The organism is Flavobacterium sharifuzzamanii (assembly GCF_003254585.1).
In the GTDB taxonomy this organism is placed as follows: Bacteria; Bacteroidota; Bacteroidia; order Flavobacteriales; family Flavobacteriaceae; genus Flavobacterium; species Flavobacterium sharifuzzamanii.
Genome location: NZ_QJGZ01000033.1, coordinates 1 through 57,671, shown reverse-complemented (window position 1 = coordinate 57,671; position 57,671 = coordinate 1). Strand labels below are relative to the sequence as shown.

Genomic DNA, 57,671 nt, shown 5'->3' with positions numbered 1-57,671 from the left:
TAGGAATTTTAATCTGGGGATCAAGAACACTAGACGGAAACAGTCAGGATTGGAGATATATTCCCGTGAGAAGAACCATGATTTTCTTAGAGCAATCTTGTAAACTGGCAGCTCAGGCTTATGTATTTCAGCCTAATGATAAAAACACTTGGGAAGCTGTAATCTCAATGATCAGCAGTTTTCTTAGTTCAATCTGGAAACAAGGAGGTTTACAAGGAGCGAGTGCTTCTGAAGCCTTTTCTGTAGCCTGCGGATTAGGTTCTACAATGACTGCAGATGACCTATTAAATGGTTTCATGAATGTAACTGTAAAAGTTGCGGTTGTTCACCCTGCCGAATTTATCGTTCTGACATTTCAACAGCAAATGGCAACTTCTAGTTAACAGAATAAAGACTCTTATTAATCAAGCAATTTTTAATTTAAAAATAAAATATTATGCCAACAGATGACGGAAGCGTACAAGGCGCAACATGGCCCATGCCAAAGTTCAGATTCGAAGTAGATCTTGGAACAGAATTGACAAAAGTAGCTTTTCAGGAAGTTACAGGAATGGATGTCGAAAATCAAATTATAGAATATCGCAAAAGTAATAGTCCTCTTTTTTCTGTAGAAAAAATGCCTGGCATTACCAAATACGGAAACGTAACAATGAAAAGAGGAATTTTTGTAAACGATAATACTTTTTGGGATTGGCATCAGCAAGTCGTAATGAATACGATTAAAAGAAGAACAGTTCTAATAAAATTATTAGACGAAAAAGGCGGTGTAACCATGCAATGGACTTTAAACAATGCGTGGCCAACCAAAATTACCAGCACCGATTTGAAATCTGACGGTAATGAGGTTGCGGTAGACACTATAGAAATTGCACACGAACAACTGATCATTAAAAATGGCGGTAAGTAATGATTATCCTGTAAGCTTTTATTTTACACTCTCTTTTGCGGGTGTAGATGCGGCTTTCAAAGAGGTATCTGGAATTTCTAAAGAACTAAGCGTAGAAGAAATTGTTTGCGGAGGCGAAAATAGATTTAAATATCGCCTCCCAACCATTTCTAACAGTCAAAACTTAGTGCTTAAAAGAGCTATGGTACCCGCAGGATCTCAGTTGGTAAATTGGTGCGCCAACTGCATCGATCAAGGATTATCAAACCCAATACAGCCCAAAAATGTGATTTTAAAATTGCTCAATGCCTCTGGTGTAGTTTGTATGCAATGGACTTTTAACAATGCTTATCCAGTAAAATATTCCGTTTCTGACTTAAACTCTCAGGAAAGCAACATTGCGATAGAATCTATTGAACTGGCTTACACCTATTTTGACATTTCTAAGAATACCAAATTTGATAAACTTTTTACGTAAACCATTATGCCAATCGAAATAAGAGAACTCATTATCAAAACGGAAATCGTAACAACAAATGCAAAAAATTCGGCTCTGACTAAAGAAAGAGAATTATCCATTTTGAGAAAACAGCTACTGGAAGAATGTAAAAGATTAATTGCTGAGAAAAATCAGGAGAATAGCTATAAACGGTAAGCCACAGATTACAGGATTAAAAAGATTAAAAACAAGAAATCTGCTTAAATCCATTTAATCCCGATAGCTATCGGGAGCGTGAAATAATTCAGACCACAAATAAAAGTGATTAAAAAAATCTGCATGATCTGCGGAATCTGCAAGAGAAACTATTTCACAAACAAACTTAACAGGCTTAATAAAAATTAAACTTAAAATAATAAACAAATGGCAAGTTTAGAATTAATGAAAATTACAGGATATACAGATGAAGAATTTCAAAACAAATTCTCTGGAAGTCCGTATGCTTTCATGATTAATCCTGACAATATCAAAATACAGAAAAGCATCGAATACAACGAGCAGCAAGCACCGGCAACAAGTTCGGCTTCGCAAAAGTACAAAAGCACGCCAAGCGATAAGCTGAGTTTTGAAATGGTTATAGACTGTACCGGAATTGTAGATGCCAAACGTACTGATATGGCCAAAGAAATAACAGCATTAGAAACCATTATATACACCTATAACGGGAAAATACACCGTCCTAATTTTGTAAAAGTACAATGGGGACAGAACATAACATTCAACGGAGTTCTCGATTCTATTGACATCTCTTACACTCTATTTAAACCCGACGGAAGCCCGCTGAGAGCAAAGATATCATTGTCTTTCAGCCGTTACATTTCTCCAAAAACAGTAACTAGAACAGATGCTCCAGAATCTCCAGATCTTACCCACATTGTAAGCGTTTCTGAAGGAATGTCTTTACCGCAGCTATGTCAGAAAGTTTGGAACGATGATTCGTATTACATACAGGTTGCGGAGTATAATAAACTTAACAAATTCAGAAACCTAAATGGTATCGACAAATTAATTTTTCCACCTATAAACCCTTCCAATTAATGAGTGCTTCAACAGAAATAAAAAGTGGCGGAATTGCAACATTTGTTGTAAAAGTCAGCGGCTCGCCTATAGCCGACGAACTAAGCGTGCTTTCTGTTCATATAGAAAAAAAAGTAAACCGAATTGCTTCTGCAAAAATTACCATTCTAGACGGGGAACCCAATACAGGTCAATTTGATGCCAGTTCTTCTTCTACTTTTGTTCCAGGCGCAACAGTAAGCATTGAAGCAGGATATGACAGTAATAATACCGTTATTTTCTCAGGTGTAATTATGAGTCAGACCATTCGCATTGATAATCTTGTCGGATCAGCTCTAGAAGTAGAATGTCGAGACAACGCAATAAAAATGATTGTAGGCAGAAAAAGCCTTACTTACTCAAAACAAAAAGACAGTGATATTATGTCGTCCCTTATAGGAAACTATTCGGGATTAAGCGCAGATGTTACTGCTACAAGCACAATTTGGCCAGAACAAGTGCAATATTATGTTACAGATTGGGACTATCTATTGGCTCTTGCTGAAGCAAACGGACTAATAGTGACTACTTTAAATGGAAAAATTTCTGTATTTCCTCCTGATAAAACTACCACTTCTGTTCTTACAGTAACTTATGGTGATACTCTCCTTGAATTTAATGCCAAATTGAGCGCTGTTACGCAATTAGGAAACGCTGCAGCGAATAGTTGGGATTTTAAAACCCAAGCTGTAGTAACGGGCAATGCGGCACCGAATGTTTCCGGAGCTGGAAATTTAACAACAAAAAAACTTTCTGAAGTTGTTGGACTTTCTACGTATCAATTGCAGACTTCAGCTCCTCTAGAAACTGCAGACTTAACCAATTGGTCGAAAGCGCAGATTATTAAAAGTGAATATTCTAAAATAATGGGTGAAGCCTCTTTTCAAGGCACGAATTTAATCGACCCAGGAAAATATATGACCTTCGCCGGTGTTGGAGATCGCTTTAATGGCGATTACTTAATTGCAGGAGTTGTACATGATTTGTCACAAGGAAACTGGGTCTCTGAAGTTTCACTTGGACTTTCTCCACTCTGGTTTACCGAAGAACCAGATGTTATGGCTCCACCTGCTTCTGGTTTAGTTCCAGGAGCAAAAGGTCTCTTTAACGCAACTGTAAAACAGATGTACGAAGATCCCGATTCTCAATATAGAGTTTTAGTCGATGTTCCTCTATTGGATCCTAAAGGCGAAGGAATCTGGGCAAGGCTTACTAATTTTTATTCGACAAGCGGAGCGGGAGCTTTCTTTATGCCCGAAGCTGGAGACGAAGTCATTTTGGGTTTTATAAATGAAGATCCGCGTTATCCGATAATATTGGGAAGTGTTTATAGCAGTACAAACATAAAACCTTTTGCAGGTTTAGATCCAAATCAGAAAAACTCAATAAAAGCCATTGTTTCCAAATCTGGAATTTCGGTACAGTTTGATGATGAAAATAAAATCTGGACTGTTGCTACGCCCAATAAAAATACCATCATCATAAGTGATAAAGACAAGAAAATTACGATTCAGGACGAAAACAGCAACAGCATTATAATGTCTAGCAGCGGTATTGATTTATCAAGTCAGAAAGATATCAATATCTCAGCAAATCAAAACGTAACCATCAAAGGAAATCAAGGTGTTAATATACAATCAAGTGGTGGAGATGTTGCATTAAAAGGCTTAAACATCAAAGAAAATGCAGATATGCAATACACTGCTCAAGGCGGACAAATCGCACAAGTGTCTGGCGGAATGCAATTGACATTGAAAGGTGCGATGGTAATGATAAACTAATTATGAATTATGAGTTATGAATTGCGAATAGTTAATCATTTACAATTTAAACTTTGACAAAGTTAGCTACAGCATCGATTAAACAAATAAACAATTAACCGATTAAACAAAAAAAACTATGCCACCAGCAGCAAGACTTACAGATTTTCATCAGTGTCCAATGGTTACTCCGGGAGTACCGCCAGTTCCACACGTGGGTGGGCCTATTGTAGGACCTGGAACACCAACCGTTTTAATAGGAGGATTACCAGCAGCCAAAGTTGGCGATACGCTGGTTTGTGTAGGACCACCAGATTCTATTATAAAAGGATCTGCAACGGTTATGATCTGCGGTATGCCAGCCGCAAGAATGGGAGATACAACAGCTCACGGAGGCTCAATTATGCTAGGAGCGTTTAATGTAATGATCGGTGGATAATACAGCACATAATGAAACTGCCTTTTTAGGTTCAGGATGGGCATTTCCGGTGTCTTTCTCTGCAGATAATTATATGCTGAATTTGTCTGCCAACGAAACCAATATTAACGAATCTATCAATGTTATTCTGAACACTCGCAAAGGCGAACGCACTCTTGAATCTGAATTTGGTTCAGGAATACAGCAGTTTATGTTTAGAAAAATAGATAGTACACTTAAAGGCGAAATTATCGAAGCTATCAAGTTTGCCTTATTGCGTTACGAACCAAGAATATTGGTGCAGGACGTAAAAGTCGCATCAACTGATATCGCAAACGGAACAATAGAAATATTGATTAGTTACATCTATTCAAAAACCAATACAAGACACAACTATGTGTTCCCTTTTTATGTAAAAGAAGGAACAAACCTAGACAAGAAAAAATGATTTTAATTGATCAAAATAGCGCCATAAATTCTCTTAACGAAGCACTCGTTCCCAATCCGTATTTAATAGACGGAAGAACCGAACAAGACTGGCTGTGCTTTTTGGCAGAATTTAGCAAATTGATCAATTTCTATAATGACAGCAATACCATTCATGGCAATTGGAGTCCATTTTTGTTAAAAGATCCCGTTTTCCTGATGGCTTCGATTTCAAAAACAAACTATAAAAAACTACATGCTGATTATAAAAACAGCTGTACCGAAATTCAACGATTAGTTCAAAAAGAAAACGGAGGAATTCCGTATTCAAATGCTTTAAACAACCTTTTTGATCGCATTACAGCTATTTATAAAATTATAGAACGCTGGACGCATTATATGCTCAGAAATAATGAAATATACGATCTCAAAACTTACATTTTACAAGAAGTAAAAACAAAATTAAGTGTTGACTTTTGGGCAATTCAATCTTTTAGAGAATATTTATACAAATTATCTGTTGACGGTTTGTCTATCGCCTCAGCGCCTTTGCAAGATTTTAATTCTTTTGACAAAAGCATCTGGTTCATCAATAAAGACAAAACTCCCTTTTGGCAGGTTTTCGGGTTTGAAACAGAACATTCCGTTTTACGGGAAACAAGTTCAATAACGGCATTCAGTCTAGATATTCTAACAAAAATAGGCGATAAACTATTTCAGTTTTTAGAAACCATTATTCATCATGCAGGAAAAGAATTCAAAAAATTAAACCTTAAAAAAGGACATTTTCCAGACACCGTTCTTTTACGCTCTTTTGTAAATATTTTAAAAGTGCAACAAGATCGTATGAATGGTCTTTCTGAGAAACATCTTGATTTTTATTATAAAGATATTCTAAAACAGACCAGACTCCCTGCCGTTGCCGATCATACATTTTTGTGCGCCACACTCACAAAGCCAACATCTGTTTTTACTTTACCAGCTGGAACTTTGTTTAATGCGGGCGTCGATGCGCAAAAGAATCCTATTCTGTTTTCTTCACAGAAAAATGTAAACCTAAATCCTGCTACGATTGCAAGCTTACATAAACTTTCTTATCAAAATAAAAACAATGCCTCTTATAATTTGCAGACTGTTGTTAAACCAACCGAAATTCAATTAGATGCAGAAAACAAAGCAATCAGTTGGGAAACTTTTGGTTCAGATGATCTTTCTCTAAATCCTTCTCTAATCGGAATTGGATTTGCTTCGCCAATGTTATTATTACGCGAAGGTGAAAGAACTATAAACCTGACATTGGAATTTGATTCTTCCATAGATATAAAAACCCTGCAAGAAGCCAGTTATTTTTTGAGCACACAAAAAGAATGGCTAAAATTAGATTTGGCTTCCACAGATTTTACAGCAGACGCTAAAAAACAAAATACTGTTTTTACCATAAAAATAAATCTTGACCCAACTGTAGCTGCAATTGAACCTTTTTTAGTTAATCCTGACGGACTAAAAAGCGATTGGCCGATGATGAAGATTTTGTTTCAGGATGTTCCAAATCCGCAAGAGCCTCCTAAAATTACATCGATAACTATTGCGTTGAAAGTAACAGACGTTAAAACCTTTCAATTGTATAATGATTTTGGAGAAATAAATGCTAAGAGTCCCTTCACTCCTTTTGGACCAATTCCGTTAGTAAATGCCAATTTTATTATCGGAAACAATGAAATATTGAGTAAACCTCTCGACAGTTTTATAGTAGAAATAAATTGGGATAAAAGACCAGGCAATTTTGAAATGTATTACAAACAATACAATGATTATCTAAATCCACCGAATAAAGATGATAAATCAACGCTTCTAAAAAAAATTAAAATGTTACATCCAACAAAGCCATCTACTCTAATTCTACCCGAATTTAGAAATGCTAGCTTTATGGTATGCTTTGATATCATGCAAGACAAATCATGGGACGGTCTTAAAATGACAAAGATAAAAAGCAGTGACGTTGATAAGGTTTTCATTCCAATCAATGAAGTTCCACAATACGTTTATTTATTCGATTCTGAACCTGAAGATGCTAATTATAATGTTTTAAGCACATCTAGCAGCTGTTACCTATATTGCAAACCAGGTGCTAGTTTGAGTACCATCGCGACACCAACAGCTTCTAAAATCTTGAAACCCGATCCAAACATTCAAAAAGAAGCTTTAAAGTTTACTGAAGAAAGTTCATCGGGATTTATAAAAATGACTTTATCAAGTCCAGAATACGGTTTTGGTTCAGAATTGTATGCCAATGTTGTAGCTAGTATTGCTCTACAAAACGGCAATAAACTTGCAATGGCAAAAGACAAGGAAGTAAAAGATTTTATTGCTGCCGCCAATGTACCATTTGCGCCAAAAATACAAACCTTTTCAGCCATTTATAATGCTAGCGTAACCTATAAACTTGATGGCACGGCAGGAGATTATCCGTTGCAGTATTTTATTTATGCTCCTTTTTCAAACTATACTGTATTTGATAGTGAAACAGCTGACCAAACCAAAACCAACACATTTAATACCGAAATAGTTGGAAGTTCTGAAAGCAATGCCGTAAAAGGCTTTCCGCTTTATCCTTCTTTTAATTATAACGGCGCCTTATTTATCGAACTAGATAATCTGATTTGCGACAGCACTTTGAATCTCTATTTTGAATTGGCTAGAAATTCGACTGCGCTTACCAATCAGAATAGCCTTTCGTATTACTATTTAAGCGATTCTGGATGGAAAAACATTCAGCCATTATCTGATCAAACCAGCCAGTTTAGATGTTCAGGAATTATAGAAATCCCTATTCCGTCAGACTGCAATAATAACAGCACTATAATGCCAGGAAACAAAAACTGGATTTCTATTGCTGCTGTTGGCAATCTTTCTTCGTTTTCTAAAACCACTTTTATGCAAACCAACGGATTTAACGTACAAAGAACAGGAACTTCCTTTTTGACCGATACACAAAGTCCGCAAATTAATGCAAACGTGATCACTAAACCAGAAATCAAGATTCCGGAAATAGGCACAATTATTCAACCTTTTGCTTCTTTTGGAGGAAAAGCTGCCGAAGACAAAACCGATAGAAACAAAAGAGTAAGCAATAGCATTAAAACCAAAAATAGAGCCAGCACACAAACCGATTATTATACGCTGATTGCCGAAAATTTTGATACTGTATATTATTCAAAAGTAGTTACTAAAAAAAGTGACAACAGCACAAATGTATATTTAATCAAAAAAATAGCGTCAGATAACGATTCAAACGCTTTTATTCCTTTGGTAACAAATGCACTCGAAATTCAGGTAAAACAATATCTAAGCGCCAATTCGTCGCCATTTATAAACCTGAACGTTTCCAATTTTAATCTAGAATATGTCATCATTAATATTTCAATTATAGTCGATCCAAACTATCAAAAGACATTGGTTAACAAGAATGTAAATCTCGCATTAAAGAAATATTTATCGCCATGGATTTCCAATTGTCCTTCAGAAATAGAAATTGACAAACCGCTTGTTGATGCCAAAGTGAGCACATTTATTCAAAGTATTGAAGGAGTTCTTACTGTTGAGAATGTTTCCTTTTCAAGCTATTACATCAATCCCGTTACAGGAGTGCAAACAGCTTTAAAAAGCGAAAAAAAAACTTTAATGCCATACGGCCAATCAACGCTTTTAGTTTCTGCTCCCAATCATAACATTTCATATCTGACATAATGGATACTAATAATCAAATAACAAAAACACAGCTTCCGCCACATCAGGATTTTAATTTCCTGAAAGACGAAGCTATTGATTATATCCAAAATCATATTGGTCCGGAATGGACCAACTTTAATCCGAGCGATCCTGGAATGACCATTCTAGATCAGGTTTGTTATGCACTTACAGAACTAGGCTATTGCACCGATTTTTCTATCCCCGATATTTTGACCGATTCTACGGAGAAAATGGAAATGGAAAATCAGTTTTACCTTCCCTATAAAATCTTGACTACTTCGCCTTATACCATTGATGATTACAAAAAATACATTATCGACGGTATTGATGAGGTTTATAATGCCGAAATAACCACTTACAATGATAATCTTCTGCCCTTTAGCAGAGTTTATCAAGTATATCTGTATATAAACCCAGATATTACCGATAGCATTCAACGCGATACTATTTGCAAATCGGTCTTTTATTACCTTAATCAAAGCCGAAATATTGGTGAGCTTTTTAATATGCCAATTGTTCTTCAGCCACAGAATTGCTTAATTGGCGGAAAAATTGAAATTGAAAAAGATGCAGACGAACAAGCTGTTTTATTAGAACTGCAAGACAAGCTCCGCACTTATATTTTTCCGAAAATCGCTCAAGTAAATTACGATACTCTAGAAGAAGACGGATATAATGCCGCCGAAATTTATGATGGTCCTTATCTTAAAAATGGCTGGATTCTAAATGAATCTATATTGGATAAAAAAGATACCCTCAAAACTATTGATCTAATTCCAGTAATTGAGTCTGTAGCTGGCATTATTTCAGTTTCAGGGCTTCAGCTTTATCAAAATCAAAATATTGTTCAGGCACTGCAATCAACTATAAATCAAATAATATTTATAGATATTCTGGCTTCTTACGGAGAGAAAAAACTACAGCTAATCTGCAACGGAAAAGAAGTGCAAACAGATGCTTTAAGTCCATTGCAAATTAATCTTAGCAAATATCAAGAAACAGCGATAAGTTTAAATAACAAACCTGCTATAAAATTGCCTAAAAGCAGTTTCAGAGACATTAATAGCTATTATTCTATCCAAAATACATTTCCGCAGCAATATGGCATTGGCGATGATAAAATTGAAGATGATTCTGCTCCCATACAAGTGGCACAATCACGCCAATTAAAAGGCTATTTGACCTTATTTGATCAAGTTCTGGCCAATCAGTTTTCGCAATTGGCCAATGTTTCAAAACTATTTTCTTTTACCAATTCTGTATGCGGTTCGCCTTCAGACAAAGATGCTTTTTATGCTCTGAAAGATAAATATGAGAAAAAACATTTAGAATATCCTGTTCCGTACAAGATGTTTTCTCCAAGCTATTTTTATCAGTCGCTGTACAATGTTCCCCATATCAAGCCTTTATTAAAAAATAATAATGTCTTTGAATACACTTATGGCGAAGAAAATAAAAAAGAACTGAAAGAAAAAAGCTGGCTAGAATATCAGCAGGATCCTTACAATGCTTACATCTTTGGAATGATGAAAATCATGGAGGAAGAAGATGTCAATTTTGAACGCAGAAATTCAATACTGGATCATCTGCTTGCCAGACATGGCGAATCGCCTAAAGTTATCGATGCCTTAATTGATGGCACAATTTATACTGGAAATAAGAAAAAAGATCAGATCATTTTGAAGAGCTTGTATCTGCAAAACCTCGATTTATTAACATATAACAGAATAAAAGCCTACAATTTTCTAACTGCATCAAAAATAGCATCGGCTAATAATCTCAATATTAAAAATGATCATTACGATTACATAAATGAAAACACGTCTGATTTTATTTTTAAATCAGAACATCTTAATAAAAAAGAAAAATTAAGTAAAACTGATTGCAGCAATTTTTCAGGTTTTGAGTTAAAATTGAATTTACTTTTCGGATTAAAAAATATATACAACAATTTTATTACGACTCAATTTGACGCTTCGCAGAGCTCTATTGAAGACCAATTGAATGCCAATAAAACAATACAAAAAGTATATTGGCTAAAAGAAAAAAGAAAAGGCAACATCTTTATTGAAACCTCTATTCTGTTAAGTCAGTTAAAATATAATTTCGAAATTACAAAACAAAGCAACAGTTTAAGCTACAGCATTCAAAATATTGATTTTCAATCAGCAACAAACATAAATTACGCTTTAAATACTGCAAATCAAACTGTTTTGGATGCTCAGTTTCAAAATGGTTATTTGGAATTTGCTACTGAGAAATATCTTTTGGTTTCTGGCGATTCGCAAACGGTAACGACTCCAGATTATACAAAAAGTAAATTATCCGATTACGCATTTCGTATTACGGTTTCTTCTGGAAACGGAATCATTACAATTAACGACGAACTTTTTAAGAAAAATGCAATTTTAGTATTTCCTGATTTTATTCCTGAATTACAAACTCCAGAATTCAAAAAGCGCTTAAAACTGTTTCTTTCCATATGCCTTCCGACAAGCATAAAATGCGAATGTCTGTTTGTAAGTGTTCAAGAACTAGAAACTCTGATTCCTAGTTACAGTAATTGGCATGACAGCTTGCGTTTCAAAAACACTCAAGATTTATTCACTAAACAGGAAAATAATTTAGAAACGGCAAATCCTGAGATTTCTTCAGTGAATTTGATCAATAGTTTAACCTCAATTTTAGGAACGAAAAATGGAAGAAATAAATAGCCATATTGTATCGAGTCTAAAGTGGGACACAACTTTTGACCAGAAAAAAGAAAGTTACAGACTTCAAGAACGTTTGAGTGCCTGGAGCAAAATTAATCTGCCTAGAGAAGTCGCGACTATTTTTAATGAATTATGCCCACAGGAACAAAGCTGGAGAATTGAATCATTGGAACTTGATCTTGGTTCTTGCGATTATGGCGATCTCGAATTTGATCTGAGTCGAAAAATACGCAATTTATTGCGAGAAAAAATAGCTGAATTAATTCTGTATCAAAACAGTCAGAAACAAAACGGAATTGCGGTTTATAATAAAGAAAAATCGATTCTAGAAAATCTGATGGTCTTTTTGTTAGAAGGCTATCTGCCATGGAATTACCAAAACAAAGAAGGTTCTGTAAACCAAATTATGGCAGAATTGCTTCAGAATAATCTAACTGATGTTATTGCGATTATCAAGGAAACTGGAATGACGCACGAAGAAGTTAGAAAACGAATTGCTTGGCAGTTTGACGATAAGAATATAACCAAAATAATAGCAGCACTCGAACCTAATAATAGTAGCTCGATTATTGAGTTTAGCTCGATTATGGTGAATATTCAAGTCAAAGAAACCATTATCCAAACTAGCACAATAAGTTTCAAAAAGAATCTTTGGTTCTTTATTCTTAACTTTTTATTGCTGGAACGCGGTACTCTGTTTAATAAACTCGCATTCATGAAAAGCAGTATTCTGCAAATGGCAAATCATTATAATATTGCTTATGCAGAACTTATTGTCCTGATCGAAAACACGATTGTAAAACTCTCTGATAAAACTTCTCAGAACAACAATTTTATTGCTTGCCTAAAAATATTGACTCAAGAATATGAAACGCAAAAAACTGAAAATCATTTACCTGATTTTAAGATAAATTACTGGAATTTACTTGAACAATTACTTAAAGATAAAAGTAGTCGAAAATTTAAGACCGAAAAAGACAATCTGAACGAATTGATTGTGGCATTAAGCACTGAGAACAAAACAAAATTTAATGCACTTATTAAGCCAATTTTTAAAGACGAAAACTTGCTTGCTTCTCTGCTTCAGGATTTAAACGAAGCTTCTATAAAAGTGCTTTTTTCAAGATTGGACGCTACTCCATCTCTCCTTCAAATGGAATCGATAATTTATTTGAATAAGCTGAGCCAGACTTTTAAATTTAAAACAAACAGTAAGGCTTTGTGGGAAATTGGAATGCTTTTTCTAATCAAAAATAAAAATGCTGACAATCGTGCGTTTCTGCTTTTCTGTATTAAAGAATTAGGCAGGAAAAACAATCTGAGCCACGAACATTTATTGGCGATGTTTACCAATGCTAAAATTCCTGCGGCGGTTAAAAACAATAATTCGGCAACCATTTACACCAATCTTAATGCGATTTACTGCAAAGAAATAAACCGAAATAGCTCTAATTATCCAGCTGTTCATTTTAAAAATCTGGTTGCAAAACTAGAACTAGAACTGCAGAAAAATAGCGCCAAAAGTGTCTTTTTTATCGATTTGCAAAGATCGCTAACGAGAACCATTTTACTGCATCCGAAAATGGCTTTTGAGGTAATGCTTTCGTATGGAAATAAAGAAGTTTTAAAGAAAATACTTCCGCTAATTCTTAATCGAAAAATGCTGCAGTTATTGGTAAAAACTGCTAATTATAAAAAAACAAAACTGGTACAAACCATTCAGGTTGTCTATGAAATCCTAAACGAAAAGGATAAATATGATTTTCCTGAAGAATTAATGACGGATAATTTATTGTTACTCGGAATGCAAGAAATACTGTTTCATCCCGAACATAACTCTTCTTTGTTTCTGGAAACTATTATCGTGCAATTATCCAAAAAAGTAACCGATACGAGACGTAACGACTATTTTCAGTTTATAGCAAAACTGATTCAGTCTAAACGAATTAAATCTTTTGGAATTGCCATCAAAAAGACATTTTTAAACCAATTAAAGAATACAAGTTCAATTGATCCTGTTGCGCTTGCATTGCTTATTCAGAACACGTCACAGCAAGACCAGCAGGAATTGGCTCAATTGCTAACAGTCAATTTTAATGATTCGGGATTTGTGTTACTGCGAAAACAAGACAGAAAAGAAAGCGAAAATCTATTGCATTATTTCTTGACAAACGGAGTTGCTCTGAAAAAGAACTGGATTCAGAAAACAACGACTGTTATTAGCAATAGCGTAAAATCGGTTTCAAAAACTAAAATCAATTGGGAATTAAATGAGCTTTTCTGGAACGTAATTTTAAAATATTCGGCTTATAAAGGCAATGAAATCTTATTTGAAAAACTACTGCAGAAAGAGTTGAAATTGTATTTGAAAAAGACTATTTCAAAAGAAAAAATACAGCTTCAAAACGAAACAAAAACTTTTGAATCTGCAAGCTCTACAGCAGAATTAGAACATTTTTTTGAAAGCGAACTGATTTCAGATTATGTTGTTTCTAATGGAATTTCAGAATCTGTCAATTCAGACCTATTTTTTGAAATTCAAGAATTATCAGAAAAAGAAAAATACAAATGGATTTCGTCCATTATTATTGAACGTCAGATTCCTAATCTTTTTAGCATTTCTAAAACTATAGAAATTAAAGATATTCTGAATGCCATTATGGTAAAAGAGCCTCAGATTTTCTTCAGAGTTATGAAAAAAGAATTTATTCCCGAGGCACAAATGGATTGGCTTTGCCGTACTATAAGCTTTCACAATCTGTGCAATGCCGTAAGCCAATTGGATAAAAACAGAGAATCATATTTGAAAATTCTAGAAAAATTCAATCATGTACTAGGAGCTGTAACCATCAAAGGTTTGGCTTCAAAAGAAATGCAGCATCTCCTGTTTCGAAAACTTTTAAAGGCTGTTGTTAATGATAATTGGAGGCTTATTGCAATTGATAAAATATGGAATGAATTGATCTGGGAAGTAGTGACCAAAAAAGGAATTTCTAAGAAAAACTTTCTAGCAGACATGGAAAAATATATTTATCAATTTCCGCCCGCATTACAACTGGGTTTCAAAGAAATTCTTCGAACAGAAAAACAAACTGCACCAATTTTAAAACAAACCGAAATACTATCGAAAATGGAATTAATTAAAATTAAAGAAAAACCAAAAACTAGTCTCAAGCAAGGCGTTGCAGTTAGAAACGCTGGAATTGTGCTCTTAAACGATTACATCGCAATGCTGTTTGCTCGATTGAATCTGACCTCAGAAAATAAATTTATAAGCAGTGAACATCAGGTTAGAGCCGTACAGTATTTGCAGTACGTCGTTACGGGAATGCAGGAAACCGAAGAGGTTTATCTGCCATTGAACAAAGTTTTGTGCGGTCTGCCATTGACAGACACAGTACCTGATTTCATAGAAATATCTGATCAGGAAAAGCAATTAATAAACGGTTTAATACAAGCAGCAATTTCGTACTGGCCAGATATTGGAGATTGCTCCATAGATGGTTTTCGAGGAAACTGGCTTGTTCGTGACGGAATTCTGGTAGAACTAGAAGACAAATGGGAACTTACAGTAGATAAAAGGGCTTATGATATTTTGATTAATAGATCTCCTTTTGCCTTTTCGATTATAAAATACCATTGGATGGATAAGCCTTTGCATGTCATTTGGCCTTATTAAACAATATCTCATCCCGAGTGAAGTTGAAGGATATTCTATAAAATAAAAAACCATTGAATACGATCTTGAAATATAAATTAATCAACTAAAAAAACTATTATGAACAGTTACAATGAAAATCTGCATTCTAGTGTATTGTCATCATTAGAAAGTCAGGAGATGACCAAAAAACAATTGAGTTCACAATTGAGCAATTCAATGTTTACTCTTTATTATGCCGAAGGAGCTGAAATTGTTGCACAGGAAAAACTAGACGCAACAACCAAGATGTACAAAGAACAGCAACATATAAACAATGTAGTTGTGAAGAATAAGAACATGGCAGACAACTTGCTATTATCTGCAAATCAGCAGAAAACGTATGTAACACAAGCCGTTACCAATATGGCGGTTTGTGCATCTAACATTCAGATTGCTTCAAATTCTATTGTGCGTTTGGCAAGTGATATCGGAAGTATTTATAGCATTATCAATGCTGCAGATTATGGAACTCAAATATACCAACAGGCTCTTGAGGCTTATAATCTGATTAACAAAACAGCTTATATTGCCGAACAGAATTCGCAATATGCCATGGAAGCTACTGCTTCTATTTCTGAAGTTTCGACTTCTGTAGTGGCCGACGGCGCGAAATTAACCAATACTTCTGTCAACAATTTACTGCAAGTAACAACTTCAGATTTAACAGCTACTACTGCGGTATTAACGATAGATAACGATACGAAAGCTAAAGCAAGTATCGCTACAAGAGCTGCAGAAGGTGCTATAAAATGTAGCGAAGTAGAATATGATGCTTCTAAAAAAGCATATAACTACAACAATGCATTATTCAACCAAAGTTTGGCAGTAGAAGTGCCAAAACAGTTTGATCCTACAGCAGGTACTTTTAGCGTTTCATTTGATGTTTACAAAAGTCCTTTTTTGCCAGAAGACAGAGATTCTGGAACACCAAATAAAGGATTAGCCAATCCTGTCTTGAGCTATAATATCATTATGGTTAAAGACAGCAGGAAATCTTTTTTTAGCGCTTCTACAGCAGAACTATTAGTGGGCAGTTCATCTCAATGCAAAAGCATTCCTGCTTCTCAGAATCCAGATGCTAAAAGAAAGTATAAAACGACTATCGCTTATAAAGAACTTAGAGATTCTGATAATGATCCGCTAGTGCTTGGCGAAAATTATGTTGCTTTTCTTTTAATCATCTTTACAGAAAACTACAAAAAAGAAATCAATACGTTTGATGAATATCTGTCTGCACCTTCTGAGACGTTTGCGTTAACTTATACTTTAAAAAACGCTAAGAATATTACTAGTTCTGGAAATACTTCTGAAGATTTGTCTGGAATCATTTTTAGTGTTGACAAAGAAGAAGTCTTAAAATCAAATGAAATTGATTATAGATGTTTCTTTTTGCCTTATCCTGATGATATCGCTACAAATGAAGATCTGAAAAACCTTGAATATTACATTGATACACAGGAGTTAGAAGAAGAAATTAAAGTTGTAGATGCAGAAATTAAATTTCTTGAAGAAGAGATCATTACACTAAACAATTCTGCTAGTCAAACAGAAGGAGCTAAAAAAGACAAAGAAACAGATCAAGACAAACAAAAAAACCTTAGTCTAAAAAGTGCTTTGGCTGACACTAAAGAGAAACTACGCATTGCAAAAAGTCAATTAACTGATTTGAATGCTAAACTGAAAAACGTTAAAGACAATTCTCCTAAACCGGTTAAAAACAGCAAAGCTTTCTTCTTTAATTTAAATTTAGCAGAAAACATTCCAGCTGGCAACTTTACGAGTGCTAGTCACCACAAAGCAGCTTCTGGTCAAGAATTTAGCGTACATATTGGCAGTACAACTACTGATAATTTTGGAAACCCGCTGGTTGAAGAAAAAAGTTATATTCCTGTTGTCTTGTCATTTTACAATGGCAGTGAAAATTCTAAAGCGAAATACACCAACAGTCTTTCAGATTGGCAAAACACAACGCCAATATCTTACTCTACAAAAAAGAATTCGAAATCATCAACTCTTTAACACCTCAACTATATGGAAACTATATTATCAACACGTCCTAATTTGCAGAGATACGGAATTACAGAAAAGAAAAAAGCCGAACTAGATTTTATTAAAAATCAAGTGGTTGATGCAACTGCAATTGTTCAGCAGCAGCAAACTATTGTAAACTCGCTGAACGAGAAAGCAACCAAATATCAAGGCTATTTATTGGTTTCAGAAAGTAATCGTTCTCATGCTTTAAGCAATAAAAACTTATTAGATCAGGTTGTTCAAAATGCTCAAGGTTTAGCCCTTAATTCAGAAGATGCCTTTTCAAAAACCTCAACTGCAACTCAAGATTCAAAAAGAGTGAGCGTTTGGATAAGCGATTTGATTAGTAAATTGATTTATTCGGTTGAAATAATTAATAAACTGTCTAATCTTGTTATTCGTAAAAAAGCCCTTAATCCGCTAATTTCTGATGATTTAATTACCAGAATCAACACTGCTGGTACAGACGCCAACAATGCGGTTGCTCTGACACTAGTAGCTTTAAAATCTACATTGGCTGCAGAAGCTTCTGTTCTTGAATCTGAAGAAGCAATCACTCTAGAATCGAGACAAGCAAGCAAATTGTATTTTACCTTAACTGGTCAGAAATCTTTACATAAGCCATTACCAGTACCGAATGATTCCGATTTTTCGATTAGAGGATTAATATACCATGCTTATAAAAATGCTCAGGTTGCTTACGAAAAGGCCAATACGGCAAATGACGAAACAGGAAGACAATTAAGCATTGCAACTGCCAATTTAAGCAAAGCGCAAATCAAGCTTCAGTCTCTTCAATCTAGTTTAGCCGCAGCCACAGCAGCTGCTTATGCTTCTTAAGACAAATTAAAATGTCCACTGTCTCAATATATATTCAGTGGACTTTAATCCTAATTTTCTAAGGTTATGGATCATACTAACAAGAATTTCTACAGACAGTTTTATCTAAAAACGGGAGGATTTCTGCCAACAAAACCGTTGAATAAAAGTCTTTTCCCTGGTGATTATTTCCAAATTAAAAATGGCGAAATCATTCTTCTGGGAAACATTTATCGCAATGGCATTATATCACATCATGATGCAGATATTAGCAGCGTAATTGCCTTAAATGATGCCAATTGGAATTTTAGCGATGGCATTTCAAAACCTTATTCTGGAAGATCGCTTGCAAATGGTTCTATTGAAGGTGATTTTGAATTCAGCAAGCAGATACTGGCGTTTGCACATAAAGGAAGTTTTATTTTTAAGGCCGAAGAACCAGAATCTGTAAAGATTAATAATTGGAACGAAATCCAGCAGCAGTTAATTATAAAACTAACGCAAACCTTATATTCTTTCAGAGAATTGTATTTAGTGACAGAAAGTGCTACAGCCAAAAACACTACTCTGGCTACAGCTGGCGAAGCAAATGCAGAACTGGAATTGGCTTGTGAAGCAGAAAATTTTGGTCTGACAGATATTTTTGGGCATGCTAAAACCAAAACAATCCAGTCAAAAGATATTGAATATTACCATAGAGAAACTAAAAGAAAGCCCGCTTATTTTAAAGCTAAAAAATTAGTCGTTCAAGACGAAAAACTATCCTATTTCATCAGTGATTTCATTGCCAGAGAAAACAATGTGAGCGCATGGACAGATTCTTTTTTTGATTCGAATTTTCATAATGATATCGATTATAACACTCAGATGCTTATGCAAAATGCACAAGGTTTTTATCTGGATATGTTGCAATCCAATGAGTTAAATCCTAATACAGCTTTATTATACTTTAAATGGGCTGATGCTAATTTGGACGATGTAGAAAAACTATTTGGAGCTTATGGAAACTAATTCCAATATTATCGTTTTATATAATGAAATGGATTGGCTGCAGAAGGTAATCGATCAGGTTATTTGCAGTTATCTGCTTCATGAAGGCCATGAAAATCGATGGCAGGATATTCCGTTACCTGAAGCTGATGCCGATACCGAAGACAGTGTCTACTATAAAAAAATAACCGAATGGAACTTGAATCTTTACGAACGGATTTGTCTAGCTTTAATTCTAGCGCCTCAGATTAAACCTGAAGTTCTTGATATTTTCTTTAGCAAAAATGCTATGTACGATCGCGGTTTTACTGAATTTGGTGGTGTTGTCAATAAAAATCACAGTGGTTTTTTACCGACAGGTCAAACGCTCTCTTTTTTGATTACGGCTGTCAATCCTGAATTAAGAATTGAATTACTCCATATTCTAAATACATCTAATATTCTTGCCAAAGAACAGATTATGGTTCTAGAAAGCACCGAATCTAATGTTCCTATTCTGAATCAGATTCTTTCGATTAATGAACGCTGGCTAAACTTTTTTATAACAGGCACTCTGCCTAAACTTGAACATACTGTTTCGTTTCCAGCTCAGCAAATTTCTACCAATTTAAACTGGGACGATTTGGTTCTCGAAGAGCATGTTATGGATCAGGTCATGGAGATTAATGCTTGGCTTAATCATGGTGAAACACTTATGAAAGAATGGGGTCTTGAAAATAAAATAAAACCTGGATATCGAACACTTTTCTACGGACCTCCAGGCACTGGTAAAACGCTTACGGCGACATTACTGGGAAAAAGTACAAATAGAGAAGTATATAGAGTAGATCTCTCTATGATTGTCTCAAAATATATTGGTGAAACCGAAAAAAATCTATCTAAAATATTTGATGTAGCACAACACAAAGATTGGATTTTATTTTTTGATGAAGCCGATGCGCTTTTTGGAAAAAGAACCAATGCTTCTTCTTCAAACGATCGGCACGCCAATCAGCAAACGGGATATTTATTGCAAAGAATTGAAGATTTCCCTGGGGTCGTTATTCTGGCATCCAATTTAAAAGAAAATATGGATGAAGCTTTCTCAAGAAGGTTTCAATCGATGATTCATTTTACAATGCCAACCGCCGAAGAAAGAATGCTATTGTGGGAAAAAGCTTTTTCAGGAAAATGCCAACTTGACCCTAATATTAATATCGAAAGTATTGCCGAAAACTATGAATTGGCTGGCGGTGCCATTATCAACATTTTGAGATTTTGCGCTTTGGCTGCCATTCAAAAAAATGAAACTATAGTAAGTCAGCAAGATTTATTGGAAGGCATTAGACGTGAATTCAAAAAGGAGAATAAAACACTCATGGTTACTCAAATGAATTGATGCATTATGAAAAAGAACGAAAACATAAAAAAAGTTGCCGTTGCTGCACCTCAATTACATCGCCTTAAAGTGACTCTTAAAATTGGAAACTGGAAAAAATATTTCGATTCTAATTATGTCAACACTATAATCGCAATGGCTTTGAATGATTTCGATGACAAGATTTTCTTTTATATAAACGGATATCTTATTACAAGTCAAAATCTCTATTTGATTGTACAGACTACCGAAAAAAGTGTAGACGAAATGGTTAGTAAAATTGAGGCTCAGATTATTCATTTATTAAAAAACAATCCTCAAAAACTAAAAGAGAACCGCGGTGAAATTTCCCTTATTGCTGACGATGAAAGTCTTTTTTACGCCGCAAGAAAACCTTTATTTAAAATATATCCTTTAGAAAATGATCATTTAATAAAACTCATTACAGGAAAAAAAGTAAAACTCCCCTATTTCGATCAAAACCTTGAAAATTTAAAAACTATGATTCATAATCATCCTTTTTGTTCGGCAATAAATTATCTAGGAGGAATTGGTCCTGTAAAAATCACTCCTTTTAAAGATCAAAAAGACGAGGAAGAATAAGCAGTTATATAATTCAAAAAAGAAGAAAATGACGCAACAACACAAAAAAATATCCGAAAATACAACTTCTATTGCCGCAGCTAATGCTAGTCACAGTAGTAACACAGCTCAATTAAGAGATAATCGGGAATATTCTATCGTACAGAAAAAACTTCAGGAGAACACATTATCAGATAACAAGGTTACGCAGTTAAATGGAAAAAAGAATCAAAAGAAAAGAAAAAGACAAGACTCAGAAAGTGACGACGATGGCAGCGGTGATTATGTACCACCGCAAGCTAAAAAACAAAAAAGATTTCATATACCAAATGATACAAGAGACCATGTTATAGAAAATACTGCCCATCAACGTGCTAATGTAAATAGCAATTTTGATGCAATTTATACTTGTCCTGGCTGCAGACGACCACTCGCTTTTACAAGAAAGGGAAGCCATAAGTTGGAGTTAACCAAATTTGCTTATACAAGTAAAGGTGGAAATAAACACGAGCAACGTGCATTAACATTAGATCACTATCCTACTTGGGCACAACGAGAACGTGACTTGAAATCTAAAGGTGCGTCTGATGCAGAAATAAAAGAAGACCATAATGATCCAGATCGTTTAAGGGCTTTTTGCAAAGTATGCAATGAAAGCCACAAATATGAGAAAAAGAAAAAAGTCGATTATGAAAGTGAAGATGACGAATCTGGATACCACACACCAGATGACGAACCTGAAAACAAAGGTTTTTATAAAAATTTTCGTTACGATCCTGATCCAGGCACTGGTGGCGCAGGTATAACAACTTAGAAAATGATACAGCAATACAAAAAAATATTAGACGTTAAAACGCTTGAAACTGCTTCAAACACAAGCAGCAGTACCAATGCTATACAGTTAAAAAATAATCGGGAATATTCTGTTGTACAGCAAAAAATTGCTAAAAATTCAACAGCAATTACCTCTTCATTTTCTCCTATTCAAAGAAAAACAAACAACACTGGTCTGCCCGATAATCTAAAATTAGGAATCGAAAATCTTTCCGGTCATTCTATGGATGATGTAAAAGTTCATTACAACTCAAACAAGCCTGCACAACTTAATGCTCATGCCTACGCTCAAGGATCAAATATTCATTTAGCCTCTGGACAAGAAAAACATTTGCCTCACGAAGCATGGCATGTAGTACAACAAAAACAAGGACGAGTAAAACCTACTTTACAGATGAAAGGCAAAGTGAACATAAATGATGATATTGGTTTGGAGAAGGAAGCTGATGTTATGGGGGCTAAAGCTTTGCAAACTAAAACAAAGGAGAATAGCTTAAAGTATCAAAATAAAAACTATTCTGTAGATCAAAAGTCTCTCCGTAACAATTCCAACAAACCCAATCAATTAAAATCTCTTATCATACAAAAAGCTAAAAAGCAAAACAAAAAGGCTAAGTTAAATGCTAAGAAAGCTTCCCCTCCTAAGGTTGCTTTAAAAAAACAAACAATGACTGTAAGAAATAAAATAGATGATTATACCTCTGGATGGATAAATCATATATATCTGCCGACTGGTGTTGAAAAAGGACCAAGAGCGGAAGCACAAAAGGTAAAGAAATTTCTTGGAGGGAGCTGGGTTGGAGGGCACATGGTTAATGATCAATTGGGGGGCACTGGAAATTTCAAAAATATTGTCCCCATTACTTCTTCAATGAATGGGCGACATAAAACCATTGAGAATAGAGCAAACAATCTACTAAGTGCGAATAATGGCACTCAAATTAAATACAAAATGAAAATTCTTAAAAGAAAAACAGTAACAAAAGGATCAAAAACAGTTAAAAACCTTCCAACAGAATTTAAACAAACCCTTCATGTTCAACCTGTAGGTTCTCCTCGGTATACAATAGAAGGAGCTAAACTGAAAGAAACTAATCTATGAAATTATAATACAACCTTTAAACTCCAAAACTAAACCTAGCAACGTACAATTAATTAACCAAATTTAAAGAAAACATGAATACTTACACTAACAAAACAACTAATAATAAAAGCCAATCTGTAGCAAGTTCTGTAGCACAGAAAAAAAATAATGGCAAGAATTCAGCAATTGTAGATAACCGTCCAAAATCTGTTTTGCAAAGAAAAATAGAAGATGGAATATCTAATAATAATGTGATACAACTAGCAGATCATCCTAAAAAAGCTTCAGGCACAGGGATGGATAGAAAAGACCCAGGTCATGGACAGGTAAAAAGTAAACAGCATGCAGCCGCTCGAGCAAAACTAGACGGAAAAAGAGAAGCGAAAAGGGCTGAACTAAGAAAGCATTTACAACAAAAAAGAGCGGCGGCAGCCGCAGCCGCAGCCGCAAAAACTGGCAGATAAGGAATTTTATATTTTTTTAAATATTAGCACTAGTTTTTTTAGACTCCTAAGTAGTAATTGACTTCATTTTCAAAAAAAAACTAGAATAAACCTAAAAATAATGAAAACTTATCCAAACAAAACGCAATAAGAAAAAAAGCCAAGTCACAGATTTAATAACGGGTTCCCAATATTCTAATAAAATATAATATGGAAAATAGTTATGAAAAAGCTACAACACAATCTGTTGCGAATAGCCTGAATGAAAAACCCATTCAGAACAAAGCAATTGCCTTACAAGACAATCGCCCTGCTTCTATTTTGCAAAGAAAAGCAAACAACACTGGCCTGCCCGACAATTTAAAATCTGGAATAGAAAGCCTTTCTGGTCATTCCATGGATGATGTCAAAGTTCATTATAATTCTGATAAACCAGCTCAACTCAATGCGCATGCTTATGCACAAGGAACTAATATTCATATTGCATCAGGACAGGAAAAACATTTGCCTCACGAAGCATGGCACGTTGTACAGCAAAAACAAGGCAGAGTAAAACCTACTTTGCAAATGAAGGGCAAAGTGAATGTGAATGATGATAAAGGTTTAGAAAAAGAAGCTGATGTTATGGGAGCGAAAGCTTTGCAAATGAAATCGGAAACTGAAAGCGTAAATTCAGAAAATAAAATAACTGCTACAACATCTATAGCAGTACAAAGAAAGGTTCTTATAGAAGGTGTTCCAAAAGCGCCTCCCGTAGAAGGAGCTGAAGGCACTCCTGCTTATCAGCCTAAAAATGCCACTTGGTTATCTGATGATTATATTCGAAACTATATTTCTAACGCAGAATATGAAGCACACGATAGTGGCAGACCTGTAAAATGCGGATTATTAGAAGATGTAGCCTTGTGGTATAGATTACCTTTTCCATCTGCAATACCAGGAGCTCCAGAGTCTACCTTTTTTCTAATTGGTGAAAATCATGGATATACTCCAATTAAATCACTATTAAAAGCTTCAAATCAACAAGGCGCAAAAACATTAGTAGAGAGTAGTGCCGTTTTTAGAAAAACTAAAATGGGAGATGGTGAAGGAGTAAATAAAAATCTAAGCATTTTAGCTAATCCCGATTATTCTGCTCTGCATCAAATAGAATTAGGACTCGCCAAAGCTTTGCATGCTTTTGCTTATATGCGTGCACCAACTGAAGAACAACGAACCACAGCTCAGCCCGCAACTAACACGCCTTATCCGATAGGAGATGCTCCCAAAGTAGAAGTTGAAAAAATTATTAGTGTCAAAGATCAGACAATTGAAACTTGGAGAACCAATGCTGGCAGTAAACCTAGATATAGAGATGCATATGGAACATTGTATTACATAGAAGGTGAAGGTGATAAAGCAAAAGGCATTAGACGACCTAAATCACCTGCTGGAAATAGCTATAAACAAGATGAGTCAATGGAAACTTTTCTAAAAAAACCAGAAATACTAGAGGCTTTGCCAGCAATTGTAAGGGCCGCTTATACCGCTGTTGTTGAATCCAAAAAAGAAGATAGAAAAGGAGAAACATATACAGACAACTATACAAAAGCCTTTGCTGCACTTAGAATAGCATCAAGAAAAAATATCACTACCGTCTATCCAGATTTAAAAGATAAAGATATGGTTGAGCGCGCAGGCGCTGCAGAAATGGCCCCAGAAGCTCTAAAAGGAGATTCAGAAATGGGCATGAAGCATAGAAATGTGGTGATGCTTGCGGGCTTGAAAAGAGCCATTACTGAAGGCGGCTATGCAGTTGCATCACTAGGTGCATTACATGTACAGGATATAGCCGCTTGGCAAAATAAAAATGAAGGCTTACCAATTCTTATTATAACGTATGATGATTTTATAAAAAAATACAGCAAAGAAGCTGAATGATAGTAAATAAAAAACTATACAAATGATGAAACTATCTAAAAGACTTCATTTCTTAAATAATCATGTTTTTACAAATTTTATTAAAACTAGTTAATTAATGCAGACTTATCATAATCCAATAGAAAATAAACAGCAGCCAATTTCTGTTGGGTTGTCGTCTGTGCAAACAGCACATTCGGGGAAATCTGGACATTATTTACAAGATAAAAGAACCGCTTCTGTAACGCAAAAAAAAGATAAATATCTAGTCGATAACAGACCAAATGCTGTAATTCAAAAGAAAGAAATACAAGAAAATAATGTTCAGATTGTAACAAAAAATTCTACAAACGAACAAAAACCCATATCGGCTAGTACAGATCCGATACAAAAGCAGACCATTTCAATAAAAGTAGAATCAAATGTAATAACAAACGTCAAAATTTCTAAAAGTCGTCCAGGAACAAATTTACCTGGAGGGCATCAAGGAGAACATACAACCGCTTTTACAACTTTTAATCATATGGCAATTAATAATGTAAAAGGTAAAACACTGGAACAAGCTAGAGATAATTTAGTTCTAACATTAGAATCAATGAAAGATTTTCCTGGTTATGAATATGCTCCAAAATATTTGACAACTGCTATGAAAAACACTCTCGATGCCGCAGAAAACATGGATCCTCCGACACGAAGTGATATTGAAAATCTTATGACTTGGACAATTCAAATTAGAAACTCTATTCCGTTAACTGCAAACTCGAAAAAAACTACAGGCGGCCATGGCGAAAGTATGCACGGTGGAGGAATGCAAACAATAGAACAAGCTGTAAGAACTAAAAAAATCACAAAAAAATCTGACGTTAAAGGAGATCTGATGGTTAACGTATGGGGGCTTTATGATTTTAACGCTTTAATCCCTGATTCAGCTGAAAAATGGGCAAAATTATTAGTACAGCACATGCTTTCTATGGTTGCAAGCTATCCGCATATTTTTGAAATCGAAAATATTTATTCCATAGACGACATGAAAAAATACCTATTTGCCCATAATATCCCTAAAGGAAAATTTGGAGATGAAATAAAGGATGAGATAAATAAATTGATCTAATAACCAGTTTTGCAATATTTTAATAGAAAAACAATATGAAAAATAGTTATGTAAAGACCAAAACGCAATCCAATGATATTAATTTAAGTCAGAAAACTGTTCAAAATAAAGCAAGAGCACTTCAGGACAATCGCCCTGCCTCTATTTTACAAAGAAAAGCAAGCAACACTGGCCTACCCGACAATTTAAAATCAGGAATAGAAAATCTTTCTGGCCATTCTATGGATGATGTCAAAGTTCATTATAATTCTGACAAACCAGCTCAACTTAATGCTCATGCCTATGCGCAAGGCTCAGATATTCATATTGCATCAGGACAAGAAAAACATTTGCCTCACGAAGCTTGGCATGTAGTACAGCAAAAACAAGGCAGGGTAAAACCTACTTTGCAAATGAAGGGAAAGGTGAATGTGAATGATGATAATGATTTGGAAAAAGAAGCTGATGTTATGGGACAAAAAGCATTGCAAATGAAAGCAAAACCGCAGTCTGGCAATACAAAAATATCTCAAAGCAACAGTTTGCAAAGAAAAGCAAATGTTGCACAATTAGCTATTATTCATGCTGCTGGCGCTGATTACACCGGAACACTTTCTCTAGAAGAATCAAATAAGCTAACAATCGTAATGAGATACGTTCAAGAAGCTTTAAAAGCTACAAAAACGGGCACTCTACGAGCAATTTTTGTGAATGTTGTAAAAATGAACGGGACTAATCCTGCTGACACACGGAAAAGCGGCACAGCTATTCTGATTAATATGGCTGATTGGTTTTTGAGGATATCATCTGTTGGTGATATTGCTGGTATGATTGCTCACGAAATAGGCGTGCATACATTAGCCTCTGAACTCATGACTGACAAAGAAAAAAGTGAAGAAGATGATTATACAGATCGTCCTTATTCCCAAATAGTTGGTTTGCATAGGCATACCATTGCTCCAATGAAAAATGCGAGGACAGATCACAGACAAAAAGACCATATCAATATTGCAAAAGATCTGGGAGGGCCCGCCCCTTTAAGAAACAGAAAGATATATGGGAAAAACTATAAAAAATCGCTTAAAACTAAAAGGCAGAAAAAATTAAATCGGGATTCTGTAAATACAAGGGCAATGCATTATGTAAATGTAGTCTTAAAACTTGGCGATGCAATTGATGCTGATAATTCAATTACTCCAACAGAGAAAGACAGAAGGATACATGATTTGCTCAATTCCTATTTATTTGATATCGCAAGGATATTAGTTACCGACGATACTGGACCACGTGTTCTAGATAAAAGTTTTATGGTTGCTCAGGTTTATAATAGCTACAAAACTCTTCTTTTACAGCGACATCAAAATAATCATTTATGGTTACAAAGAAAAACTGTTCAGCCAACGGCAACTGGTTCAGGTTTAATTCCTTATCTAGGTCTAAAAGCGGCCAGAGCCCTTCAGGATCAAAATAGTTATATAGGAAGAGGCACGATACCGGGAAAAGTCATTGATACCGTAGCAAGCTTTGCAAGCCCATTGGCAGACAAATTATCAGATACTACTGCAAAATATACTCCGGAAATTGTTAAATCTGTTGCAAGAACAACAGACAGAGTATTGGGTGAAGTTCCAAGTTTTATTCTTCCAAAAGTTGTTGACACCTTCTCTTGGGGTGTAAAAAAAATAAAAAATGGTATCGAATGGTTTAGATGAAATTAAACACAAAAACTCTAATTATTACTAGAATTAGAAAACAAATCTTAATTGCAAATTTTCTAAATATTAATCTTTAAAAACTACAAAAATGAGCGACATTTCTAGAATTCCAAATGCTTCGGCATTATTTCCTATGCGAGGAAGTGCTTATGTTCCAGCACCATCAGATGATGCGTTAAATCCTCCGCAAAAGTATTTTGACACCGATTTTACCAATTCTACCTTTCCCCTTATATGGGGAAAAGAAAATGGCGGTCGTGGTGATCTTTCTAATTTTGCCAATGATCTTAGAGTAAATTTTTTACATCTATACGATTGGAATATACCTCCTTTTCCTGGTCAGGAACCGGGGCCGTATAAGAGATCGCATATGTCCTTTTTAAATGAATGTGCGGCTAATAACATTATGGTTTTTGTTCCTATTTCTAATTATTTTTTGAAAAAATTAAACAAGGGAGAAACAGATGTGACTCCTGATATTAAAGCAATGGTAACCGAAATTTACAATGCTGGAACTACTCCTCATAAAGCTGCGGGAATATGGGGAATTGGAAATGAATTTGATCTTGCAGGAGATTTTACTGTTACTGATGTTGCAAAGATGATTCAGATTCTTGTCAATATTGAAAACAGTATGGGAATTCCTGCATCAAATTTACTGCCAATTACTTCTCCAGTTTCATTTGCAGACCCGACAAATAAAGACATTCCTGGAATTATTGCTATTCAAAATCTTCGTGCTGCATTGCAAGCTATAGGTTTAGAGAATGTTTGGAACACCCGATTTATTGCCTCAACAAATCCGCAGAATATTGGTGCATATATTAAGAACTATATAGATAATACATTTCCATCTTATTTTCCTAATACTCCTTTTTTCTTCGCAGAAATGGGTACTCCGATCAAACAGGATCCAGGTTGGCCTGTAAAAACAGAACAAAATCAGGCAGAATGGGTTCTTTCTCAAATACAAAATTCACATCCGAGAGGCAACTTTTTAGGCGCTTGTGTATTTCAATTTCTAAATCAAACGACCCTTAAAAAAGGTTCTGAATCTACTTTTGGAATGACAAAACCTTCGGGATCTTTTACAACTGGCACTATTCCAAATAACTATACTCCTGGAGCTGGAGAATCTTATAGAATAGATAATTTAACACACAAGCCAATGTATCAAAGTGTAAAAACAGGGTTTTCGGCGTTTTAAAATATTATCTAAATGTTTCAATTTAAAATAAATCAATGAGCAGTTTTCAACTTAATAAGACAAAACTGCTCAACGATTTAAAACTTCAATACAATGGTTCACGCATGCTTAATTAATTTCAGCAACAATTTTTTTTTGCCTGACCAAAAAAATTGATTTATCTGCATACAGTTTGTACTTTTGCCCCATGAGCAATAATTTTACAAATGAATACTTTGGTATAGGAATACAAAATGGAAAAACACCGGAAAACTTAGGTGTTTTGTGGCGATCGGCTCAAAACTTAGGCGCTACTTTTATATTTACCATCGGAAATCGATATGCCAAACAAGCCTGCGATACGCACGATGCGGTAAAAGCAATTCCTTATTTTCATTACGATACTTTTGAAGCCTTTTTTGAAAATTTACCTAAAGGCGCAAGATTAGTTGGCGTTGAATTATCTGAAAAAGCGACTGATCTCGAAACCTTTGAACATCCTAGACGCTGTGTTTATATATTGGGCGCAGAAGATCATGGCTTATCTAAAAAAGTAATGGAAAAATGCCATCATTTAGTAAAGTTTAAATCAGAAAAAAGTTTGAATGTAGCCGTAGCGGGAACTATTGTTATGTATGATAGAAATCTAGCTAAACCGCGTTCTTAATACCAATTTAGATAAGTTTCTTAATTCACTTTCTTAAGCGGATATTCATCATTCCCAGGATTAATGTTCGAGATTGGCTCTCCTGAAATTATATATTTATCATCATTCTTTTGAATGTATATAATTCCTAATTCGTCATATTTCTTGTTGAATACTATTTTAATTTTATCCTCTACTATGTTCTCTGCTTTAAGATTTTTATACGATTCTGCCTTTTCTCCATCACCAATGTAAACAATAGCAATGTCGTCTAGATTTTTTATGTCTATCAAAAAACTGGTTACAAGCTCATCTTTGTTCGTTCTTTTAAAAGTGTATTTTCCTGACCAAGAATTAGCTTCTGCCCTATTTTCAGATTTGCTTTTAGAACTTATTATTTTTCCGTCAGATGTAATTTTATATCCTTCGTTCAGCTTTTTATAAATCTTTGAAAATCGCATTTCAAAAATACTGATTGTTAAATCTTTATTTACCACAAATGATTTAGCAGTATAATTGACATTTTCTGGGATTTCTTCATCTGCTTCAATCGCAATAAGCTGCTTCGAAATTAGTTCTTGATCTTTGACATTTATAATTAAATGATCTAAAAAATATTCCTCTTTTTCATCACGAATGTTTAAAATATAGGTTTCGAATGGCAAATCCTCCATTATCTATGCGATATATAGCATTTGGAGTATTTTTATTTATTTTTTTATAAATCAGATTTGATATAGATTTTAATTCCTTTCCTTCAACCCGCGGGTATTTTTCAAAACACTTCTTGCTTTCTTCCAGATAGCATTCTTCCATATATTTATAATAATCAAAAGGCAATGCTAACGCAGATTTAAGTTTAACTGGAGATTTTGAAAAAGTCTTACTTCCAACAAGTTCACATACAACAGATCCGTTTTTACTCGTAATGGTTACGGTTTCATTTTCATATCTAGCCCTAATTACAGATTCCTCATTATTCTCCTTTTTACTGTATTCGGTTCGCTTTGTAATCTTAATTACCCTATTTTGATTATCATATTCATTAACAATACTTTCAGTTCGATTGTAATTTTTCCCGACAAAATATTTCTTCTCATAGAGTAGTACAAAACTTTTGGGATTGTAAACTGTTTTTATTTCTTTTCGAACATTGTAACTGCCAAATTCTAAATAAGTTTCAATCATCGAATTAGCGTTATACGCATATTTTGCGTTTTCTCTTTTTGCAAAAGATGTAGTGTCTTCTTTCTGAATTTTTTCCCAATCTTTTTTATGCTGAAAAAATGTATTCAAATTGGTTCTCTTATTAACAAAACCATCAATGTTTTCAATCAAACTGTCTTTATCTTTAAAATCTAAAAACTTATTGGTTCTGAAAACTTCGTACGCTTCTGTTGAAAGCTTATCTTTCTTTGAAGGAGAATAAACCTGCAAATCCTGTGAAATACATCTTACGGTAGATGATAAAAACATAAAAATAATGAGTATAACGCGCATAATATTTTTTTAGCTATTTCTGTAAATAAAACGTACTGTTTAAATTTTGATTTGAGTATTTAAAAAACTTTAGTTAACAGCTTCTTTCCAAATCCCAATAATCTTTTCTGAATAGTAATAATTACCTGTTATTATAAGAGCATTTAACGTCGCAGCATTAATCTCAATATTCGGAAATTGAGATTTTGCAACCTTAATAAACAGATCCTTCTTTTTGGAATCGCCAAGCAGATACACTGCAAGTATTCTTCCGATATGTGTATCGATACTGGCATCATCAATTTTAAAAGAAGCTTCAAATTTTGCCTGCGCTTCCTTATAACGTTTTTCATCCAATAACAAATAGCCATAATTGCTTATTTGCACAGCATCGTCTGGATTTTTACCTAAATATTTGTTATAAGCTGCTTCAGCCTTTTTATAATCATGAAGTTCTTGATAGATTGTGGCGAGATTAGTCAATAAAATATTCTCGTTTTCATCCAATTTTAATGCTATTTCAAAATCTCTGATTGCTGCAGGGAATTCACCTTTTTCCTGATAAAGCCTTCCTCTCTGTGCTCTGTATCCGTAAACATCTGGATTTACGACAATAAGCCGGTCATAAATTTCAGCAGCAGTCCCCCAATCTGCTATCTGTTGATATGCCTGACCGGCATAAAATTCTAAATCATCAGAAAAATTGCCAGAATCTTCCCCGTAGTTATTTGGACTGTCTAAACGATATTTATACAATTTGTAAACTTCTATCGCGCGCTGTGAACTTGGAATATCAATTAGACATTTGATGTAATTATGATAAATCCTAACTATAATATTTATATCATATTGAATAGCCTTGTCAAAATTTTTAATTGCATTTTCATTATCTCTTAAAAAGTAATAATTATTGGCAATCAATTCATACAATTCAGGATTTGCCATATCCATTTCGAGTGCATACTCCGCTTCATCAGTCGAATCTTTATATAGCTGCAAATGAGCTAAACAAAGCGCTTTTAGCTGATGATATTCTGGATCTTGAGTATTTATCTCTATTGACTTGGTTACAATTTCCATCGCTTCTTGATATTGCTCTTTGTTGTACAATTCAAGTGCTTCATCATAATATTTTTCAGGCAATTGACTTGCCGAAACTGCCGCAACAGCTGCGGGAAAATACGGCTTTATAGATTGGTATTCTGCCGTCTCATTTTTGCTCAAAATTCTGAGTGATTTTATATTGCCTGTTGCCTCTTCAATTCCGATCTCATATAAATTTTCTTTCTTTTGATAAGGTTGTACTAATGCCGTAAACTTGACATAATTTGAATTATTTTTTGTTGGTATAAAACATAGCCTCGGCTTGACACCTAGTTCTACAATAATTCTATCTGCTTCTTTACGAAAACTGCGGATATAATTGATTTCTTTTTGGATTTTTTCCTGCGCTACAACTGTTAATGAAGTAAAAGCAAGAAATATAAAAATAATAAGTCTCATATATTTTGTCTGCTAGTAATTGGTTTGCTAAAAAATTTGATTAGAAAAAAGAAATTAATTCTCATACGAATACTCATATACTTCACTCAATTTATTATCAGAGTTATAATTGTATACTGTTTTGATACAACCATTGGGATTATTTAATGATATTGTTTTTGATAAAATCTTATTCCCTTCTTTTGATATAAAAGTGTCTTTCTTTCCTTCTGAATATCTTATGTTCTCAGAAAGCAATACGTTATCTTTTATACTGTAAATTTTCATTTTAGAATAAAAAACTTCTTGGTCGTTTTTATATTCATAAACCAGTTTCTGTGTTGCACTAACCTCTTTTACAATTCTTCCAAATTCATCATATTCAAAAAAAGTGATACCAACCACATCTCCGCTACCATTTACTGTTTCACTCTTTGCACACTGAAATTTGTCGTTAAGATGAAACACTTTAGCAATCATTACATTTTTCTGATCGACCGAAATGATGCTGAATTGTTTTTTGCCATATTTAAAAACATCTTTAGACTTTTCTCCCTTTTCATTTCTTCGAACTATACTGTCAATCAAATGATATGAATTTCTATAATACAAATCTTCAGAATACAACACGCCATTGATTATAGTTGAGTATTGTTTGGTCAATCCGTTTTTGTCGTAGAGCGTTTCTATCTGCATAAAACTCTTTGCAGTTTTCGTACTGTCTTTATAAGCTTTCGTCGTTACCTTTCCTGTAGAACAGCTCAAAAAAGCATTCGTCTTTGGATAATAAGAAACATTTGAATTCTTTGTCAGATTATCAGCATAGTTTTGATCGACTTTAAATTTTGATTTTAATTCTTTTTCCGATTCCTTTTGCCTTTCTGCAATTTCTGCTTTTCGTAATTTGCCATAATAGACTTTATCATTAAAGGGAACTTTAAAATACGATTCGTAGGTTTCAATATACTTATCGGCATTGGTTACAAGAATCGGTTTATCGACACCATTAGACAATATCATTCCTGATTTGAGCTTGTAATCATTGTTATTAAAATAGTAGTAGCCATAATTCCTAAACTCGATTACGCAATCCTCACCAATATGATATACATGTACATCTTGAATTGTATCAAAAGCTTCAGCAAATCGCTGGTAGATATTTAAATGCTTTTCTAAACCATCTTCCTGATTATGATCGAAGAAAACCAAACTAACATCTTCTTTATGGTTAATTTCATAAAGCGTTGCCTCAGGTTCGGGGTTATCCGTTAGTATTTTTTTAGAACATGCCGTCAAGAAAATTAAACATAGAACGACACAGATTAGATTGTTTTTAGCTTTCAAATTATTACTCTTTTATTTCCATTTCAAGACAAATTTGAAAAATATAAGCATACAGATTTGAACCGATATAAATCCGTATGCTACAATTGAATATTCGTAAAGATTTTTTATAAATCCGTACTGAGGTTTTTAGTTTTTAAGAGGAAGTGTCAGTAAAACTGTAGTTCCTTGCTCGTTTGAAGAAATTTCTATATTGGTTTTAATCTTATTTTCTTTCGCCAAAATCTCCAAACGTTCTCGGGCTATAGTACCCGATAATGACTGATGATTAGGATCTATATTAGCTTTATCTTGATAGCCTTTTCCATTATCTGTAATTTTCGCTACTATTTGATTTTCTTGCGCATCGATTTCAAGAGTTATCAATCCTTTATCAGAAAGATTTCCAATACCATGAATAATGGCATTTTCTACAAATGGCTGAATCAGCATTGGAGGAATCAATAAAGCTGAGGTATCCATATCAGGCACTATTATTTTGTAGGCGAACGCATATTCAAAACGCATCTGCTGCAAACTCAGATAATTTTCTATCGCTTCGATTTCCTGATCCAGAGGCACATAATTTTTACGGCTCAATTCTAAACTGCTTCTCAACAATCGGCTAAACTGGCTTAAATACTTAATTGATTTTTCTTTTTCATCAAATCTGATAAAACTTTGTAATGCAGACAATGTATTGAAAATAAAATGAGGTTCCATTTGCGTTCTCAGCAATTGCTGCTGCAGCAAAATTTTCTCTTTCTCCTGCTTTTGTCTTTTCTGCCTTTGGAAAAAATAAAGCAAGAATATCCATGAGATTGCTAACAGCGACAATAACCCAACAACGAGCAGTAATAATTGATTTCGTTCTAGACGATTCTCAGTATTATCAATAGTTTTATTTAATCCATGAATAGATCGATCTTTGGCTTGGAGCTCATAAATCGTAGCCATTTCTTCTGTAGCCTGAATACCCGAATTTCTAAGGATATTATCTTTAAGCGCCAATATCTCATCTGCTTCTTCCAGAGCTTTCTCTTTATTTCCTTTCGCAAAATGATAATGCATTTTGGCTTTCTTATTCAGACACTTTTCATAATAAGACAACAGCTGCAAATGCTGGTTTTCAATCTTGTCAGCTTGTTTAATTAAGTCTTCCGCTTCAGTAAAATGTTTAGTCTGAACATACAAATCAATCAAATTGGCAATAGTCGTATACAGATTTTTAATCATGACAGGGCTCTCAGGATCTGCTGAAAGACCTTCTTCATCATATTCTTTTACCAAATTATAATGATGTATCGCTTTATCGTACTGATTGTTTAGCAAATAATAATGCGCCATATGCTCATTGGTAAATCTAACCTGCATCGGTTCATTGGTTTTTGCCGAAATCTGTTTGAGTTTTTTGATGTAAAAAAGAAGCGAATCTGGCTTATAAATATTGCTTTCTTCACAAGCCGTAAACAGTTGCGAATAAGCTCTGAAATTATACTTATAATTATCCTCAGGCAATCCTTTTAAAATTTTTAAAGCGAGCTGATTCTGTTCAATAGATTTTTGATATTGGCTGATTTTATTATTGTCCTGAGCCGCATTTAGCAAACAGATGACCTTTGCCATTGGTTTGCACTTTAGCGAATCATCATTCATAATGATTGCCGCAGATTTATTGAAATAATAAACCGACTGATAAAATTTTCCTTCAAGTTCTGAAATTAAACCTGCTCCATTATAAATGGTAAATTTCAATGCATTGAATTCTTTTTCTTTTTCTACAATGCCTAAAGCAAAATTGATATGCTGTTTGGCACTGTCAATGTCTTTTTTTACTAGATTCTTAGCCAGATTGTAATGTATAAATGCTAAAGCAGAACCTGTTTTAGAGAAATCTTTTTCTTTGAGTTTGTTTGACCAAAAAGCCAATTTATCTGCTTCCGGATTTTGATCTAAACTATCGCTGATTACCTGCAATGATTCCAGCATTTTTTCTGGATGACTCGAAACTTTTTCAGATTTATGCTGGCATGAAATGACAGTCAGCAGCAAAAAAAGTAATGTTTTCTTCATTATCTCAAAGGATTTAAATGATTTATAACAAACTCTTTTCTACGAGTTGCTACAGGAATTTCGGAGTTGTTCTTCATAACTATAATCCCTGTTTTCATGTATTTATCAATAAAATCTTTGTTGACAATATAAGACTGATGGGTTTTTATGAAAAAGTCTTCAGGCAGAATATCTTCATAATATTTTAAAGGTTTAGAAGCCGTTACTACTTTCTTGTTTTCCAAATGAATTTGCGTATAAGATCCTTCGCCAGACAGATATACAATGTCGTTGAGACGAACAATCTGCATACAGTCCAGAGACGTAATGCAGATTCTAGAACTCATATCGATCGTTCTTGAACTATATTCTTTCAAAAGATTAATTTGGTTCAGATAATCACTCTGTTTTACTTTTTTAATTTTTTGTATCGCAGCTACAAATTCATCATTGTCAATTGGCTTTAAAAGATAATCCAACGCACCATATTTAATGGCTTTTATTGCAAAATGATTGTAAGCGGTAATAAAAATGATTTGAAAAGAAGTCTTTTCTATTTGATTCAATATATCGAAAGCAGTACCATCTGTAAGCTGAATATCCATCAATATCAAATCAATTTCTGTAGTTTTCAAAATTTCCAATGATTCCTTTACTGAGCCTGCCATTGCTTCAAGTTTTAAGGAATCTTCTTGTGAGACTAACCATTGCAATTCTTTTCTAATCGCTGGTTCGTCTTCTATTATTAATGTCCGTATTTTGTTCATATAGGAAATAACAGTTTTACAAATTAAATTTTAAATCCGAATAAAAGCAGTTCGAAATTGGTTCTTTACTAAGATCAAAATTTGTAGTACGAATATATAATTTTTTATTTCAATGTCTTGAATGCTATACTCTCGATATATTTTTTTTCATATTTAAAAAAGAGTATTGCAAATCTCCTAAGTTTTTTAGCGAATTTATATTGGCTAAAATCTATATATCTTTTATTTTCAAATTTGTAGTATCAGTTTACTATTTTATCTAATAATCATGATTTACAAAAACTTTATCCTTTGTACGCTTTCGAGCTTTTTTCTTTTTATCAATGCTTTACAAAAACAGGAAGCTTCAGTTCTATATTTTAATAATGATCAAGAAATTACTGGAGTTTATGTTTTAACATCTTGCGAAAATTCGAGGTTTAAAATTAAAATCGAAAAGAAAATCGACGGATATTTTTTCCTAATTTTCGATAAGAATAAAATTATCTCAAAAGGTAAACTTGGAAAAAAGAATGAAGATGACACTGTTTATCTGGCTTTTGGAAAAATCGGAGGAATATATGAGACCAATAAAATACAAATTCAGAATTACGGAAATTCAATGAACGAATATGTGCATTTTACGCAATGCGACGAAAAGTATCTCACATTTATAAAATCAGAATAATAGACTCAAATGATAAAGTTATTTATATACGCTTTCTTAATAATCTTCTGTTTCTCTGGCAGTTCAATCATTGAAAAGAATGAAAATTTAGAAATTAAAATTAATTGGCAGAAAAATGTATCTGGCGATTTTTCATTCGCAAAAGACTGGGATTATCCTGAAGGAGTTTATCGAAATGATTTTGGACAATTAAGCTGCGATGGATTTTGCCCGCAAGAGACAGACAGAATGAAAGATGAAAATGGCAAAATCTTTAAAGATTCTTTAGCAAGGTTTTATCAGCTGGTAGATACCACTCACCTATTTCATTCGATTAAATCTAAAACCAACAGTTATGAATGGTCGGGAACAAATTTTATTACCGTTAAAAAAATCAGCAGTGATACTATTTATTGTTCTACAAATAAAAATGCAGCAACTCATAGCAGTTTAATACTGAAAATTATAAAAAATAAATGTGTACCTGAAATCGAGTTAAACAGCATTTCGGGTTCTGCAAAAAAACAGATTTATGTTTGTAAAAAAGGTTACATTAAAATTGACAAGATTTTATGGAACAATGGAATTCTAAAAGCAAAATTCGACTTTGTTTTTGAACATCCTGAAAACCCAAATAAACCACTGTTTTGGAAAGGCAAAATCTATTCGGAAATTAATCAGAATGAAAAGTAACATTTATTATATTTAAAAATCCAAATATCATTTATACATGAGAAACAATCCTTTTATTACCATTATCTTATTGTTTTGTATAGAAATAGCTCTGTATAATTATATGGATTACATAAATTTGATCTCAGCTTCTTCTGCCTATAGAGGTTCACTTATGCCATTATTCTGCTTTACAGTTCCAGTAATTTCAGTTTTGATTTTGATATTTTTCAATGATATTCCGTATAAAAAAGAATTCAAATACTTTTCTATATTTCTGGTAATTGCTTCAATTATGGCATTTGCAGTATTCTCTTATTTTGGTGCTTTAGCAAAAGCATATCAACATTAATTGAGCGACCATGAAAAACACAAAACTCGATTATATCAACATCTTCTTAGCTATAGTTCTGGTTGCTTTAATTATCCTTTATTTTGCAACAAGATTTAAAAACAAAGAGCAAGACAAAATGTTTTGGAATGCTGAAATTCAAAGTGTTTCAGAAAATCCAACAGTAAAAAATTCAAATACCATTCAAATCATAGATGCCACTTTTTATAATAATTTCAACCATTCTAAAAGTGATATCGATTCTGAATCAAAACGCGTAACCAGTGCGAGAAGTGACAATTCTGTTTTCTTCAAAATCTGGCAGGAAGAACTTTTGCCCGATTCTCTCAACCTAAAGTATTTCTCTATAGACGAACGCAAATTTTATCAGCTTAAAACTCCACTTTCTTATGAGAAAATGAAAGGTTTGGTTAAAGAAAAAGATGTCGTTCCTATTTTAATTTTAGAAGTACATTCTCAAGGCAAAATTCTTTTAAAGATAATCCCAAATGAAAAAGCAAATACAGAGTCTCTGCTTGTAGAAACATTTATTGCTAAAGAAACCGAAGGAAATTTGGATATGCTGGTTTATGAAGAATCTTTAGGTCAAAAATACAATCGTTACAAAAGTATTGAAAACATCACTGATTATTCTGATTTGCTTCAAAACCAATACAAATGGTCTGCAAAAGTAGAATTAGAAGAACAAGATGTATTGAAAAGTGTTTATGCATATTCATTTAAAGAGGATAGAATAGAAATCTCAGAAGATGCCAATACCGTTGCGATTCGAAGTATTCCTAAAATCTTTTATATCTATTGGAAAAATAAAAAAGAATATAACATTCAATATGAGTTGTCTCCAATTGAAGTTTTAAATGCTTTCAGAAAATTAAATGAAACGAATTCGTCTGGCGATATTCACTTTACATTTAAAGTATATAAAAATGATTACGCAAAATGTGAAATATCTAAAAACGGCATTGTCATTCCTCTTAAAGATTTATATCCTTCAAAGCCTTAATACTATTTTTAAAATTTTGGTTAATTAATTGAATAGCTTTTTCAAGACCTATTTTAAAAATCAAATTCCAAGCGCACTTCTCAAACTTCGTTTTGAAAAGCAAAACATCTTATTCTCATTTTTTTAATATTTTTTTTACAGAAAATATTTTTTATTGCTAAAAAAACCATGAAAATATATTTTCAGGACTTTATTGCACCCAAAAATGTATTTTATTTCTCCTTCTAAAAGTCATTATTAATCAATTTTGCACACGAAATTACTGATTACCTCCAATTGATTGGTGTTATAAGCAATTTCCAAAACTAACTATTCAATTAACCAAATTACCAACCAAAATGACAAATTTTATCAGGATTAAAATGGGTCCTAATGGTGTATCTGGATTTAGTTTGAAAACAAAATTGATGCTATTCTGCGTTTTGTTTTCTTTATCTCAAGTCCACGGATACGCCATTAGTTCTAAAGGTGCGGCAAAATCGCAAAATGTACAACAGCAAAAAACCATCACTGGACAGATTAGTGATGAAACTGGTATGCCGCTCCCAGGTGTGACCGTTTTAGAAAAAGGAAGTAAAAATGCTGCCTTAACAGATTTTGATGGGAAATTTTCTTTAAAAGTAGAAAATGAAAATGCCGTATTAGTATTCTCTTTTATGGGGTATACCAATACTGAGGTTTCTGTAAAAGGAAAAACTACTGTAAACGTAAAAATGCAAAGAGCAACAGCTTCGTTGGAAGAAGTTGTAGTTGTAGGATACGGTAAAATGAAGAAAAAGGATTTAACAGGGGCAATTGCTCAGGTTTCTCCTGATAGATTAGTAAACCAAAATCCGCAGACCGTTCAGGATATCTTAAGAGGAACACCTGGAGTCCGAGTTGGTTATGATCCTTCTGCAAAAGGAGGCGGAAAAATACAAATTCGTGGGCAGACTTCTGTCTATACTGCCAGTACTAATAAGGATGAAAAAAGTGGTCCTCACAATGCACCGCTTATTATTCTAGATGGAATGCAATTTTATGGTGAGCTTTCAGAAATTAACCCTGACGATATTGCTCAGCTTGATATCTTAAAAGATGCTTCGGCCTCATCTGTTTACGGTTCGAGAGCGGCTGCGGGAGTTATTCTTATCTCAACTAAAAAAGGTAAAACAGGTAAACCTATGGTCAGTTTTACGACAAACACAACCATTAGCAACAAGAGTGCTTATCGTAGCGTATATTCTCCAGAAGGCTACTTAAAATACCGCGAAGATTGGGAAACTGCTCAAACCTATGGCGTTAATCCAGCTACCGGACAATACGAAGCTTTTATAGCTGGAACAGTAGCAAATGGCAGACCTGGGTATTTTTCGAATCCAAATGATTTAGCCAAATGGGGCATTACAGAAGCACAATGGCTAGCGTATCAGCCTGCTTCTCAAACAAATGGAAAAAGCAGCAAAGAAGTATGGGGAAATCGTTTAGGATTAAATTTTGATCCTTCATTGATGGCAAATTTCTTAGCCAATAAAACACATGACTGGAGTGACAGCTCTTTTAGAACAGGAATTAATCATGATAATAATTTGAGTATTTCTGGTGCAAGCGATAGAGTAAATTATTATATGTCTTTTGGCTATTTAACTTCAGAAGGAGCGATTGTTGGAAATGACTATAAATCTGCTCGTTCTAACATGAAAGTCGATGCTAAAGTTACAGATTGGCTTGACCTTGGATTAAACGTCAATTTCCAAGATCGATCTGATGGAGATGTTACCCCTTCTCTAGATACACGTTCTGGGTTTAATAATATGATGAGAACCAGTCCGTTTGGAACTTTTATAGATGCAAATGGAAACTATGAAAGACAGCCGATGGGGAAAAATGTTTCTGGACAGAATTATAACTATTATTACGAGCGTCAATTTATTGATAAAGAGACAGGATATGTAACATTGAATACTATTTTTAATGCTAAAGTAAGTTTGCCAGCAGGTATTACTTATACATTTAATATTGCTCCTCGTTACCAATTTTTTCACGACCGTTATTTCAGATCTACGCAGAATCCAAACTGGCCTGCAGCTACTACAGGGGTAAACAGAAACAATTCTACAAGATTTGATTATAATCTGAATAACACCATAACTTGGGATTATACAATTGCTCAAAAACACCACATTATTGCCACTTTCGTTCAGGAAGCTGAAGAACGTCGTTATTGGTCAGATGAGACAGATGCTTATAATATTCAGCCTTCAGATGCTTTAGGATTTCACTACGTGAATACGGCAACAATGGCAAATAGTGCTATTAGATCAAACGACACACATGAAACAGCAGATGCATTGATGGCTAGACTTTTCTATTCGTTTGATAACCGTTATATGCTTACAGCTACTATACGTCGTGACGGATATTCGGCATTTGGAGCTTCAAATCCTTATGCGGTTTTCCCTTCTTTTGGAGTTGCATGGAACTTCAAAAATGAAAAATGGTTTAACTGGGATGCGATGAGTACAGGTAAATTGCGTTTGTCTTGGGGGCAAAATGGAAACAGAACGCTTGTTGATCCGTATGTTTCTTTAGCAAACTTGGTAAATACAGGAACAATGGGGTATCTAGATGCTTCAGGAAAAGCACTTGAAATAAAGTATTTATCTCTCGACCGTATGGCGAATCCAAATTTGGAATGGGAAAAAACAACTTCAACAAACATCGGTCTTGATTTAGGTTTCTTACATGATCGTATTACTGCTACTATAGACGCCTACAGATCATCTACTCATGACATGATTATGAGCCAATCTTTGCCTGGTTTTACGGGGTTTTCAACAATTGCTACTAACCTTGGAGAAGTACAAAATCAAGGTATTGAATTGAGTCTTAATACGCTAAACATGAGAAAACCAAACTTTGAATGGCGTACTTCATTCGGAATCTCTTATAACGAGAATAAAATTGTGTCACTGTATGGCAATATGGTAGACATTAAGGATGCAAGCGGTAATGTTGTTGGAAAAAAAGAAGGAGATGACTCAGCTAATGGATGGTTTATAGGAAGACCAATCACTCAAATCTGGGATTATAAAGTAACTGGAATTTGGCAAAAAGATGAATGGAAAGAGGCTCAAAAATACGGACAGCGTCCTGGAGATCCAAAAGTAGCAAACAGCTATACAGCAGATGATGTAGATGCGGTAGATGCAGATGGAAATCCTTATAAAAAAGCCGTTTATAATGAAAAAGACAAACAGTTTTTAGGAAATTCAAATCCTCCAGTACAATGGATGTTGCGTAATGATTTCAAAATTTATAAAAATTGGGATTTGGGTATCAGCATGTATTCTAATATGGGAGGCAAATCTCTTGATTCCAATTATATGAATACTTTCAATGATTCTAGTTTGTATAAATTCAATTTCAACCCTTATTTAAATCCGTATTGGACACTTGACAACCCAACAAATGAATGGGCACGTCTTGATGCTAAAGGACCTGCTGGAACTCCAGTTGCGCCAGGAAGATTATATGACCGCAGTTTTATTCGTCTTGACAATATTTCACTAGCCTATACACTCCCAAAAGATCTTATGGATAAAGTGCATATTAAAAGTATAAAAATCTATGCTTCTGTTCAAAACGTGGCAACATGGGCTGCTTCTAAAGAATGGAAATATTATGGAGATCCAGAAACAGGAGGATTGGCTACGAGACAGTTTAATTTAGGTTTTAATTTCCAACTTTAAAATTATTCAACAATGAAAAAATATATAAAAAATAGCATTTCAAGACTAGTGCCTTTTGTACTATTGGCAGCGCTTTCTAGTTCTTGTTCAAAAGATTTTCTGGAAGCAGATCCGCTTTCGTTCTACGAACCAGAGACCACATTTTCTACAGAAGCTGGGTTGCAGGCAACTTTAGCATTGTGCGATAAACAATTGCGCAATAACTATATTCACTTTGGTTATTCTGGTGTTAGTGTGCCAATTGGAACGGAGTATCTTTTCTCTGATATGGCACAATATGGAAAAACAGATACAGGAAGTAATATCGCTGATTATGCCAACACTATTGTCCCTACTGGGGATTACAGAAGAGATGCGGGTGGAGAACATATTTATCTTGGGTTTCTTTGGACTGAAGCTTATACAGGTATTAAGAATGCAAATACTGTGTTGACTTACATTGACAAAGTAACAACCTTATCAGAAGATATTAAACGCAAATATATCGGACAGGCTTATTTTCATAGAGCATACCGTTATTTAAACTTAGTGTATGAATTTGGGGACATACCCTTGATTACTAAAATTTTGGAAGTTCCAAAGCAAAGCTATTATTCTACTAAAAAAGAAGCTATTATTGAAATGATTACAGCAGATATGGAAAAAGCTGTAGAATGGGTGCCAGAACAAGCAAAAATTGGATATGTTGGAATGATTAGCAAAGGTGCTTGCCGTCAGTTGCTAATTAAATGTTATTTGGCATCAGGCAAATTTGCTGAAGCTGAAGCACAAGCCAATATTTTGATCAATCAATCAGGCTATTCTTTAGTACAAGGGAATTTAGGAATTTTTGATCCGGGAGGAAATCCTACTGCATGGCCTATTACAAGAAATGTAATTTGGGATTTGCACAGGCCAGAAAATAAAGTAATTGGTTCTAATACAGAGGCTATCTTAGTAGCACCAAATGGAGGAGCACAATCGTTTTTAGCATTTTCTTCTATGAGAATTTTTGGTCCAAACTGGAATGATGCCAACTTAATTACTCCTGATGGTAAAACAGCAGCGCCTCGTTTTCCATCGAATGATAAAAACAATTATAATGCAAAGTATGATTACCAAAGAGCAATCGGTCGTGGTATTGGTACAATTAGTGGCTCTTACTATTCACAGCATCCTATGTGGGTTGTTAATGGTGTTGAAGACAAGGTCGATCTTAGACATAACAGCACTGTTGGTAACTGGGTAAATATGGAAGATCTTAAATATGCTCCTGGAGCTGGAGGAAGTGCAACATGGGCTGGACAAAATTTTAGAATGAAAGATGCGTCTGGGAAATTGTTGGCACAAGATTCTATTCGTGACTGGTTTGATTTTCCTCATTACAAAATCTTTTATCATGATGTTGTGGCCGAAGCAAATCCAGCAGCAAATGACTTTCAAGGTGCTACTGCAGGAGCAAGTGCACATATGTATATCTATCGTTTAGCAGAAACTTATTTATTACGTGCTGAAGCTCGTTTTTATCAAGGCAATGTTTCTGGAGCAGCTCAAGATGTGAATGTAGTAAGAGCTCGAGCAAAAGCTTCAAGAATGTATACCACAGTAACAATTGGTGATATTTGTGCAGAAAGAGGAAGAGAGCTTTATATGGAAGAATGGAGAAATGTAGAGTTAAAACGTATCTCACACTGTTTGGCTCTAAGCGGAAAAGCAGATGAATGGGGAAATACCTATAACAAAGACACTTGGGATAAGCAATCAGGAAAAGATGCAACTGGCGGAAGTTACTGGTGGCAGCGTATTGTTCATTACACGCTTTACAATAAATATCCAGCTGGAATTTCTCTTAAACCAGGTGTAAAGTTTTATTCGATGGACAAACGCAACAATTACTGGCCAATTCCGTATAGACTTGCTATTGAACCTAATATCAAAGGTCAGCTAAGCCAGAATTTTGGTTATGATGGATATGATGCAGGTGTTAAAGTATGGGATAAATGGCAGGATGCCGTTGAAGATGAAAGTAAAATTTAATCTTCTTTGATCCATTTAGAAGCGAAAGAATATTGATAATGACTTCATTGAGCCTTCAAATTAATCTTTCGAAATTTTATAATAAAAAGAAGCTGTCTCAAAAGGACAGCTTTTTTTGTTAAACAGAATATTTATAAACTTCATTTTATCAATAAAAACACTTTTGTGACTAAAGTAACTGTGCAAGAAAAATAAACTGCTGAAATTTGTAGTATCAGAATATTGATATAATTAGAAACTTTAGAATACCACAATTTAAACATCATAAACAATTCAAGTTAAAAACACATCATGGCAGATACTAATAAAAATAAAGAACATTGGGAAACTGTTTACGAAACCAAAACCCCTAGCGAGGTAAGCTGGACACAAGAAATACCTGAAACTTCACTCAATTTTATTGCTTCTCTTGAGTTAACCAAAGAAGCTCACATTATTGATGTGGGTGGTGGTGACAGTAAACTTGTAGATCATTTACTGAAACTAGGCTACAAGAATATTACTGTTTTGGACATTTCAGCAAAAGCGATTGAAAGAGCACAAAAACGTTTAGGAGAACAAGCGCAAAAAGTAACTTGGATAATAAGTGATATTACTAATTTCCAACCAGAAAGAGCCTATGATGTTTGGCACGATAGAGCAACTTTTCATTTTTTGACAACACAAGAAGAAACTTCAAAATATCTGGATATTGTACAGCAGACAGTAAATGGTTTCCTGATAATTGGAACGTTTTCAGAAAACGGCCCCACTAAATGTAGCGGACTTGAAATTAAGCAATACTCTGAGCAGACATTGACTGAAAAGTTTGAAAATAAATTTGAGAAAATCTCTTGTATTACCGTAAATCATACAACTCCTAATGATAAAATACAGAATTTTACATTTTGCAGTTTCAAAAACAAGAATACAACTCTTTTATCATCTATTTAAAATAATATGGAGAAATCTTTGGTGTATTTTATCAATAAACTTCGAAATAGTATATAAAAATACTGCTCAAAGTTTGCACAGCAGAATCACAATTTCATAAAAAAAGAAGACAGATATCAAAGATATCTGTCTTTATCCATACACAATCAATAACTTCTGGTATTTTTTATACTAAGAATCTTGAGAAACTTCTAAGTCTCTTTTAAGAGTCTAATACCTAAGTTATTATTATTTGCTGAAATCGTAGCTCAACGAAGCGCCTAGCCCAAACTGAAATGTTGATGCATAATCAGTTACTGCCACTGGTCCCCAATAGTAATCCCAGTAATAGTCATATCCAACAGCTGCCGACATAGATTGCAAGTAAGCATGAAGATTAATTGACAATGGCGAATTTGTTTTTACTTTCACACCACCTTTTATCTCCCAAGCGAAATACGTTCCGCTACCGCTTTTAGGTGTTTCAAGAATTGCTACTCCTAAACCTGCACCAAGAAAAGGAAGCGCCTTTTGTGAACTTGAACCAAAATAATAAGTATAGTCTGCTAGTATATAGTTGATAGCACCTTTATCATCTCCAACATTAACCTGAGATCCAGCGGGAATATTACCATTGTTTAAAGGTATTTTTGTATACAGAGGCATGTGTGTATCAAGTCTGTTATATTTTAATTCTATAGATGCATTATCCATTATAAAATATTCTAAACCTAAGCCATACTCAAAACCATCTTCCACCTTTCCATAAGAGGAATCGAAATCTACTCTGTCGGAAAAAGTATACCCTCCGTACAGATTAAGCAAAAATGACTGGCTGCTTTGTGCTGACATTGCCAGTGAAAAGAAAAAAAAGACAACTAATAAATGATACTTTTTCATAGTTTTTAATTTTAGTTTGTAATAAAGGGATTTATTATTCTCAAGCCCGTCAGCTTAATCAAAAATAATTAGAGTTTGCATTAGTGGCTTATTTCTCACCAAAGTTATCTTACAAAATTGATTTTCAGCTATATTGCCAAGCCAATTATGTTTCAAATTATAAAATGAAACCACATTTATACGGTATTTCTAAAAAAACATACGCATTATCTAAAAATAAAAATGCTATCAAACATAAATTTACTAGGCTTAGGTAAAGTTCCTAAGTATTTCTTTTTTCCTAAGTAATGAATTGATAAGGAAAAGATTTCTCAAATAATCTTCATTAATAAGAATAATATTTCTTCGTAGCGAAAACTGAATTCGTACTATCTAAAGAAGGAAAAATAATTAAGGGCGCAAATGCACCCTTAAATTTTCTATTTGATAACAAACGAGTTTTCTAATTTATCCTGATATAATAATAAAGTGATATATTTTTTGGTCTGGTTTCATTGCTAATTCTTGGAGCGCCATAACCAGCGTTTACAGTCCCTGCAGTATTGTTTGCTGGAGTACCAGTAACATTATGCCTTTGATGAGGATCATTTGGGGATTCTTTGCCATAATAGATGGCTATTTTATCTTGGTCAATATGTTTATGCCCCTGAAATGAATCTGACTGGTAGCTTCCAACAATACGACTATCCCAATCCCCTCTTTCTCCTGTCATAGGCGTAACAGGCTGATTAGGATCAAATATATTCAATCCTCTTACAAACACCCCTCTAAGATCTGGTATCAAAGATTGAGAGGTCAATGCTTGAAATTTCGAATTAGGAACTGGTCTGCCATCACAAGGTGACCATTTACTTTTGTTTGAAGTCCAAATTCCACCAGGGCTTTTTTCATTGTTTTTTGTAACAGTATTAAACTGCTCAAAATTTAAATAAGATGAAATAACAGTGCCAATCGGGATTTCTTTGCCAGATGAAATACTTTCTTGTGCGTATGCCTTACTGGTAATTCCTCCCCTGTCTGTCTGAAGAGTCAAAACCAGATCTTTATCAATTGGACGTTTACACGTAATTAATGTTGTGAAACCTGCCAATTTCTGATTGACACTGAGACCTCCGCTGACAAGATTACCTTCAGGCAAAATATTAAAATTGGTAACAACCGGCATCGGATCTGTTGGAGATGATGGCTTGTAGTATATTGTAAAGACAACAGCATCTTCTGTCTCTAGATTCTTTCCCTGAATAAATCCGGAGCCGTTTTGATAACATATTTTGTTACACTCAACAAAAGCATCATAAAGACTTGTATTAGGAACGGATCCAAACGATGCTTGCACACTTCCCTCATCAATATTTAATTCACTAATTTCCAAAAGACTAGTTCTTAACTCAGAAAATTTCTGATCGCTGTCATTCATTCCTATTGAAAACGGAATTCCTTTAATGGGAATGGTAAGTGAGCTTCCCCATTTTCCGCTTTTCATATCTGTCTTAAAAGTATCAGACAAATAGTAAGTTCTTAAATCCCTACTGAAAGACTCGGTCTTTGTCATTTTAGTAAATGAATAAAGTCCATCTTGCAAAAGTTGATCACACTTACAATCTTGTGCAAACAAGTTACAGCTGATTATAATTAGCAAACCTAAAAATTGTTTTTTGGTTTTCATATAGTTATGGTTTGTAGTTTATGGTTAAAATTTTGAAAAACTTATATTTTACATTAACCTAATTTTTACGTTTTGATTAGCTTAAAGGGCATAGTTCTGCATATCCTAGATTCAGAATATATCTAATGAGTTTTTTCGCCAAATAGCTAATAAAAATTCCGCCCGGAATAAAAGAGGAAAGAAATTCAACTATTTTATCAATAATTTCAGAAGCGGTTGAATCAGGTGTTAGAAATCCACAAAGATATTTTCTCAATTTTTGCCATAAGTTGGAGCCAGCCAATGAAGCAGAAAAGTTTACAGTTCTAGCTTGTGTTAAACTCTCTAGATTCGAATAATATAGCTGCGATGTAGCCACACTAGCCTGTTGATACATTTCTGCTAAACTTTCTTTAACTTCATCTAATGTAGGGATCGGTTCATTATCAATATCATTCAGCAATTCGCTTTTAATAATATTGTAATTAAGGGGTTCAAGTTGTAAATTTTGTAAGTACATAATATTTAATTTTATAGTAATGCCTACTCTATAAATTCCCTTTTCGGCTGCCTGGTTGTGTTATGAAATATGTATTCCAAAACTACTCCAGACACTAATTTTAGTATTAGGGGAAATACCTAAAAGAGTATAGTTTTTCACCTAATCTTTTGAATATTACCAATATGTATTGTTCTTGAAAGAAAATCGCTATTTTAGCGCATAAATTGATTAGTAGAGATAAAACCTTATTAAAATAGGGTTTTACCCTAGTGGAGAAGAGAGGATTATTATAAAATTTGATGACATAAATTATTAACCCTTAAATAACTTTAATCATGAAAAAAATTACCCTGATCTTAATGATTGTTTTAGCCATTTCAGCTTGTCAAAAGAAAGGAAATGTAGACAAACCAGTAACAAATGATAATCCAGACCAAAAAATTCTAGATACTGCGTGTATAACTTTAAAGGAATACGATACTATAACGAATATAGACCGAAAAATAAAATGGTTGAAAGAAAAAGGAGATCGTGTTTGCAAAAAGACATTGGAACAAGCGGTCTTAGATGTTCATCAAGTAAAAGGCGGAATCCTTGACAAAAAAGGAACTTATGATATTAGTTGGGCAAAACTTAAAGGTATCATTAAAGATCATGGATATGACTCCTATCTCAGGGTAGCAACTAATATGGAAAAGGAAAAAATTGATTCACTGCATATGGTTCCAGAATACAAAGAAAAATCTTATTGCTTTTCAACAGCTTTAATAAGAAGTCTGGCAAAAAAACATGCAAAAGGAAATAATAATGCCAAATTTCAGTTCAGTTTGGCCAAGTTAAATGACAAATCGAAAAGATCGATGGAAACTGTTGTTGTCATTCAAGTAAATGGCGCACCATATTACTACGATTATTCTACAGAACCTCCATTTATTTCTATTGATAATAAGCCTTTGTAAATAAATACAATTGAATATTCTAGATATCATAAATCCCATAAAAGCATGCGTTTTAATAACGCTGCTTTTTGCTTTATGCAATCTTTGCTGGAAAATTAAGATGCACCGTTATCTTCTGTATATTCTTTTTGTAGTTTTTATTACAGAACTTGTAAACTCTATTTTAGTGTATAATAATCGGTCAATTCGAATACCATTCAATATCAGTATTGTTTTTCATGATGTTCTTTGGATATTGGCATTTAGAGAAAACATAAACAGTAAAAAAATGGCCAATATCGTACTATGCCTTTTTGCACTATTTTCTACTATTAATTTTATAATTGTAGAAATAACAAATGCCAATAATTATTACACTTTCATTTTTGGTGCCTTGCTTTATGTTATACTATTCATTTACGAAAGTTATAGACAGTTACAAGAAGAGAATTTAATGTATTTCTTATCCAATAATTATTTACTGCTGTTTGCTCCAGTATATTTCTTTTTTGGTATGGGGTTAATATTAGGATTTAAACCACTACAGGTAACGGGAATAGTTTTATTTGGCCAAGTTACACTGTATGTTTTTGTTGTGAATATAGTTTGTATCGCCTACTATTCTTTAATTAATATCTACATCTACAGAGAAAAATACAACTGCAAATGAATCAAATCGTACTAGGAATAATAATCGCGTTTATTTTTATTGGGTTAATACTTTTTTTCTGTGTTATTCTTATTCGTCTTTATTTTAATAAGATAAGAAAATATACCGAACTCCTACATGAGAAGGATCTCGATTTCCAAAAAGCCATTACACAAACTGTAATTGAAACCCAAGAACAGGTCTTGAATAATATTTCTGAGGATCTGCATGATGATGCTGGCCAACAGCTGACATATATCAATTTTCAAATAGAAAATATGAAATTGGATTCTCCCGAATTAGAAAAAATATTAGAACCTGTATCGCAATCATTAGGCAATTTATCAAAATCTATACGAAGCATCAGTCATGCCTTGAATAGCCAAATGTTATTACAACAGGATGTAATAAAAGCCATAATCATAGAAATAGAGAGGTTACAAAAAAATAACAAAATTGAAATTATTTACTCATTTGAAGAAATAGTAGTAAAGAAATTTAGCGATAATGAGAAGATAATTATTTACCGCATATTTCAAGAATGCATTAGTAATATTCTTAAACACGCCAAAGCTTCTAAAATGAATGTTTTTATAACAACCAAACCTCATTTTAAAATGATAATTACAGATAATGGAAAAGGATTTAATTCTACCGATAAAAAAGATCAATTATCTTTAGGATTAACAAACATGGCAAACAGAGCTAACAGTATAGCCTATCATCTAGCTATAGAAAGCGAGGTTGGATCTGGTACTACAATTACCCTTTCTGAAAATAAAAGAATATAAAATATGGAACAGATTAATATTTGCATAATTGATGATCATTCTATTGTAAGACAAGGCCTAAAAGAATTGCTGCATAAAATAGGAGACTATAGAGTAATTAATGAATTTGATAATGGTGAAGATTTCCTGAAGGCAATTCCCATAAATCCAACTCCAGACATTTACATTCTAGATTATTCTATGCCATATATGAATGGTATTGAAGTGTTAAAAATACTGGAAGAAAAGGAAGAAGAGTTTAAAATATTGCTTTTAACACAGCATCTTGACGAACAAATAATCGATTCAGCTTATCATCATGGAGCAAGAGGATTTTTACATAAGAATTGTACAGCCCACGATTTGAAATTTGCTATTGATAACATTATTAAAATAGGATATAACAACGTTTCTGAAATTCTTAAACGTGTTCGAAATTATGATAACAGCGGCGAGAAAAAAAGCAATATTACTTTAACTCAAAGAGAATTGGATTTTCTTAAATTGGTTTGCGACGAGAGAGAATTAACATATGACCAGATGGCAGAAATTATGAATTTATCCATAAAATCAATTGAAGCGTACAGAGCAGCTTTATTTGAAAAATATAACATCAAATCAAAAGTAGGCCTTGTGCTATTTTCTTTTAAACACAGACTGACAGAACCATTTTTGTAATAGGTCACCAGAGCTAACTTTTAAACATTCCCCTATTTCTCAACCCATTCCCGAAATGCAGCTGTTTGGCTTTGACTGGTTTTGAGGTGAGTTTTGTAATCTTTTAACTTGATGGCTAATGTATTTTTATTATAACGCTCAATTTTTTCGATATAAGATTTATGGATAAGTTCTCCTCGGTTGATGCGATAAAAATCCAAAGGGTCAAGCTGTTCCTCTATTTCCTTTAAAGTTGGTTCGGACAGCAAATGTTTTTTTCCTTGACAATCATAAGCAAACACCACGCCTTCATTGGCTTCAAAAAACAAAATGGCTTCCGTGTCCAAAAAGTACGTTCCCTGATGTGTGCTAATGGCAAAACGCTTCTTATAAGACTTCTTTAAAATATTCTGCTGGATAAGCTGCGTCAAATTAGCAATAGCATTTTGTTCTTCTGCAGCTGGATGTTTAAGCAAGCGGAATTTATCCCAAGCTTTTTGAAAACGTTCTTTAGAAAAAGGTTTCAGTAAATAAGCGATGCCATTACTGTCAAAAGCATCCATCCAAAATTGGTCATAAGCAGTAGTGAAAATTATAGGGCATGTTACAGAAACCTGTTCGTAAATTTCAAAAGCATTGCCATCCAAAAGTTCAATGTCCGAAAAAATAATATCAGATTGAGTCTGATTCAAAAATTCAATAGCAGATTGCACCGTGTCTAATTCCGCTAAGATTTCAGTTGGCAAACCCAATTCTTCTATAAAGCGTTTGAGTTTTTTCCTTGCCGGAATTTCGTCTTCTATGATTACTATTTTTATCATGCGTTTTGCTTGTAAATTATGGGAATACTGACCGAAAAAATATTATCTCTTTGCTGAATTTCTATTCTCTTTCCGGAAAGCAAACCATATTGTTCTTCTATGTTCTTCAATGCCCGTCCCGATGAAGGCTTAATATTTCGCTTAAGATTGATATTGTTGGAAACAGAAATATTTGCGTCAGTTTTTATTTGGATGCAAATCGGATTTTCTTTCGTTCCTAGATTGTGTTGCACCGCATTCTCGACGAGTAATTGTAAAGTCATGGGAACAATAAAACCAATTGTAATTTTCTTTTCAATTTGCAGTTGATAGATATTTCCATATTTGTGATGGACAAGTTTGAAATATTGTTGCGCAAAATCAATTTCTTCCTCAATGCTGACCAATTCTTTATCTGTCGACTGTAAGACATAGCGGTAAATTTCTGCAAATTCATTTAGGAAATCTGAGGCTCTGTGTTTGTCCTCTTCTATCAGTTGATCCAATATATTCAAGTTATTAAACAGAAAATGTGGATTTAGCTGAGTTTTTAGCTGATTGATTTTACTTTCCGCCAATGCTTCATTGTATGCTGCTAATTTCTCTTGGTGCTTTTTATTGCCTTGATAATAGTAATAAGCAAGAAAAAAACTGCCGTAAATAAATCCATCCAAAAAATGTGAAAACAGCGAAATCGTCAAGGTATGCGAATTAAAATTTCGTGCTACGGTATCAAATGCGAGTGCAATTAAAAATCCAATTAGTAACATTGAAGCTACAAATACAAGTAATGACGAACCAAAAACTTTTAGCATTGTTCCCGTATCAAAAACATCGTTTTCCTGCCATTTTCGGATAAAGAAAAGGATAATCAAAAACAAAATACCAGCTCCTATCAATGTTGCCACCGCAGCTTCTGGGGTGAACGTATAAGCGTTGATTTCCTGTCTTCCCACAATCCGAGTATAAATCGACTGCATATATGCAAAAAGCAAAATGAACAGCAGGAAACCGTAGTTTTCTTTTATTTTATGGAGGATATTTTTCATTACTATTTTGCTAGGCAATTTACAAAAAAAACAGCCCTATAATTCCAAAGGACTGCTTCCTATTAATGTATATTTTTTATTTCTTTGACTCTGGAAAAGAAACAATAGTATTTCCTTTCTCATCAAAGAAATCGAGTTTTGCATTATTCTCCTTGTCCACGTAAAACATTGCTCTCGGCATTCCTTTATCATCAAAAAGAAACAGTCCGTTGTTTTGGCTCTTGGATTTCCCCAACATCACACGAGGAACTCCACCTATCAAACCTTGTGCTCCATATTCTTTATATTTCTCCTCCATCAGTTTCGGGTCCTTTTTATGAAGTTCCTCTAACTCTTTCATAATTTCCATGGTTTTAAGCTGCGACTCTTTACTTGGCCGATCATTGAATGCAAGCGTGCTACTCACAAATCTTTTGTCTCCTTGCTCGACATCCTGTGTCAAGAGCTGCATTACCTGATCGCCATCGTACTGATCATAAGTAAGTGAAAGCCCCGCTGAATGCCCATTTTTGTTCTTTTTACCGTCATATATGAATCCGCCCGTTTCGATGCCTTCATCATTGAAGAACAGCATTCCCGAGCGCTTCTTACGATCGGAATTGGTAGAACGATTATTGATTTTGTCTGTCCCATTCGGAAAACGTTCTACATTAGTAATGATCATTTTTATCGTACCGTCTTTTTCTACGATATTAATTCGCTCGACGTCGATCTCACTAAACCTTTGGTTACCTATTTTTTTGAATGCTAACGTAGCAAGCATGGTTATACTAATGGCCGTAACTGCGGCAAATGTTCTTAAAAATGTAAGTTCTTTATTCATCTCTTTTAGTTTTAATTGTTTGATGAGATAAAAGTATGGTAGTGCCATTTGATACTCAACAGTAAAGCAATGAATGCAGGAAAAAAACGAATGGATCAAGGAAAATGAAAATCAAAAACTTGTCGGATATTTTATGATGATTTACATTCTTAATTAAGAAAAAAGGTTACTTTTAACTGAATTAATATTTCTTATATTAGCAATTAGCTAATACATAATTTACAGAAAAAATATTGCAATTCACATTATTGACAATCATTTTCAGCTATCTATCTAAAAATCCATATTAAAGGTCCATCAAATGAGAATGAGCATTAAATTTTTATTTCTTTCACTATTATTCATAACTCTGCCTGAAATTGCATTTTCCCAATCAGCTGATTTTACCATTCAAGATGTAAAGTTCCAAAGCCAAGGTGTCACTCTTTCGGGTTCCATTTTAACACCTAAAAAAATATTTGCAGCAGTTGTAATTGTTCATGGTTCTGATCCCGTAAAAAGAGAGTTGGAATTTGCAAAACGTCTAGCCAGCGAAGGCATTGCTGTACTAACATACGATAAACGCGGAGTTGGAGAATCGGGTGGCGTATATGTGGGGCCGTCTGTTGGAACAAATAACATTGACACTGCTAATCTTAATTTATTATCCCAAGATGCAAGTGAAGCAGTAAATACTTTCCGAAGCAATTTGAAAGATAAAAAAATACCAATTGGACTAGTCGGTTTCAGTCAGGCAGGGTGGATAATCCCTATTGCTGCAAGCAAAAATTCCCAAATAAAATTTATGGTCTTATTTAGCGGCCCTACCATTACAACTCTGGAACAGCTTAGATTTCAGTTTTATACTAATGGGAATACTAATTTTTGGGAAAATCATACAGAAAAAGATGCTAGAGAGCATACTAAAAATGATCCAGACCGATATCAATTTGTTGGAACCGATCCCAAAACTTTTCTAAATACTCTTTCTATTCCAGGAATTTGGCTTTTTGGTGAGAAAGATATACAGATTCCTGTTAAGCTTTGTATAGAACAATTAAATGAGATGAAAGCTCAAGGCAAACCTTTCGAGTATACTCTGTTTCCGTCACGAGGCCACAATACTGTTTCTGGAAATATTACATTACCTTTTGATATTTCAATTCAATGGATAAAAGAGAAAGCTTTAAGTACCAAAAAAGCAAAAAAATCAAATTAAAGCATTCCTAAAACTACAATTAAAGAAACGCTCTAAAAAAAATAAGCTTCCTTTCTTTTTATTTTATTTTTCTCTCTTCATATATATTGTAATTTCAGAATTTCTAAATCTATACTGTTTGCATTATTTTTCGTTAGTTCTATCGGTGTCCCTAAGAAACTTAATTAAACCATTCATATAGATATCCTGGTCATCATACATACTCATATGGCTACCATTAGGGCAATACAAATAAGTGCCATTTTTTACTTGAGACGCAATCCATTTCATATGTTCTGGATCCATAGTGTCATACTTGGCGCCTATTGATAATGTTGGCACAATCAGTTTTGGAAGTTCTTTTTTAATATCCCACTTTTCAAGTTTTCCTGAGAGCCCAAATTCACTTGGCCCCTGCATCGTTACATACAGCGACTGGTTTATTTTGCTAAAGGACCTATTCACCGGTTCAGGCCACTTGTCAGAAGCTAAGCGTAATATATGCTTTGAATAAAAATTAGGCATCAGCAATCGCATATATTCAGGATTTTCAAAATCTTTATTCTTCTCTATCTCTCTAATTCTTGCAAGAACTTTTGGATCCATGTGTTTTGCCAGCACTTCATCTGCATATTTATCATAATCAATAGCACTCATCATCATATTGGAAATAATAAGCCCTTTCAAATTATGTTGATACTTAAGAGCATACTGGGACGCCAAAATTCCCCCCCATGAATGTCCTAATAAATAAAAATTGTTTTTATCCAAATTAAGAGCCTTACGCACCTGCTCCACTTCCTCTACATATCGTGATAAATCCCAAAAGCTCGGATCATTAGGATTGTCAGAATTCCCCGTACCAAGCTGATCGTAATAAATAAATTCAATTCCTTCTTGAGGAAGAAAACTTTCCATGCATTCAAAATACTCATGAGTAGCTCCCGGTCCACCATTTAGCAACAACACTTTTATTCTAGGATTATTTCCAATTCGTTTAGTCCATACTTTAAACTTTCCTTTTGGAGTATTTATTTCAATAATTTTTATTCCTCCAGTCTTTATACCAGATGTAGTATCTTTTAAATATAAACTAAGATTTCTATCTTGTTCATTTAAATCACTTTTATTATTGCATGCCGACAAAAGAAGCGCACAAATAACACCTATAAAAATATTTCTGTAAACCGTCATAAGCATTCGTTTTATATTAACCCTCTGATTTTAAAAACCTAAAGGTAATAAATATCATTCTATAATAAATTCTTGTATTCAATTCAGTTTTAGAAATGCGCTGACACTTCTAAAATAAAATTGCAAGCATAATTGAAAATAAAAAATCTCTAGCTAAAGACGATTCCAAACCGGCATAAACCAAAAAATCCCCATCAGATTAATGATGAGGATTCTAAAAAGAAAGGCGACGACATACTCTCCCACA

49 protein-coding genes (1 of these 49 running past the window's edge) are annotated in these 57,671 nt (G+C 33.9%); 36 read left to right on the top strand and 13 right to left on the bottom strand.

Annotation, left to right across the window (positions count from 1 at the left end; genetic code table 11):
• The 24 genes from DMA14_RS03475 to DMA14_RS03365 all read left to right on the top strand — a co-directional run.
• A protein-coding gene (locus DMA14_RS03475; protein WP_111423162.1) for a phage tail sheath family protein crosses the window boundary here: on the top strand, positions 1-383 show its 3' portion. It extends 1,195 nt beyond the left edge of the window; 383 of the gene's 1,578 nt are visible here — the last part of the coding sequence; its start codon lies off the left edge, out of view; its stop codon occupies positions 381-383.
• Positions 384-436: 53 nt separating this feature from the next.
• Positions 437-907: a phage tail protein gene (locus DMA14_RS03470; protein WP_111364636.1), complete on the top strand. Its 471-nt coding sequence runs from the start codon at positions 437-439 to the stop codon at positions 905-907.
• Positions 894-1,364 (top strand): phage tail protein, encoded by a 471-nt coding sequence (locus DMA14_RS03465; RefSeq protein WP_111423161.1) that lies wholly within the window; start codon positions 894-896, stop codon positions 1,362-1,364. The genes DMA14_RS03470 and DMA14_RS03465 overlap by 14 nt, the downstream gene beginning before the upstream one ends.
• Before the next feature lie 6 nt (positions 1,365-1,370).
• Positions 1,371-1,541 carry a DUF5908 family protein gene (locus tag DMA14_RS22710; RefSeq protein WP_157957661.1) on the top strand — a complete coding sequence of 57 codons (171 nt, stop codon included), beginning with the start codon at positions 1,371-1,373 and terminating at the stop codon, positions 1,539-1,541.
• Positions 1,542-1,748: 207 nt separating this feature from the next.
• Complete coding sequence (locus DMA14_RS03460) at positions 1,749-2,423, top strand: CIS tube protein (protein ID WP_111423159.1); 675 nt, start codon at positions 1,749-1,751, stop codon at positions 2,421-2,423.
• Positions 2,423-4,222, top strand: a complete 1,800-nt coding sequence (gene vgrG / locus DMA14_RS03455) for a type VI secretion system tip protein VgrG (RefSeq protein WP_111423157.1) — start codon at positions 2,423-2,425, stop codon at positions 4,220-4,222. The genes DMA14_RS03460 and vgrG overlap by 1 nt, the downstream gene beginning before the upstream one ends.
• Before the next feature lie 118 nt (positions 4,223-4,340).
• Entirely contained in the window at positions 4,341-4,640 is a 300-nt protein-coding gene (locus tag DMA14_RS03450; RefSeq protein ID WP_111423156.1) for a PAAR domain-containing protein, read from the top strand.
• A complete protein-coding gene (locus tag DMA14_RS03445) occupies positions 4,633-5,067 on the top strand; it encodes a GPW/gp25 family protein (RefSeq protein WP_111423154.1) in 435 nt (144 codons plus the stop codon). The genes DMA14_RS03450 and DMA14_RS03445 overlap by 8 nt, the downstream gene beginning before the upstream one ends.
• The gene (locus DMA14_RS03440) at positions 5,064-8,792 is read left to right on the top strand and encodes a baseplate J/gp47 family protein (protein ID WP_111423153.1); all 3,729 of its coding nucleotides are present in this window, start codon (positions 5,064-5,066) and stop codon (positions 8,790-8,792) included. Before DMA14_RS03445 ends, DMA14_RS03440 begins: the two co-directional genes overlap by 4 nt.
• The gene (locus DMA14_RS03435) at positions 8,792-11,509 is read left to right on the top strand and encodes a hypothetical protein (protein WP_111423151.1); all 2,718 of its coding nucleotides are present in this window, start codon (positions 8,792-8,794) and stop codon (positions 11,507-11,509) included. The genes DMA14_RS03440 and DMA14_RS03435 overlap by 1 nt, the downstream gene beginning before the upstream one ends.
• Complete coding sequence (locus tag DMA14_RS03430; protein ID WP_111423149.1) at positions 11,493-15,188, top strand: contractile injection system tape measure protein; 3,696 nt, start codon at positions 11,493-11,495, stop codon at positions 15,186-15,188. The genes DMA14_RS03435 and DMA14_RS03430 overlap by 17 nt, the downstream gene beginning before the upstream one ends.
• Positions 15,189-15,287: 99 nt before the next feature.
• Positions 15,288-17,228, top strand: coding sequence for a coiled-coil domain-containing protein (locus tag DMA14_RS03425; RefSeq protein WP_157957660.1), 1,941 nt, complete (start codon positions 15,288-15,290; stop codon positions 17,226-17,228).
• A gap of 12 nt (positions 17,229-17,240) precedes the next feature.
• Positions 17,241-18,080, top strand: coding sequence for a hypothetical protein (locus DMA14_RS03420; RefSeq protein ID WP_111423145.1), 840 nt, complete (start codon positions 17,241-17,243; stop codon positions 18,078-18,080).
• Positions 18,081-18,146: 66 nt separating this feature from the next.
• A complete protein-coding gene (locus DMA14_RS03415) occupies positions 18,147-19,070 on the top strand; it encodes a hypothetical protein (RefSeq protein ID WP_111423144.1) in 924 nt (307 codons plus the stop codon).
• Entirely contained in the window at positions 19,060-20,427 is a 1,368-nt protein-coding gene (locus DMA14_RS03410) for an ATP-binding protein (RefSeq protein WP_111423142.1), read from the top strand. The genes DMA14_RS03415 and DMA14_RS03410 overlap by 11 nt, the downstream gene beginning before the upstream one ends.
• Positions 20,428-20,433: 6 nt before the next feature.
• Positions 20,434-21,009, top strand: coding sequence for a hypothetical protein (locus DMA14_RS03405; RefSeq protein WP_111423140.1), 576 nt, complete (start codon positions 20,434-20,436; stop codon positions 21,007-21,009).
• Positions 21,010-21,037: 28 nt separating this feature from the next.
• On the top strand, positions 21,038-21,802 hold the full coding sequence (locus DMA14_RS03400; RefSeq protein WP_111423138.1) for a GH-E family nuclease: 765 nt from the start codon (positions 21,038-21,040) through the stop codon (positions 21,800-21,802).
• A 3-nt stretch (positions 21,803-21,805) separates the two neighbouring features.
• Positions 21,806-22,924, top strand: a complete 1,119-nt coding sequence (locus DMA14_RS03395) for an eCIS core domain-containing protein (RefSeq protein ID WP_111423137.1) — start codon at positions 21,806-21,808, stop codon at positions 22,922-22,924.
• Positions 22,925-22,998: 74 nt separating this feature from the next.
• Positions 22,999-23,370: a hypothetical protein gene (locus DMA14_RS03390; protein WP_111423135.1), complete on the top strand. Its 372-nt coding sequence runs from the start codon at positions 22,999-23,001 to the stop codon at positions 23,368-23,370.
• 189 nt (positions 23,371-23,559) lie between these two features.
• Complete coding sequence (locus tag DMA14_RS22880; RefSeq protein WP_203418251.1) at positions 23,560-25,269, top strand: eCIS core domain-containing protein; 1,710 nt, start codon at positions 23,560-23,562, stop codon at positions 25,267-25,269.
• A 97-nt stretch (positions 25,270-25,366) separates the two neighbouring features.
• On the top strand, positions 25,367-26,359 hold the full coding sequence (locus DMA14_RS03380) for a hypothetical protein (protein WP_111423134.1): 993 nt from the start codon (positions 25,367-25,369) through the stop codon (positions 26,357-26,359).
• A 35-nt stretch (positions 26,360-26,394) separates the two neighbouring features.
• Positions 26,395-28,050, top strand: coding sequence for an eCIS core domain-containing protein (locus DMA14_RS22875; protein WP_203418249.1), 1,656 nt, complete (start codon positions 26,395-26,397; stop codon positions 28,048-28,050).
• 91 nt (positions 28,051-28,141) lie between these two features.
• Entirely contained in the window at positions 28,142-29,260 is a 1,119-nt protein-coding gene (locus tag DMA14_RS03370; RefSeq protein WP_111423132.1) for a hypothetical protein, read from the top strand.
• Between the two features lie 187 nt (positions 29,261-29,447).
• Complete coding sequence (locus DMA14_RS03365; protein ID WP_111423130.1) at positions 29,448-29,906, top strand: RNA methyltransferase; 459 nt, start codon at positions 29,448-29,450, stop codon at positions 29,904-29,906.
• A gap of 20 nt (positions 29,907-29,926) precedes the next feature.
• Here DMA14_RS03365 and DMA14_RS03360 read toward each other — a convergent pair whose 3' ends face one another.
• The 6 genes from DMA14_RS03360 to DMA14_RS03335 form a co-directional block, all read right to left on the bottom strand.
• Positions 29,927-30,559 (bottom strand): hypothetical protein, encoded by a 633-nt coding sequence (locus DMA14_RS03360; protein WP_111423129.1) that lies wholly within the window; start codon positions 30,557-30,559, stop codon positions 29,927-29,929.
• A complete protein-coding gene (locus tag DMA14_RS03355) occupies positions 30,516-31,385 on the bottom strand; it encodes a hypothetical protein (protein WP_157957659.1) in 870 nt (289 codons plus the stop codon). Before DMA14_RS03355 ends, DMA14_RS03360 begins: the two co-directional genes overlap by 44 nt.
• Positions 31,386-31,454: 69 nt before the next feature.
• Positions 31,455-32,867, bottom strand: coding sequence for a tetratricopeptide repeat protein (locus DMA14_RS03350; protein ID WP_111423125.1), 1,413 nt, complete (start codon positions 32,865-32,867; stop codon positions 31,455-31,457).
• Positions 32,868-32,921: 54 nt separating this feature from the next.
• Positions 32,922-34,190 (bottom strand): hypothetical protein, encoded by a 1,269-nt coding sequence (locus DMA14_RS03345; RefSeq protein WP_111423124.1) that lies wholly within the window; start codon positions 34,188-34,190, stop codon positions 32,922-32,924.
• A 129-nt stretch (positions 34,191-34,319) separates the two neighbouring features.
• Positions 34,320-36,242 (bottom strand): histidine kinase, encoded by a 1,923-nt coding sequence (locus tag DMA14_RS03340; RefSeq protein WP_111423122.1) that lies wholly within the window; start codon positions 36,240-36,242, stop codon positions 34,320-34,322.
• Positions 36,242-36,988 (bottom strand): LytR/AlgR family response regulator transcription factor, encoded by a 747-nt coding sequence (locus tag DMA14_RS03335; protein WP_111423120.1) that lies wholly within the window; start codon positions 36,986-36,988, stop codon positions 36,242-36,244. Before DMA14_RS03335 ends, DMA14_RS03340 begins: the two co-directional genes overlap by 1 nt.
• 268 nt (positions 36,989-37,256) lie before the next feature.
• Here DMA14_RS03335 and DMA14_RS03330 point away from each other — a divergent pair, with 268 nt between their 5' ends.
• From DMA14_RS03330 to DMA14_RS03300, 7 genes are all read left to right on the top strand, one after another.
• Positions 37,257-37,655, top strand: a complete 399-nt coding sequence (locus DMA14_RS03330) for a hypothetical protein (protein WP_111423119.1) — start codon at positions 37,257-37,259, stop codon at positions 37,653-37,655.
• Positions 37,656-37,664: 9 nt separating this feature from the next.
• Positions 37,665-38,327: a hypothetical protein gene (locus DMA14_RS03325; RefSeq protein WP_111423117.1), complete on the top strand. Its 663-nt coding sequence runs from the start codon at positions 37,665-37,667 to the stop codon at positions 38,325-38,327.
• Between the two features lie 37 nt (positions 38,328-38,364).
• Positions 38,365-38,658 (top strand): hypothetical protein, encoded by a 294-nt coding sequence (locus DMA14_RS03320; protein WP_157957658.1) that lies wholly within the window; start codon positions 38,365-38,367, stop codon positions 38,656-38,658.
• A gap of 10 nt (positions 38,659-38,668) precedes the next feature.
• Positions 38,669-39,661: a hypothetical protein gene (locus DMA14_RS03315; RefSeq protein WP_111423114.1), complete on the top strand. Its 993-nt coding sequence runs from the start codon at positions 38,669-38,671 to the stop codon at positions 39,659-39,661.
• Between the two features lie 338 nt (positions 39,662-39,999).
• Complete coding sequence (locus DMA14_RS03310) at positions 40,000-43,392, top strand: SusC/RagA family TonB-linked outer membrane protein (protein WP_111423112.1); 3,393 nt, start codon at positions 40,000-40,002, stop codon at positions 43,390-43,392.
• 12 nt (positions 43,393-43,404) lie between these two features.
• On the top strand, positions 43,405-45,408 hold the full coding sequence (locus DMA14_RS03305) for a RagB/SusD family nutrient uptake outer membrane protein (RefSeq protein ID WP_111423110.1): 2,004 nt from the start codon (positions 43,405-43,407) through the stop codon (positions 45,406-45,408).
• A gap of 291 nt (positions 45,409-45,699) precedes the next feature.
• Positions 45,700-46,341 carry a class I SAM-dependent methyltransferase gene (locus DMA14_RS03300; RefSeq protein ID WP_111423109.1) on the top strand — a complete coding sequence of 214 codons (642 nt, stop codon included), beginning with the start codon at positions 45,700-45,702 and terminating at the stop codon, positions 46,339-46,341.
• Positions 46,342-46,569: 228 nt separating this feature from the next.
• Here the strand turns inward: DMA14_RS03300 and DMA14_RS03295 are convergent, their stop codons facing one another.
• From DMA14_RS03295 to DMA14_RS03285, 3 genes are all read right to left on the bottom strand, one after another.
• Positions 46,570-47,220: an outer membrane beta-barrel protein gene (locus tag DMA14_RS03295; protein WP_111423107.1), complete on the bottom strand. Its 651-nt coding sequence runs from the start codon at positions 47,218-47,220 to the stop codon at positions 46,570-46,572.
• A 442-nt stretch (positions 47,221-47,662) separates the two neighbouring features.
• Positions 47,663-48,772, bottom strand: a complete 1,110-nt coding sequence (locus DMA14_RS03290) for a hypothetical protein (RefSeq protein WP_203418247.1) — start codon at positions 48,770-48,772, stop codon at positions 47,663-47,665.
• A 190-nt stretch (positions 48,773-48,962) separates the two neighbouring features.
• Positions 48,963-49,385 carry a hypothetical protein gene (locus DMA14_RS03285; protein ID WP_111423103.1) on the bottom strand — a complete coding sequence of 141 codons (423 nt, stop codon included), beginning with the start codon at positions 49,383-49,385 and terminating at the stop codon, positions 48,963-48,965.
• Between the two features lie 317 nt (positions 49,386-49,702).
• Between DMA14_RS03285 and DMA14_RS03280 the strand changes: the two genes are divergently transcribed.
• The 4 genes from DMA14_RS03280 (at position 49,703) to DMA14_RS03265 (ending at position 52,402) form a co-directional block, all read left to right on the top strand.
• Positions 49,703-50,326, top strand: a complete 624-nt coding sequence (locus DMA14_RS03280; RefSeq protein WP_111423101.1) for a hypothetical protein — start codon at positions 49,703-49,705, stop codon at positions 50,324-50,326.
• Between the two features lie 268 nt (positions 50,327-50,594).
• Positions 50,595-50,975, top strand: a complete 381-nt coding sequence (locus tag DMA14_RS03275; RefSeq protein ID WP_157957657.1) for a hypothetical protein — start codon at positions 50,595-50,597, stop codon at positions 50,973-50,975.
• Complete coding sequence (locus DMA14_RS03270; protein ID WP_111423098.1) at positions 50,972-51,745, top strand: sensor histidine kinase; 774 nt, start codon at positions 50,972-50,974, stop codon at positions 51,743-51,745. The genes DMA14_RS03275 and DMA14_RS03270 overlap by 4 nt, the downstream gene beginning before the upstream one ends.
• Positions 51,746-51,748: 3 nt before the next feature.
• On the top strand, positions 51,749-52,402 hold the full coding sequence (locus DMA14_RS03265) for a response regulator transcription factor (RefSeq protein WP_111423096.1): 654 nt from the start codon (positions 51,749-51,751) through the stop codon (positions 52,400-52,402).
• A 32-nt stretch (positions 52,403-52,434) separates the two neighbouring features.
• Here the strand turns inward: DMA14_RS03265 and DMA14_RS03260 are convergent, their stop codons facing one another.
• The 3 genes from DMA14_RS03260 to DMA14_RS03250 form a co-directional block, all read right to left on the bottom strand.
• Positions 52,435-53,202 carry a LytR/AlgR family response regulator transcription factor gene (locus DMA14_RS03260; protein WP_111423094.1) on the bottom strand — a complete coding sequence of 256 codons (768 nt, stop codon included), beginning with the start codon at positions 53,200-53,202 and terminating at the stop codon, positions 52,435-52,437.
• The gene (locus tag DMA14_RS03255) at positions 53,199-54,230 is read right to left on the bottom strand and encodes a sensor histidine kinase (RefSeq protein ID WP_111423093.1); all 1,032 of its coding nucleotides are present in this window, start codon (positions 54,228-54,230) and stop codon (positions 53,199-53,201) included. The genes DMA14_RS03260 and DMA14_RS03255 overlap by 4 nt, the downstream gene beginning before the upstream one ends.
• Positions 54,231-54,306: 76 nt before the next feature.
• On the bottom strand, positions 54,307-55,053 hold the full coding sequence (locus tag DMA14_RS03250; protein WP_111423339.1) for a hypothetical protein: 747 nt from the start codon (positions 55,051-55,053) through the stop codon (positions 54,307-54,309).
• Positions 55,054-55,360: 307 nt separating this feature from the next.
• Between DMA14_RS03250 and DMA14_RS03245 the strand changes: the two genes are divergently transcribed.
• Positions 55,361-56,251: an alpha/beta hydrolase family protein gene (locus tag DMA14_RS03245; RefSeq protein ID WP_203418245.1), complete on the top strand. Its 891-nt coding sequence runs from the start codon at positions 55,361-55,363 to the stop codon at positions 56,249-56,251.
• Between the two features lie 123 nt (positions 56,252-56,374).
• Here the strand turns inward: DMA14_RS03245 and DMA14_RS03240 are convergent, their stop codons facing one another.
• The gene (locus DMA14_RS03240) at positions 56,375-57,424 is read right to left on the bottom strand and encodes a proline iminopeptidase-family hydrolase (protein ID WP_111423338.1); all 1,050 of its coding nucleotides are present in this window, start codon (positions 57,422-57,424) and stop codon (positions 56,375-56,377) included.
• Between the last annotated feature and the right edge of the window lie 247 nt (positions 57,425-57,671).

Excerpts from the sequence above, each read along its gene's own strand:
- DMA14_RS03335 (WP_111423120.1), bottom strand. The coding sequence starts at position 36,988 with ATGAACAAAATACGGACATTAATAATAGAAGACGAACCAGCGATTAGA.
- DMA14_RS03250 (WP_111423339.1), bottom strand. The coding sequence starts at position 55,053 with ATGAATAAAGAACTTACATTTTTAAGAACATTTGCCGCAGTTACGGCC.
- DMA14_RS03365 (WP_111423130.1), top strand. The coding sequence starts at position 29,448 with ATGAGCAATAATTTTACAAATGAATACTTTGGTATAGGAATACAAAAT.
- DMA14_RS03285 (WP_111423103.1), bottom strand. The coding sequence starts at position 49,385 with ATGTACTTACAAAATTTACAACTTGAACCCCTTAATTACAATATTATT.
- DMA14_RS03410 (WP_111423142.1), top strand. The coding sequence starts at position 19,060 with ATGGAAACTAATTCCAATATTATCGTTTTATATAATGAAATGGATTGG.
- DMA14_RS03325 (WP_111423117.1), top strand. The coding sequence starts at position 37,665 with ATGATAAAGTTATTTATATACGCTTTCTTAATAATCTTCTGTTTCTCT.
- DMA14_RS03420 (WP_111423145.1), top strand. The coding sequence starts at position 17,241 with ATGGAAACTATATTATCAACACGTCCTAATTTGCAGAGATACGGAATT.
- DMA14_RS03265 (WP_111423096.1), top strand. The coding sequence starts at position 51,749 with ATGGAACAGATTAATATTTGCATAATTGATGATCATTCTATTGTAAGA.
- DMA14_RS03295 (WP_111423107.1), bottom strand. The coding sequence starts at position 47,220 with ATGAAAAAGTATCATTTATTAGTTGTCTTTTTTTTCTTTTCACTGGCA.
- DMA14_RS03255 (WP_111423093.1), bottom strand. The coding sequence starts at position 54,230 with ATGAAAAATATCCTCCATAAAATAAAAGAAAACTACGGTTTCCTGCTG.
- DMA14_RS03350 (WP_111423125.1), bottom strand. The coding sequence starts at position 32,867 with ATGAGACTTATTATTTTTATATTTCTTGCTTTTACTTCATTAACAGTT.
- DMA14_RS03245 (WP_203418245.1), top strand. The coding sequence starts at position 55,361 with ATGAGCATTAAATTTTTATTTCTTTCACTATTATTCATAACTCTGCCT.
- vgrG (WP_111423157.1), top strand. The coding sequence starts at position 2,423 with ATGAGTGCTTCAACAGAAATAAAAAGTGGCGGAATTGCAACATTTGTT.
- DMA14_RS03275 (WP_157957657.1), top strand. The coding sequence starts at position 50,595 with ATGGCCAATATCGTACTATGCCTTTTTGCACTATTTTCTACTATTAAT.
- DMA14_RS22875 (WP_203418249.1), top strand. The coding sequence starts at position 26,395 with ATGAAAAATAGTTATGTAAAGACCAAAACGCAATCCAATGATATTAAT.
- DMA14_RS03370 (WP_111423132.1), top strand. The coding sequence starts at position 28,142 with ATGAGCGACATTTCTAGAATTCCAAATGCTTCGGCATTATTTCCTATG.
- DMA14_RS22880 (WP_203418251.1), top strand. The coding sequence starts at position 23,560 with ATGGAAAATAGTTATGAAAAAGCTACAACACAATCTGTTGCGAATAGC.
- DMA14_RS03435 (WP_111423151.1), top strand. The coding sequence starts at position 8,792 with ATGGATACTAATAATCAAATAACAAAAACACAGCTTCCGCCACATCAG.
- DMA14_RS03360 (WP_111423129.1), bottom strand. The coding sequence starts at position 30,559 with ATGGAGGATTTGCCATTCGAAACCTATATTTTAAACATTCGTGATGAA.
- DMA14_RS03240 (WP_111423338.1), bottom strand. The coding sequence starts at position 57,424 with ATGACGGTTTACAGAAATATTTTTATAGGTGTTATTTGTGCGCTTCTT.
- DMA14_RS03430 (WP_111423149.1), top strand. The coding sequence starts at position 11,493 with ATGGAAGAAATAAATAGCCATATTGTATCGAGTCTAAAGTGGGACACA.
- DMA14_RS03415 (WP_111423144.1), top strand. The coding sequence starts at position 18,147 with ATGGATCATACTAACAAGAATTTCTACAGACAGTTTTATCTAAAAACG.
- DMA14_RS03380 (WP_111423134.1), top strand. The coding sequence starts at position 25,367 with ATGCAGACTTATCATAATCCAATAGAAAATAAACAGCAGCCAATTTCT.
- DMA14_RS03460 (WP_111423159.1), top strand. The coding sequence starts at position 1,749 with ATGGCAAGTTTAGAATTAATGAAAATTACAGGATATACAGATGAAGAA.
- DMA14_RS03355 (WP_157957659.1), bottom strand. The coding sequence starts at position 31,385 with ATGCGCGTTATACTCATTATTTTTATGTTTTTATCATCTACCGTAAGA.
- DMA14_RS03395 (WP_111423137.1), top strand. The coding sequence starts at position 21,806 with ATGATACAGCAATACAAAAAAATATTAGACGTTAAAACGCTTGAAACT.
- DMA14_RS03340 (WP_111423122.1), bottom strand. The coding sequence starts at position 36,242 with ATGAAGAAAACATTACTTTTTTTGCTGCTGACTGTCATTTCATGCCAG.
- DMA14_RS03450 (WP_111423156.1), top strand. The coding sequence starts at position 4,341 with ATGCCACCAGCAGCAAGACTTACAGATTTTCATCAGTGTCCAATGGTT.
- DMA14_RS03310 (WP_111423112.1), top strand. The coding sequence starts at position 40,000 with ATGACAAATTTTATCAGGATTAAAATGGGTCCTAATGGTGTATCTGGA.
- DMA14_RS03470 (WP_111364636.1), top strand. The coding sequence starts at position 437 with ATGCCAACAGATGACGGAAGCGTACAAGGCGCAACATGGCCCATGCCA.
- DMA14_RS03290 (WP_203418247.1), bottom strand. The coding sequence starts at position 48,772 with ATGACAAAGACCGAGTCTTTCAGTAGGGATTTAAGAACTTACTATTTG.
- DMA14_RS22710 (WP_157957661.1), top strand. The coding sequence starts at position 1,371 with ATGCCAATCGAAATAAGAGAACTCATTATCAAAACGGAAATCGTAACA.
- DMA14_RS03425 (WP_157957660.1), top strand. The coding sequence starts at position 15,288 with ATGAACAGTTACAATGAAAATCTGCATTCTAGTGTATTGTCATCATTA.
- DMA14_RS03390 (WP_111423135.1), top strand. The coding sequence starts at position 22,999 with ATGAATACTTACACTAACAAAACAACTAATAATAAAAGCCAATCTGTA.
- DMA14_RS03330 (WP_111423119.1), top strand. The coding sequence starts at position 37,257 with ATGATTTACAAAAACTTTATCCTTTGTACGCTTTCGAGCTTTTTTCTT.
- DMA14_RS03315 (WP_111423114.1), top strand. The coding sequence starts at position 38,669 with ATGAAAAACACAAAACTCGATTATATCAACATCTTCTTAGCTATAGTT.
- DMA14_RS03405 (WP_111423140.1), top strand. The coding sequence starts at position 20,434 with ATGAAAAAGAACGAAAACATAAAAAAAGTTGCCGTTGCTGCACCTCAA.
- DMA14_RS03260 (WP_111423094.1), bottom strand. The coding sequence starts at position 53,202 with ATGATAAAAATAGTAATCATAGAAGACGAAATTCCGGCAAGGAAAAAA.
- DMA14_RS03440 (WP_111423153.1), top strand. The coding sequence starts at position 5,064 with ATGATTTTAATTGATCAAAATAGCGCCATAAATTCTCTTAACGAAGCA.
- DMA14_RS03465 (WP_111423161.1), top strand. The coding sequence starts at position 894 with ATGGCGGTAAGTAATGATTATCCTGTAAGCTTTTATTTTACACTCTCT.
- DMA14_RS03280 (WP_111423101.1), top strand. The coding sequence starts at position 49,703 with ATGAAAAAAATTACCCTGATCTTAATGATTGTTTTAGCCATTTCAGCT.
- DMA14_RS03320 (WP_157957658.1), top strand. The coding sequence starts at position 38,365 with ATGAGAAACAATCCTTTTATTACCATTATCTTATTGTTTTGTATAGAA.
- DMA14_RS03305 (WP_111423110.1), top strand. The coding sequence starts at position 43,405 with ATGAAAAAATATATAAAAAATAGCATTTCAAGACTAGTGCCTTTTGTA.
- DMA14_RS03270 (WP_111423098.1), top strand. The coding sequence starts at position 50,972 with ATGAATCAAATCGTACTAGGAATAATAATCGCGTTTATTTTTATTGGG.
- DMA14_RS03400 (WP_111423138.1), top strand. The coding sequence starts at position 21,038 with ATGACGCAACAACACAAAAAAATATCCGAAAATACAACTTCTATTGCC.
- DMA14_RS03300 (WP_111423109.1), top strand. The coding sequence starts at position 45,700 with ATGGCAGATACTAATAAAAATAAAGAACATTGGGAAACTGTTTACGAA.